Below are 46,045 nucleotides of genomic sequence, written 5' to 3'. Positions count from 1 at the left end.
GGGACCCTGTGGGAGAGTAGGACGCCGCCGAACTATTTTTGAAGAAAACCCCCGTGACGGATGAGAATCCTGTTACGGGGGTTTTCTGCGTTGTGTGCGAATACCAGGCCGGTCCCTTTTCAGGGACCGGCCTTTTTTCTTGCATTCAGAGCCGGCCCGCTGCCTTCAAAGCGAGGTAGGCGTCCGCCAGTGCCGGTGCGAGGTCGTTCGGGGCGGCGTCGACGACCGTGACTCCTCGGCGGATGAGCAATTCCGCCGTGCGGTTGCGTTCCGCTTGGGCCTGGGCCGCGGCGGCGGCGTCGTAGACCGCTTCGGTGTTTCCACGGGAGCCGGCCATTTTCGCGATCGTCGGGTCCGCCACCGAAGCCACCAATACGGTGTGGCGTTTCGTGAGGCGGGAGAGGACGGGGAGGAGGCCCTCCTCCACCGGAGCCGCGTCGAGGGTCGTGAGGAGGACGACGAGTGAGTGGCGGGAAGCTGTGTGCAGGACCGCTGCCGTCAGGCCGCGGGCGTCCGTTTCGACGAGTTCCGGCTCCAGTGGAGCCATGGCGTTGACCAGGGCGGGCAGGAGTTCGCCTGCCGCGCGGCCTTGGATCAGGGCGCGGATGCGGCGGTCGTAGGCGAGCAGGTCGACCCGGTCGCCGGCCCTGGACGCCAGGGCGCCGAGGAGGAGCGCGGCGTCCATCGAGGCGTCGAGGCGGGGTGCGTCGCCAACGCGGCCGGCGGAGGTGCGGCCTGTGTCGAGGACCAGAAGGATGTGGCGGTCGCGTTCCGGGCGCCAGGTGCGGACCGCGAGCGTGGACTGGCGTGCGGTGGCGCGCCAGTCGATGGAGCGGGTGTCGTCCCCGGGAACGTACTCGCGCAAGCTGTCGAATTCGGTGCCCTCGCCGCGCGTCAGGACGCTGGTGCGGCCGTCGAGTTCGCGCAGGCGGGCCAGTTTCGAGGGCAGGTGCTTGCGGCTGTGGAACGGGGGGAGGACGCGGACCGTCCAGGGGACGTCGTGGCTGCCCTGGCGGGTGAAGAGGCCCAGCGGGCCGTACGAGCGGATGGTGACCCGGTCGGCTTTTCGGTCGCCCCTGCGGGTGGGGAGCAGGCGTGTGGTGATGCGGCGGCGCTCGCCCGGGGGGATCGTCACGCGGTGGCGGGACGCCTCGACCTCGGTGCCGGGGAGCCAGCTGCTGGGTGGCCAGGCGTCACGGAGCTGGGCGCGCACGGGGCGGCGCGAGGGGTTGGTGACGGTGAGGGTGACGTCGGCCGGGTCGCCCAGACGCACTGCGGTGTCACCCGAACGGGTGAGGCGCAGGCGTCGTACCGGGGCGGCCAGGGCGAAGTCGCAGGCGCAGGCCAGGGCCAGGGGGGTGTTCACGGCCAGGATGCCGGTCCAGCTGGGCTCCCAGATGCCTACGGGGAGGGAGCCCAGGGCGGCGAGCAGGGCGGTGCGTCCGGTGAGGGCCATGGGTGCGGAGCCTTGCGTCAGCGGGGAACGGGGACGTGGGCCAGGATCGCGTTGATGACCGAGTCGGGCGTGACGCCCTCCATCTCGGCTTCGGGGCGGAGCTGGATCCGGTGGCGGAGCGTGGGCAGGGCGAGTGCCTTCACGTCGTCGGGGATGACGTAGTCGCGGCCCGTGAGCCAGGCCCAGGCGCGGGCCGTGGACAGGAGCGCCGTCGCGCCGCGCGGGGAGACGCCCAGGGTGAGGGACGGGGATTCGCGGGTGGCGCGGCAGATGTCGACGACGTAAGCCGTGATCTCGGGGGAGATCGAGGTCTTCGCCACGGCTGCCCGGGCGGTCTCCAGGTCGGCGGCGGTGGCTACGGGGCGTACGCCCGCGGAGCGCAGGTCGCGCGGGTTGAAGCCCTGGGCGTGCCGGGTCAGGACGTCGATCTCGTCCTGACGGGAGGGGAGGGGGACCGTGAGCTTGAGGAGGAAACGGTCCAGCTGGGCCTCGGGGAGGGGGTACGTGCCCTCGTACTCGACGGGGTTCTGCGTCGCCGCGACCAGGAAGGGGTCGGGGAGCGGGCGGGGGGTGCCGTCGACCGTGACCTGGCGTTCCTCCATGGCTTCGAGGAGGGAGGACTGGGTCTTGGGCGGGGTGCGGTTGATCTCGTCCGCGAGGAGGAGATTGGTGAAGACGGGGCCGGGCTGGAACGAGAACTCGGCGGTGCGGCTGTCGTAGACGAGGGAACCCGTGACATCGCTCGGCATCAGGTCCGGGGTGAACTGGACGCGCTTTGTGTCGAGTTCGAGGGAGGCGGCGAGGGCGCGTACGAGGAGGGTCTTGGCGACTCCGGGGACGCCTTCGAGGAGGACGTGGCCGCGGCAGAGGAGCGCCACGACGAGGCCCGTGACCGCGGGGTCCTGGCCGACGACGGCCTTGGCGATCTCCGCGCGCAGGGCCTCCAGAGACGCCCGTGAGCTGTGGGGATCTCCGGTGGGCCCGGCGTTGTCAGTGGTCGGGGCCATCATGAGTGGCGTACCTCTCTTTCGAGGGCGTCGAGTTGGTCGGCGAGGGCTGTCAGGGCCGCGTCGTTGGCGGGCGGCGGGCCGAAGAGGAGGGTGCGCGGGTCCTGGCCGGAGGCGTGGAGTGCGGCGGTCAGGGCGGGGAGCAGGGTCTCGGGCGTGTGGGCCTGGGACGGGGGGACGCCGATGAGGGGGGCGAGGCGGGTGCGGGTGGCGGTGCGCAGAGCGGAGGCGGCACGGTCCCGGGCGCTGGCCTTGCGGTAGAGGCGGGCGCGGCCTTCGACGGCTTCGGAGGCGCGGATCGCCACGGGGAGGCGTTCGGGGACCAGCCGGCCGAGGCGGCGGCCGCGCCAGAACGCGGCGAGGACGGCCGCGATGAAGAGTTGCAGGGTGCCCCAGAACCAGCCCGAGGGGAGCAGGTCGAAGAAGCTGCGGCGCTCGGAGTCGGTGGCCGCGGCGTCGTCGGAGAGAGAGGGGAGGTACCAGACCAAGTGGGGGCGGGAACCGAGGAGTTGCAGGGCGAGCGAGGCGTTGCCGTGCTTGTCGAGACGTTCGTTGAGGAAGATGTCGGGGGCGCCGATGAGGACGGTGTCGCCGCCCTTGGCCTCCGGCAGGCGCAGGAGGGTGGGGAGGCTTTCGCTGCGGTAGCAGGTGTCGGCGTCCGTGGGGTACGTGGCGTAGCGGCGGCCGCCGGTCTCGGCGTCGCCGGCGCGGCGGGCGTCGGGCAGGGAGCAGCCGGGGCGCGCGAGTGCGTCGAGGCTGGGGGCGCGGTCCGCGGTGACGTCGGGGGCGAGCGTGTCGAGCGAGGGGGCGCCGGGGGCGATCAGGACGGTGCGGCCGCCGGAGTCGGTGGTGGCGGCGTGCAGTCGGGCCTGCTGGCGGTCGGTGAGCAGGTCGGGGGACACGACGAGGAGGGTGGTGTCGGGGCCTGCCGCTTCGCGGGCCTCGGCGGTGGTGGTGACCACGCGCGTGGAGACGCCCCGGTCGGCCAGGAGCTGGGCGACGGCGCGGCTGCCGGACGGGTCGGCGGAGCGCGGGTCGAGGCGGCCGTGGGTGGCGCCGGAGCGGACGAGCGCGATGACGACGGCGGCGATCACCAGGATCACGGCAGCGATGAGCAGGCCGCGCGTGCGGGTCCAGAGCTGACGCGGGGTGCGGGCCGTGGAGGTGGCCGGGGGCTGCTCGCCGGGTTTCGCCGGTGGTGCGGAGTCCTGTGCGTTCGGCGGGGTGGCGGCGGGGGCCGTCGGGTGCTGGGTGGTCACTCGGCGGCTCCTCGGGGGGAACTGCCGGTGAGTGTGGGGGTGGTGCGGTCCAGCTCGGTGTCGAGCGTGGTGAGGCGCTCGTACGTCTGCGGGGTGGCGGTGCGGCCGCCGTATGTGACGTCGTCGAAGTCGCGGGCGGCGGTGCGCAGCCGGCCCGTGTGGGCGGGCAGGGTGCGGCCTGCTTCAGAGGCGGCCTCGTCGGCGGTTCGGCCGGGGCGCGGGTCGAGGAGTGCGCGCTCTTCCAGGGAGCGGACGATGGCGCGCATCCGTTCCTGCACGGCTTGGGTCCAGTGGCCCTGGGCGGCGTGTGCCTCGGCGGCCGCGCGGTGTTCGGCGGCGCTGCGGGGGCGGTCGTCGAAGAGGGCTGCGGTGGAGTGGGGGGAGCGGTGCGGGGTGCCAAGGCGCCACCACAGGGCGGCGGCGAGGGCCACGACCGCGAGCACGATGACGAGCAGGCCGAACCCGCCGCCGGGGGTCGCCCCGGCGGCGGCGGAGAACAGTTTGTCGAGCCATTCCCAGAAGCGGTTGAGGCCCCGCTGGAGGAGGCTCGGGTCGTCCTGGTGGTATGCGGGCTCGGACAGTTCGCGCCGGGCCGCTTCCCGCGCGGGGCCGCGCGGGATGGTCACCGGTGGTTCGTCGCCGCCGGTGCGCGAGCGCAGCGCGGCAGCCCAGAGCACTCCCCCCGCCGGGCTCACCGCATCAGCTCCCCGGGGTGGGGCCGGTGGTGCCGCCGTAGCTCTGGAGGCCTGCCGCGCGGCCGAGTTCGAGGTCGAGGGCCTCGCGGCGGATGCGCTGGTCGATGTAGAGGAGCACAGTGACGCCCGCCGTGATCGGGAACGTGAGCATGGAGCCGATCACGGAGCCGACGCCGGTGACGATGAGGAACGTCCAGCCGAGGTCGCCGGTGCCGCCGTCGAGGAATCCGCTGACGCTTTCGCCGCCGATGGCGTCGGCGAGGAACGCGAACGGGATGACGATGATCGACGAGACGAGTCCGGCGATGATCCCGGCGAGCAGCTGGATGCCGAAGACCCGCCACCAGGAGCCGCGGACCAGCTTGGCGGAGCGGTTCATGGACTTCAGGATGCTCTGCTTCTCCAGCATCAGGGCGGGCGAGGCGAGCGAGAAGCGGATCATCAGCCAGATCGCCAGGACGGCGCCGCCGAGGGCTCCGAGGGCGATGAGCGCGGCGCCGGCGTCCGAGGAGCCTATGACGGCGACGAGGATGCCGGGAAGCATGCAGAGGAGCAGGACGGCGGCGGCGATGAGCGGCAGGAGGAGCGTCAGGCCGGCCAGCTTGAGGAGCTGGGGCTTGGCGTCCTTCCAGGCCTCGCTGGTCGTCACGGACTTGCCGAGTACGGCCCGGCTGGTCACGGTCGTGAGCAGGGCCGTGGCGACGATGGTGCCGAGCAGGTAGACGATCTGGACGACGCCCGAGCTGACCAGGGTGTCGCTGACGGCGCGTGTCAGTTCGCTCGCCGTGGCGCTCGGGTCGTCGAGGGCGTCCATGTTCGTCGAGTTGTTCAGGACGAGACCCTGGAGGAGGACGACCACGATCTCGATGAGTACGGCGACGGAGAGCGAGATCCCGAGGACGGTGCGCCAGTGTGCGCGCATCGTCGACACGGCGCCGTCCAGGATCTCGCCGACGCCGAGCGGGCGCAGCGGGATGACGCCGGGCTTGGCGGCTGCGGGCCTGCCCTGCCAGGAGCCCCATCCGGCGCCGTAGCCACCGCCCGGGCCGCCGTAGCCACCCCCACCGCCGTGACCGCCGGGGCCCGTGGGGCCTCCGGGCGGTCCGCCCCAGCCCTGGACGGGAGGGGACGGAGGAGGCGGGGCCTGGCCCTGGCCGGACGGGGCGGACCACTGCGCGGGCGGCGGCTGCTCCTTGGACCACTTCGGGTCGGGAGCGGAGTCCTTGCCGTCCTGGGCAGGCTGGTCGTCCTGGCCGTCGGAGGGGGCGGATCCGGGCGAGGCCCAGCCCGGAGTGTCGTTCATCGTCGCTCCTTCACGGTGCCCGGCCGCGGGCGCGGCGGCAGCTTGGCGCCCATCGTGCCACGGTGTGGCTCCGAGTTGACCGGGTGCTGTATGGGCTGCACACCTTCAATTGTCCGTCGGGTACGGGGCAGACTGGGCGGATGGCTGATCAGTACGCGCAAACCGGCGACGACAAGCGGCCCACCGACATACCCGTACTCCGATGGGAGGAGCCGGCCGAGGGGCCCGCGCTCGTCCTGCTCGACCAGACCAGACTGCCCGTGGAGGAGGTCGAGCTGGTCTGCACCGACGCGCAGGGGCTCGTCCAGGCGATCAGGACGCTCGCCGTGCGGGGAGCGCCAGTCCTCGGCATCGCGGGGGCGTACGGCGTGGCCCTGGCCGCTGCACGGGGGTTCGACGTGGACGAGGCGGCGGTCGCGCTGGCCGCCGCGCGGCCCACGGCGGTCAATCTCGCGAAGGGGGTGCGCCGGGCTCATGCGGCGTACCGGGCCGGGCTCGGGGCCGAGGGGGACCGGGAGCGGGCCGCCCGGGACGCGCTCGCCGCCGCGCGGGCACTGCACCGGGAGGATGCCGAGGCCAGCGCCGCCATGGCCGGGCACGGCCTCGCGCTGCTCGACGAGCTGATGCCGGGCGGACAGCACCGGATCCTCACGCACTGCAACACGGGGGCGCTGGTCTCCGGGGGCGAGGGCACCGCGTTCGCGGTGGCGCTCGCCGCGCACCGGGTGGGGCGGCTGACGCGGCTGTGGGTGGACGAGACGCGGCCGCTGCTCCAGGGTTCGCGGCTGACCGCGTACGAGGCGGCGCGGGCGGGGATGGCGTACACGCTGCTCACGGATAATGCGGCGGGGTCGCTGTTCGCGGCCGGTGAGGTGGACGCGGTGCTGGTCGGGGCCGACCGGATCGCGGCGGACGGTTCCGTCGCGAACAAGGTGGGGACCTATCCGCTCGCGGTTCTTGCCAAGTACCACCATGTGCCGTTCATCGTGGTGGCGCCGGGTACGACCGTGGACCCGGACACCCCCGACGGATCGTCCGTCGAGGTGGAGCAGCGGGCCGGACATGAAGTGACGGAGGTCACGGCACCCCAGGTGCCGATGGCCGGGGTTGAGGCGGGAGGCGTGTTTCCGGTGGCTCCGCTGGGGACGCAGGCGTACAACCCCGCATTCGATGTGACGCCGCCCGAGTTGGTGACGGCGATCGTCACGGAGTGGGGAGTGGTTTCCCCTGTGACAGCTGAAGGACTGGGCGAGCTGTGTGCCAGGTCACGCCAGGTAACGATGAGCTAATGGGATGATGTGGCCTATGAAGGGACGAGTCCTTGTCGTCGACGACGACACCGCACTGGCCGAGATGCTCGGCATTGTGCTGCGTGGTGAAGGTTTTGAGCCGTCGTTCGTAGCTGACGGCGACAAGGCGCTGGCCGCTTTCCGGGAGTCCAAGCCGGATCTGGTGCTGCTGGACCTCATGCTTCCCGGCCGGGACGGCATCGAGGTGTGCCGCCTGATCAGGGCGGAGTCCGGGGTGCCGATCGTGATGCTGACCGCGAAGAGCGACACGGTGGACGTCGTGGTGGGCCTCGAGTCGGGCGCCGACGACTACATCGTGAAGCCGTTCAAGCCGAAGGAGCTCGTGGCCCGTATCCGGGCGCGGCTGCGGAGGTCCGAGGAGCCCGCGCCCGAGCAGCTCGCCATCGGTGACCTGGTCATCGACGTGGCCGGGCACTCCGTGAAGCGGGAGGGGCAGTCGATCGCGCTGACGCCTCTGGAGTTCGACCTCCTGGTGGCGCTCGCCCGCAAGCCGTGGCAGGTGTTCACGCGTGAGGTCCTCCTCGAGCAGGTGTGGGGTTACCGGCACGCGGCCGACACGCGCCTGGTGAACGTGCATGTGCAGCGGCTGCGCTCGAAGGTCGAGAAGGATCCCGAGCGTCCGGAGATCGTGGTGACCGTCCGTGGCGTCGGTTACAAGGCCGGACCGAGCTGACATGTCCCGCGACAGTGCCGCTCCGGCACCCGGGGGGCCGGGAATCCGCTCGGGGCGGCCTGTGGGACCGAAGGCCGGGCGTGGCTCCGTGCTGCGCCGGGTCCTCGACGGCGGTCTGCTGCTCCAGGGCGGAATGAACGGCAGCCCCGTGCTGCGCCTGTTCACGCGCTGGGTGCGGCGGCCGCTGCTGCCCGCCAGACGTCTGTGGCGGCGCAACATCCAGCTCAAGATCGTCGTCACGACGCTGCTGATGTCGCTCGGTGTCGTGCTGCTGCTCGGCATCGTCGTCATCGGCTCCGTGCGCAACGGCCTGCTCGACGCCAAGGTGAAGGCGTCGCAGAGCCAGGCCGAGGGCGGCTTCCGGGCCGCCAAGGACAAGGCCGACACGGCCGCGGCCGGCGCGCGCGACGGGGCGACGACGGACAGCCGCGCCCCCCTGACCCCGAACAACTGGATGAGCGAACTGGTCACCCAGCTCTCGTCCGGCGGCCAGAGCGCCTTCGATGTCGTCACGCTCAGCCCGCCCGGGGCCGACAGCGACGACAGCGTGCGCGGACCGCGCGCCTCCGGCGGCGTCCTCGACCCCAGCGTCCCCGACGACCTGCGCGAGCGGGTCGAGAAGATGACGGGCGCGTCCCAGGAGTACACGCGCATCGTCTACGAGGACGGCAAGGACTCGCAGCCCGGCCTCGTCATCGGCAAACAGATGACCGACCCGAAGGGCCACGCCTACCAGCTGTACTACCTCTTCCCGCTCACCCAGGAAGAGAAGTCGCTCGGCCTGGTCAAGGGCACGCTCGCCACGGCCGGACTGTTCGTCGTGGTACTGCTCGGCGCCATCGCCTGGCTCGTCGTACGGCAGGTCGTCACGCCCGTACGGATGGCAGCGGGCGTCGCCGAAAGGCTCTCCGCGGGACGCCTCCAGGAACGCATGAAGGTCACCGGCGAGGACGACATCGCCCGGCTCGGTGAAGCCTTCAACAAGATGGCGCAGAACCTGCACACGAAGATCCAGCAGCTCGAGGATCTCTCGCGGATGCAGCGACGCTTCGTGTCCGACGTGTCGCACGAGCTGCGGACACCGCTGACGACGGTGCGCATGGCCGCGGACGTGATCCATGACGCGCGCGTGGACTTCGACCCGGTCACCGCGCGGTCGGCGGAACTGCTCGCCGACCAGCTGGACCGGTTCGAATCGCTGCTCGCGGATCTTCTGGAGATCAGCCGGTTCGACGCGGGCGCGGCGGCCCTGGAGGCGGAGCCGATAGACCTGCGGGAAGTCGTACGACGTGTGGTGGGCGGCGCAGAGCCGCTCGCCGAGCACAAGGGCACGCACGTGCGGATCGTCGGGGACCAGCAGCCCGTGGTCGCCGAGGCGGACGCGCGGCGTGTGGAGCGCGTCCTGCGCAACCTCGTCGTCAACGCCGTCGAACACGGCGAGGGCAGGGACGTGGTCGTGCGGCTCGCCGCGGCCGGCGGCGCGGTCGCCGTCGCCGTACGCGACTACGGCGTGGGCCTGAAGCCAGGCGAGGCCACCCGCGTCTTCAGCCGCTTCTGGCGCGCAGACCCGGCACGCGCGCGTACCACCGGCGGCACGGGCCTCGGCCTGTCCATCGCCCTTGAGGACGCCCGGCTGCACGGCGGCTGGCTCCAGGCGTGGGGCGAGCCCGGCGGCGGATCGCAGTTCCGGCTGACACTGCCGCGGACGGCGGACGAACCCCTGCGCGGGTCTCCGATACCGCTGGAGCCGGAGGACTCGCGGCGCAACCGCGGCCTGAGCGAGGCAGGGCTTCCGCTCGGCGGGGGCGCCGGCAAGCTGGCGACGGTCCCGGCGCAGGCAGCGGGCGCGCCCCGCGTGCCGTCGCCCGTACCGGCGAAGGAACCGGCCGCGCCCCGGTACGCGGTCGACCCCGCGGCGCTGCCCGGGAACGGCTCGCGGCTCGTGGCCCGCGGTGACGCGGCCGCACCGGCGGCACGCAGGCAGGACACCGGGAGTCCGCAGGGACCCCGGGACGAGCAGGCCCGACCGGCCGAGGGGACCGGCGGCAGCGGCGAGGGAAGTGGGGGCGGGCGTGCGCGGTGAGCGGGGGCGGCCACAGTTGGCCGGACGGCGGCGCAGGCTGCGTACAGGTGTGCTGCTCGGCTGCGGCGCACTGGTGCTCAGCGGCTGCGCGTCCATGCCGGACAACGGCGGACTCCAGGCAGTGGAGGCGTCACAGCGGCCCGACTCGCAGGTGCGCGTCTTCGCGATGCCACCCCGCGAGAACGCCGGGCCCGTCAGTATCGTCGAGGGCTTCCTCGAAGCGCTGACCAGCGACGATCCGCAGTACACGATGGCGCGCAAGTACCTCACGGAGAAGGCCGCCAAGGGCTGGCACCCGGAGGAGCGCACCACCGTCCTCACGGACGGACCGAGCCCGGGACAGGCGAGCAGGCCGAGCGCGGGCGACGAGGGCCGTTCGTTCAGACTGAGTGGCCATCAGGTCGCGTTCGTGGACCAGCAGCAGGCGTACCGGCCCGAAAGCACCTCGTACAGCAAGACGCTGCACCTCGTGCAGGAGAACAGCCCCAAGGGCAAGCAGTGGCGCATCGACGGGCTGCCGCAGGGCGTCGTCCTCGGGCAGTCAGACTTCCAGCGCATCTACCAGTCCGTCAACAAGTACTACTACGCGCTGGACGAGTCCCCCGGCGGCGCGGCGAGCGGTGAGGGCTCGGGCTCGGGTTCGACGAGCCGTCAGAAGAGGCTGGTCGCCGACCCCGTGTACGTACGTCAGTGGATAGACCCCCTCACGCAGACGGTGCGCGCCCTGCTTTCGGGGCCCACGCACTGGCTGAACCCGGTCGTGACCACGACGTTCCCCTCCGACACGCGGCTGCGCAAGGGCGTGAAATCGCTCGCGCCCGATGACGAGAACAATCTGAAGGTCCCGCTGAACGCAAAGGCCGACCACGTCGGGCAGGCCCGCTGCAAGGAGATGGCCGCACAACTCCTGTTCTCCCTACGGGATGTGACGTCGGCGAACGTGTCGCAGATCGAGCTCGAACGGTCGAACGGGTCGCAGTTGTGCGTCCTGAGCGAGAGCGGTGCCGAGGCCCTCGTGGAACCGCGCATCTCCGGGTCCGCCGACGACCAGTACTTCCTGGACGACAAGGGCAGGCTCGTGCAGATGTCGGGCGCGTCCCGCACCACGAAGGACCCGGAGCGGGTGCCGGGGCCGCTCGGCGACGGTGAGCAGCGGATGCGCTCGGTCGCCGTCTCGCGCGACGAGACGCAGGCCGCGGCCGTGTCGAACAACGGGAGCGCTCTGTTCGTCGGGTCGTTCGTGTCGGGCGCTTCGCTCGGCGACGCGGTCGTACGCAGCGACGCCAAATCCGAGAAGGACCGGCTCACGACGCCCAGTTGGGACGGGCTCGGCGACCTGTGGGTGGCCGACCGCGACCCGAAGAGGCCGCGGCTACTCATGTTCGGCCGGGGCATGGCGGACGAGATCCACGAAGTCGACGTCTCCGGGCTCGACGGCGGGCGGATCGAAGCCGTGAAGGTGTCGGCCGACGGCGTGCGGATCGCGCTGCTCGTGTCCGACGAGGGCAAGACCACGCTGCGGATCGGACGAATCGAACGCGACTCCGGATCGGACGGCAAGCTTTCGGTCTCCGTCGATGAACTGCGCGCCGCGGCACCCCAGATGGAGGAGGTCACGGCCATGTCGTGGGCCGGCGGAAGCCGCCTCGTCGTGGTCGGACGCGAGTCCGGGGGCGTGCAGCAGCTGAGTTACGTCCAGTGCGACGGCTCGGCGCCGACGGGGCAGGCGCTGCCCGGCCTGACGGGCGTGAAGGAGATCGCGGCGTCCGAGGACGACCGCCTGCCGCTCGTCGCCCACTCGGACGACGGGATCGTCCGGCTGCCGCCGGGTCTGCCGTGGCAGACGGTGCTCAAGGACGGGACAGCGCCGGTCTATCCGGGGTAGGGGCTTGGGGGTGCGGCGGCCGTGAGACGCGCCGTACTCCCCCTCTCGCCGGACGGAGTTGAGTCCTCCGATTGCAACGGAGTGTGCAGGTCCGGGAGTTGTCCACAGGCAGTTATCCACAGGGGTGGTCGCAGGGCGCCCCCGTTGGCACAGTGGTGGACATGCGGGGGTGGTTGCAGGACCTCGGAGATCTTGTGCTGCCGGCCGAGTGTGCAGGCTGTGGTCGGCCGCGTACGACGTTCTGCGCGCGCTGCGCCGACGCCCTGTGCGGCGGCGCGCCGGGCCGGGTACGGCCGAACCCTGAGCCGCCCGGGCTACCGGTGGTGCACGCGGCCGCTCCGTACCAGGACGCGGTGCGGGCCGTACTGCTCGCGCACAAGGAGCGGGGGGCGCTGGGGCTCGCGGTGCCCCTGGGCGCGGCCCTCGCGGGGGCGGTGCGGGCGGGACTTGGCGCAACGGGGGATGGGGGAGGGGGCGGGGGTGGGGGCCCCGTAGACAGGCGTACACGGGCAGCCGGGCGCACGCAGGCAGATGCTGCGCATACGCCGCGAGACATGCGCACGCAGGCGGGTGGCGTCCGCACTCCGGTAAGCGCGCGTAGCCAAGCAGGCGCACGCCACCGTTCGACCGCCCGCACCCAACCAGGCGCCCTCCCTCGATCAACCGCCCGCACCCAACCAGCCGACCTCCCTCAATCCGGCACCCGCCCCCAATCAACCGTCCGCCCTGAACCCGGCGCCCGCCCGCAATCAATCGCCCGCCCCCGACCAGCCCCCCGCCCCCAACCAACCCCGCCACCTCTTCCCCCCACCTCCCTCCTCCTGGTCCCCGTCCCCTCTGCTCGGAAGGCTGTTCGGGCGCGGGGGCATGATCCTTCGCGGCGGATTGCGTATGCCGCGGCGGCTGAGCTGCGTCGGGTGGGGGTTCCCGCGAGGGTGTGTGCCGCGTTGCGTCAGCGGCGGGTTGTTGCCGATCAGGCCGGGCTCAGCTCGCGGCGGCGTCTGGCCAATCTCGCCGGTGCTCTGGAGGTGCCCGTGGGAGCGCGTGCGCTCCTCGCCTCGGGTGGCCGGATCGTGCTGGTCGACGACGTCATGACCACGGGCGCCTCATTGGCGGAGGCGGCCCGCGCAATACGTGCCGCAGTGGCCGGGACGGCAGAGGATGAGAGCGACGGGATCACGCCGGGATGGGTGGAAACTGCACGGGAATTGCCTGCGCGCAACTCGATCAGTGCGGCAGTGGTTGCAGCCTCTCCGGGTTCTTTCGAAATAAACCGGAACTGAGCGTAAACCTGCGTCGTTGCAGGTGGTGAGGGGGGCATTTCACCTGAATGGAGGTACGCGTCAGTAGAGGGTGACGACATCCGTCCGGGCGAGATATGTTCGGTTGTACGGAATGGCGGAGGCCATCCGCAGCAATCAGGAATGCCAGTGTCGTGGGCGCCGCAGGTTTTTTCGACAATCACCCGCGATGATGGGGTGTAGATCTTGTCCATGGGGGAGGAGGAGGTGGAAGTCGCCGAGTCAGGGACTCCGGAAGTGGCCGGAGTCTGGTGCAAGAGGGAGATGCTCCGCCGATGGAGCGGGGCGATCCGGGAACGGAGTTCTGCGTGGACATCGTCGTCAAGGGCCGCAAGACCGAGGTGCCCGAGCGGTTCCGCAAGCACGTGGCCGAGAAGCTGAAGCTGGACAAGATCCAGAAGTTCGACGGCAAGGTGATCAGCCTCGACGTGGAGGTGTCCAAGGAGCCCAACCCCCGACAGGCCGACCGCAGCGACCGCGTAGAGATCACACTCCGCACGCGCGGCCCGGTCATCAGGGCGGAGGCGGCGGCCAGCGACGCGTATGCGGCGCTCGACCTGGCAACGGACAAGCTCGAGGCGCGCCTGCGCAAGGAACACAGCAAGCGGTCCACCCGCCGCGGGAACGGCAGGCTCACGGCCGCGGAAGTCCCCGATGTCGTCCGCACGGCGACTCTGAACGGGGACGGCTCGGTGGTCAACAACGAGGAGCGCGGCGGAGTGCCGACCACGAGGATCGGCTCCCTCGAGGTCCAGGGCGAAGGCCCGCTCATCGTTCGCGAGAAGACGCACGTCGCTGCGCCCATGTCGCTCGACCAGGCGCTCTACGAGATGGAGCTGGTCGGGCACGACTTCTACCTCTTCGTCGACTCCGAGACCAAGGAGCCCAGCGTCGTCTACCGGCGCCACGCCTACGACTACGGCGTGATCCACCTCAACACCGACCCGATGGTCACCCAGGCGCAGTCGGCCGAAGCGGGCGGGGCGCTCGGCGGCTGAGCCGGGCAGCTACGCCGCTGAGCCCACGGAGACGGCAGTGAAGGGTGCCCTGGGGGGCGCGTGCGCCCCCGGGGGCACCCTCGTGCGACCCCTCTGCGCACCGCTCGGTCACCGCACCGGCGCCCAGGCATGAAATCATGGCCGGGCCGGGTCAACCGGTGTGCCGCTGCCTCGGGTTGGCGCGGCACAGGGAGACGGGCCATGGCCTTCAGGGGGAGGAACGATGGCGGACAGCTTCGGACCGATGCGGGACGACGGCGCCGGTACGGCCGGTGACGGTGTCCAGGGCATGGGCCCGGACGAGAGCGCGCCGCGCAAGGAGCCGATCAGGGTCCTCGTGGTGGACGATCACGCACTGTTCCGGCGCGGGCTCGAGATCGTTCTCGCGGCCGAGGAGGACATCCAGGTCGTCGGCGAGGCGGGTGACGGCGCTGAGGCCGTGGACAAGGCGGCCGACCTGCTGCCCGACATCGTCCTGATGGATGTGCGGATGCCCAAGCGCGGCGGGATCGAGGCATGCACCTCCATCAAGGAGGTCGCCCCCAGCGCCAAGATCATCATGTTGACCATCAGTGACGAGGAAGCGGATCTCTACGACGCGATCAAGGCGGGCGCGACGGGCTATCTGCTCAAGGAGATCTCCACGGACGAGGTGGCCACGGCCATTCGCGCTGTCGCCGACGGGCAGTCGCAGATCAGCCCCTCGATGGCGTCGAAGCTCCTCACTGAATTCAAGTCGATGATCCAGCGCACGGACGAGCGGCGCCTCGTTCCGGCGCCGCGGCTGACCGACCGCGAACTGGAAGTCCTGAAGCTGGTCGCCACGGGCATGAACAACCGCGATATCGCCAAGGAACTGTTCATCTCTGAGAACACCGTGAAGAACCATGTGCGCAACATCCTGGAGAAGCTCCAGCTGCACTCCAGGATGGAGGCCGTGGTGTACGCGATGCGGGAGAAGATCCTCGAGATCCGGTGACGGTCACCGGGTGACAGCGGTCAGGTGACAGCTGTCGGTGGCAGGGGTCAGGTGACAGCTGTCGGGTGACAGCGGTCAGCCGAGGGCGGTGACCAGGGCCGGCTTGAGGTCCGGGGTGTCGACGCGCTCGATCCGGACCGCGTCGCAGCCCACCCACTCCGCCGCCTTCCGCAGCGCCTGCGCCACGGCCGGGACCGCCTTCGGGCCGTCCAGGGAGACCTGCCTGGCGACCAGCGTGCTCCCGTCGCGCGCGGGGTCGACGCGGCCCACCAGGCGCCCGCCCGCGAGGACCGGCATCGCGAAGTAGCCGTGCACCCGCTTCGGCTTGGGGACGTACGCCTCCAGGCGGTGCGTGAAGCCGAAGATCCGCTCCGTGCGGGCCCGCTCCCAGATCAGGGAGTCGAAGGGTGAGAGCAGCGTCGTACGGTGGCGGCCGCGGGGGACGGTGTCGAGCGCCTCCGGGTCCGCCCACGCCGGCTTCCCCCAGCCCTGCACGGTCACGGGAACCAGGCCCGCGTCCTCGACCACCGCGTCGAACTGCTCGTGCTTCAGGCGGTGGTAGTCCGCGATGTCGGAGCGTGTGCCGATGCCGAGGGACTGTCCGGCGAGGCGGACCAGGCGGCGCAGGCACTCCCGGTCGTCCAGGTCGTCGTGGAGCAGCTCGGCCGGGACGGCGCGCTCTGCGAGGTCGTACACCCGCTTCCAGCTGTGGCGCTGTGTGCACACCACCTCGCCGTACATGAGGGCGCGCTCCACGGCGACCTTCGCCGCGGACCAGTCCCACCACTCGCCCTTGTTCTTCGCGCCGCCCAACTCCGTGGCCGTGAGCGGGCCTTCGGCGCGCAGTTGCTTGATGACCTGCTCGTACGCGCCGTCGGGCAGGTCGTGGTGCCAGTGCGGGCGGGTGCGGTAGGCGCGCCGGCGGAAGGCGAAGTGCGGCCACTCCTCGACGGGCAGGATGCACGCGGCGTGCGACCAGTACTCGAAGGCGTGCGGCGCGCCGGCCGTGCCCGGGGTCCAGTACGCGTCCTCGACCGTTCTGCGGCCGACGGCGCCGAGGCGCGCGTACGGGATGAGTTCGTGCGAGCGGGCCAGCACGGAGATGGTGTCGAGCTGGATCGCTCCGAGGTGACGGAGCACGCCGCGGACCCCGCCCTTGCGGTCCGGCGCGCCGAGGAACCCTTGGGCCCGCAGCGCGATGCGGCGGGCCTCGTCGGCGGAGAGTTCGGCGGCGGGGCGCGGCGTGGTCGTCATGCTCCGAACGATAGGGCGCGGCACTGACAGCCGGGCCTGGCCGGCGGGCGGGGGCCGGCGCCGGGAGGCGTCACTCCGGCGCCGGGAGGTAGGGCAGCACTGCCGGGATGCCGAGGTCCGAGGGGAGGAGCGAGGCGACCCAGCAGTCGCGCAGTACGCCCTTGTTGGGCAGGCCCGCCCGCATCACGCCCTCCATGGTGAAGCCGGCCTTCTCGGCGACGGTGCGCGAGCCGACGTTGCCGACCTCGGCGCGCCACTCCAGTCGCGTACAGGCCAGGTCGGTGAAGGCCCAGCGGGCCAGGGCGAGGACCGTCTCGGTCATGTAGCCGCGGCCGCGGTACTCCTTGCCGGTCCAGAAGCCGACCTCCCAGGCGCCCGCGCGCGGGTGGTGCAGGCTCGCGGCGGCGATCACGGGGCCGTCGTCCTGGAGCCGCACGGCGAAGGTGTACTCCGTGTCGGCCCGCCAGCCGTCCGGGACCATGCGGCTGACGAAGTGTTCGGCGTCCACGCGCGCGTAGGGCGACGGGACCGTGGTCCAGCGCTGGATGCCGGGGTCCTGGGCCGCGAGATACACCTCGTCGGTGTCCTCGGCGGTGAACGTGCGCAGCCGCAGGCGGTCGGTGGTGAGTGCGACGGGTTCCATCGGCCGATTCTGCTCGGAGGCCGACAATGACGCCAGCAGATATCGCGGGGTGAGCGCGCTGTTACCTTTCGCATTCGGGGTGCACAGCTTCGTGCGGCACCTTGAGCGGTCCTCGTGCGTTGTCCCTGTGGCTGTGGTTACTGCAGACCTCCCGGCGCGCCGGGGTCCTCGCATACGATGGCCGTTGCTCTATACCGTCACACCCGACCGTGCCAGGCCCGACCGGCAAGGAGACCAACCCCCGTGTCCGTCCTCTCGAAGATCATGCGTGCAGGCGAAGGCAAGATCCTGCGCAAGCTGCACCGCATCGCGGACCAGGTCAACTCCCTCGAAGAGGATTTCGTCAGCCTCTCCGACGCCGAGCTGCGGGCCCTCACCGACGAGTACAAGGAGAGGCTCGCCGGTGGCGAGAGCCTCGACGACCTGCTCCCCGAGGCCTTCGCCACCGTCCGCGAGGCGGCCAGGCGCGTGCTCGGCCAGCGTCCCTACGATGTGCAGCTGATGGGCGGCGCCGCCCTCCACCTCGGCTACGTGGCCGAGATGAAGACCGGTGAGGGCAAGACCCTCGTCGGCACGCTCCCGACGTACCTGAACGCGCTGTCCGGCAAGGGCGTCCACCTGATCACGGTGAACGACTACCTGGCCGAGCGCGACTCCGAAATGATGGGCCGCGTCCACAAGTTCCTCGGCCTCAGCGTGGGCTGCATCCTGGCGAACATGACGCCGGCGCAGCGCCGCGAGCAGTACAACTGCGACATCACGTACGGCACGAACAACGAGTTCGGTTTCGACTACCTCCGCGACAACATGGCGTGGTCCCAGGACGAGCTCGTCCAGCGCGGCCACAACTTCGCGGTGGTCGACGAGGTCGACTCGATCCTCGTCGACGAGGCCCGTACGCCGCTGATCATCTCCGGCCCCGCCGACCAGGCCACGAAGTGGTACGGCGACTTCGCGAAGCTGGTCACCCGCCTGAAGAAGGGCGAGGCCGGTAATCCGCTGAAGGGTATCGAGGAGACCGGCGACTACGAGGTCGACGAGAAGAAGCGCACCGTCGCCATCCACGAGCCCGGCGTCGCCAAGGTCGAGGACTGGCTGGGCATCGACAACCTCTACGAGTCGGTGAACACCCCGCTCGTCGGCTATCTGAACAACGCCATCAAGGCGAAGGAGCTGTTCAAGAAGGACAAGGACTACGTCGTCATCGACGGCGAAGTCATGATCGTCGACGAGCACACCGGCCGTATCCTCGCCGGCCGCCGCTACAACGAGGGCATGCACCAGGCGATCGAGGCGAAGGAAGGGGTGGACATCAAGGACGAGAACCAGACGCTCGCCACGATCACCCTGCAGAACTTCTTCCGTCTCTACGACAAGCTCTCCGGCATGACCGGTACGGCCATGACCGAGGCCGCCGAGTTCCACCAGATCTACAAGCTGGGCGTCGTCCCGATCCCGACGAACAAGCCGATGGTCCGCAAGGACCAGGCCGACCTGATCTACCGCACCGAGGTCGCCAAGTTCGACGCGGTCGTCGACGACATCGCCGAGAAGCACGAGCAGGGCCAGCCGATCCTCGTCGGTACGACGTCGGTCGAGAAGTCCGAGTACCTCTCGCAGCAGCTGTCCAAGCGCGGTGTGCAGCACGAGGTGCTGAACGCGAAGCAGCACGACCGTGAGGCGACGATCGTCGCCCAGGCGGGCCGCAAGGGCGCCGTCACCGTCGCCACGAACATGGCAGGCCGAGGCACCGACATCAAGCTCGGCGGCAACCCGGACGACCTCGCCGAGGCGGAGCTGCGCCAGCGCGGCATGGACCCGGTCGAGCACGTCGAGGAGTGGGCCGCGGCGCTGCCGGCCGCCCTGGAGCGGGCCGAGCAGGCGGTGAAGGCCGAGTTCGAGGAGGTCAAGGACCTCGGCGGGCTCTACGTCCTCGGCACGGAGCGGCACGAGTCGCGCCGTATCGACAACCAGCTGCGCGGCCGCTCCGGCCGTCAGGGGGACCCGGGCGAGTCCCGCTTCTACCTGTCGCTCGGTGACGACCTGATGCGCCTGTTCAAGGCCCAGATGGTCGAGCGCGTCATGTCGATGGCGAACGTCCCGGACGACGTGCCGATCGAGAACAAGATGGTCACGCGCGCCATCGCGTCGGCCCAGTCGCAGGTCGAGCAGCAGAACTTCGAGACCCGGAAGAACGTCCTCAAGTACGACGAGGTCCTCAACCGGCAGCGTGAGGTCATCTACGGCGAGCGGCGCCGCGTCCTGGAGGGCGAGGACCTGCACGAGCAGATCCAGCACTTCATGGACGACACGATCGACGAGTACATCGGCGCCGAGACCGCCGAGGGCTTCGCCGAGGAGTGGGATCTGGACCGGCTGTGGGGCGCCTTCAAGCAGCTCTACCCGGTGAAGGTCACCGTCGACGAGCTGGAGGAGGCCGCGGGTGACCGCGCGGGTCTGACGGCCGAGTTCATCGCCGAGTCCGTCAAGGACGACATCCACGCGCAGTACGCGGCGCGTGAGGAGCAGCTCGGCTCCGAGATCATGCGTGAGCTGGAGCGCCGCGTCGTCCTGTCCGTCCTGGACCGCAAGTGGCGTGAGCACCTCTACGAGATGGACTACCTCCAGGAGGGCATCGGCCTGCGCGCCATGGCGCAGAAGGACCCGCTGGTCGAGTACCAGCGCGAGGGCTTCGACATGTTCACCGCCATGATGGAGGGCATCAAGGAGGAGTCCGTCGGCTACCTGTTCAACCTGGAGGTCCAGGTCGAGCAGCAGGTCGAGGAGGTTCCCGTGCAGGACGCGGTGCCGTCCCTGGACAAGCAGGACGCGGTGCCCGCCGGTGTCGGCCGTCCCGAGATCCGCGCCAAGGGCCTCGACGCCCCGCAGCGTCCGGACCGCCTGCACTTCCAGGCGCCGAACGCCGAGGGCGGCGTGGACGAGATGGACTACGTCACCGAGGACGGCCCGGCGCGCTCCGAGGCCGACGGCCTCACGCGCGCGGAGCGTCGTAAGCAGCAGAAGGGCGGGCGCCGCCGCAAGAAGTAGTGCGCGGCGCGCTGTGACCGAGCGTGTGTGAAGGGGCCGGGCACGGGATGCCCGGCCCCTTCTGTCGGTGTCGGGGCGGGACGGCAGGGCGGCCGGAGCGCAGGCGTCCGGAACACCGGCAGTCGGACAGTGTCGGTCGGCGCGGCAGGTCGGCTGCCGCGCAGGCGGTCGGATGTCGGCGGTCGGACAGCGGCAGTCGGAGCAGCAGGGGGTAACGGGGATGCGGAGGGCCGGGTGTGACGGCGCCGGACTGGGCCGAGGGGCGCGGGCGCGGTGTCGGGATGGCGCAGCAGGGCGGCCGGAACGCAGGTGGCCGGAGCGCCGGCCGCCGGAACACCGGCAGTCGGATGTCGGCAGTCGGGCAGTGGCGGTCGGAGCAGCAGGGCGGCCGCAGCGCGGGCGTCCGGAACACCGGCAGCCGGATGCCGGCGGTCGGAGCAGCAGGCGGCCGCAGCGCAGGCGGTCGGATGTCGGCAGTCGGAGTGGCAGGGCGGCCGGAACACCGGCAGTCGGACAGCGGCAGTCGGAGCAGCAGAGGTCAATGGGTATGCGGGGATGACGGGCATGACGGCGCCGGACCGGGCCGAGGGGCGTGGGTGCGGTGGCAGTGATGGTGGCGGTGCGGAGCACGCGGCGGCCAGGCGTCTCGCCGGGCGGGTTCTGCCTCGGGTGCCGGAGCTGGTCCGGGAGCTGGTCGACGGGGAGTTCCGGGCGACGACACCTTTCGGTGATCTCCCTGACGACGTGCGGGAAGTGGAGATCGCGCGTACCACCCGCCTCGCGTTGCAGGGCTTCCTCGCCCGGGCCGCCGACGGCGTTCCCGCCTTTCCCGTCGACTGCGCGCCGTTCACGGAGCAGGCCGCGCAGCGGGCCGAGGAGGGCGTGCCGCTGGATGCCGTCGTGCGGACGTATTTCGGGGGCGCCCGGCATCTGACACGGGCGCTGCGCCAGTACGCCGAGCCCGCCGACCTGCCCGGCCTCGGGCTGCTCGCGGAGCGGCTCCTCGCCGTCCTCGAGCAGCTGACCGAGAGTGCGGTCCGCGGCTATCTCGCCGAGTACGAGGAGCTGCGGGCGGACGGCCGGGCGGCCCAGCAAGCGCTGGCCAGAGCACTGGTCGAGGGGCGTTCCGTCGGCTCGCTCGCCGACGAGCTGGGCATCGCGCTCGCCGACCGGTACGTGGTGCTCTGCCTGGACATCGAGCCGTCCCGCGGGCGTGAGGGCGCGCCGGAGAAGCCCGCCGACGCGATGGTGCGCCGCCGCCGGATCCGGCGGATCCGCGCCGAACTGGGCCGCTTCGCGCAGGGCCCGCTCCTGGCCCTGCTGTCGGCGCGCACCACGGGCGGTCTGGTGCTGCTGCCCGGCGCGTACGAGCCGGACGCGCTGCGCGCGCTGGGCCCGGTGCTGAGCCGGGTCGCACAGGTGCCGGTCGTCGGCGGGTACGCCCCGGCGGCCGGCCGTGACGCCGTCCCCGCGGCCGCGCGGCGGGCGGAAGAGGTCGTGCGCACGGTCCGCCGGACGGGCCGGCCGCTCGGTGTGTACGGGCTGTCGGACGTCCTGGTCGACTACCACCTGGCGCAGCCGCGCGACGGCGACGCGGACGTGGCGGCGGCTCTCGCCCCGCTCGCCCCGCACCCCGAGCTGCGGGCCACGCTGGGCGCCTATCTCGCCGCCGACCGTGACCGGCGCCGCACCGCCGCCGCCCTCGACGTGCATCCCAACACGGTCGACAAGCGCATCGCGCGGATCGTCGCTCTGACCGGCGTCGACCCGCACTCCACGAGCGGCATCGTGCTGCTGTCGGCGGCGCTGGCTGTGACCGGTTCACCGGGGTCTGCCGGTTCGGCGTGACGCCGTCACCGCGTCGGAGTCACAGCCGTCGGCGGGGTCCGTCCGTGTCTTGACCGGTGTGGCCGGCCAGCGGTGATCTTGGCCTGCACACGTCCGGTGAGCAGCAGCGCATGCCCGTACCGGACGCGATCAGCCGAGATCCGGGTGGCCGTCGCGTGAGCGGTGGCACCCAGGAGGGACGTAACGCATGAAGCAGCTGACCGCCGCCCTGGTGGCGGGCGCCGTGGCCGGGGCCGCGCTGGTCGCGGCCCCGCAGCAGGCCGGAGCCGACGCGCCGCGGGCGGTCCGGCACGCCGGTGCCCGGCCGGGCACGCTCCTCGGACAGGAGGCGCTGCCCGCGTCGTTCCGCACCCCGGCCACCGGCGGGGCCGTCCGCGTTCGCTACGGCTCGACCGGGGAGGACGGCTCGCCCGTCACCGTCTCCGGGATGGTCTATCTGCCCAGAGGCAGGGCGCCGCACGGCGGTTGGCCGGTCGTCGCGTGGGACCACGGCACCGTGGGCGTCGCCGACGCCTGCGCCCCGTCGGTCACCGGGCCCGACGCCCGCGCCCACACCCTTTTCGAGAGCTGGCTGAAGCGCGGGTACGCGGTCGTGGCCACCGACTACGAGGGCCTGGGCACGGACGGCGAGCACACCTACGTGTCGGGGCGGTCCGAGGCGCACGCCGCCGCCGACATCGTGCGGGCGGCCCGCCGGCTCGATCCCCGGGTGGGCCGCAAGTGGGCGGTGTACGGGCACTCGCAGGGCGGTGGCGCGGCGCTGTTCACGGCCGCGTACGCGCACCGCTACGCGCCCGAGCTGGACTTCCGGGGCGCCGCGGCCGCCGCCCCGCCCAGCCACTGGGCGCAGATCCTCGACCTGGGCGGCGTCGGCGACCCGCAGGCCACCGCCAACCCGTACATCGCCCTGCTCGTCTCGGGCATGGCGGCGGCCGAACCGGACGTGAAGCCGTCCGACTACCTCACGCCCCAGGGCATGAAGGTCCTCGAGGTGGCGCGCGACGGCGGTTGCCTCGCCGAGGTGTTCAAGGCCGGCGAGGGGCTGAAGAACGCCGACTTCGTGTACGGGACGCCCCGCAACGGAGCGCCCGAGCTCGCCGCGCTGCTGGCCCGCCACTCCGAGCCGCCCGTCACCCGCTACCGCGAGCCGGTGCTGATCGTGCAGGGCACCGCGGACACGACGGTGCCGGCCGTCACGTCGAAGGAGACCGCGGCGGCACTGGCGCGGGCCGGGACCCGGGTGACGTACACGGCGTACGAGGGCGTCGACCACCCCTCGCTGCCGGTGACCGCGCTGGGCGAGGTCGACGCCTGGCTCGACGCGCGTCTGGCGCGCTGACGGCGGCGGGGCTCACGTCTCGCGGTCGCGGGGCGGGCGTCCGCTCATTTCGACGGCCGTGCAGAGCCAGCGGTGGTCGTCGCCCCGGTGCAGGCGGAAGGCGAGGGCGTGCAGCCGGGGGCCCGCGCTGATCCGGGCGAAGACTTCGTAGACGCCGGGTTCGGGCTCGTAGTGGCCGATGCCGCGGACGACGGGCCGCCGTCCCCGGTCGCTGAGGGGCTGGTTCTCGGCGAGTCGGATCAGGGCGTCGTAGAGGGACCCGGCGAAGTGGCGGGAGGCCCAGTGGACGGGGCGCTGGCCGCTGAGCATCAGCAGGAGGCGCTCGGTGAACAGCTCGGCGGGGTGCGGCGGCAGCTGGGGCGGGACGCGCACGGGCCGCGCGCCCGGGTGCCTCGCGTCCTGCCTGCCGGGCGGTCGGCCGCCCGGGGGCCGGGTGGTCCCGGGGCGGCGGCGCGGCTGGTCCATCACCTTGCGCAGCGGCGGCTCGTGGGCGGTGGGCTCGTGCATGTCTGGGTCCCCGTTCGGCGTCCGACCGGTGGATACCGATCGGTAACTTCGCTTGGGGATCTTGTACGGTCCTGCGGCGCCGCCCACAAGGCCACAGGGGCCCGGCGGGGGCGGTCGCAAGGTTCACCTATCCGGGTGATCGGACGGCGGACGAGGCAAGTGCGGACAGGGCTCGGGAGGGTCACGCAGGGGTCCGGAGTGGACGTGCGAACAGGGGGTGACCGGCACCCCGAAGGGGGACTCCCGCACGTATCCTGAAGCCCCTCTCGCCGATGAAAGTGGCCAGCCATGCGCGTGTACGTCCCCCTGTCCCTGCCCCGTCTCGCCGAGGCGCAGAAGGCGGGCGAACTGGGGCCCGGACCGCTCACCGCGTACGCCGTGACGCCCGCGCTGCGTGAGTGGTACGTCTCCGACGACATCGAGGAACTGGAGTACGCGGCCCTCAACCGCGCGGCGGCGGCGTCGCTGCGGCTGGTCGCCGGGGAGCCGGACGCGCCCCGCAAGCGGGTCGTGGTCGCCCTCGACGTGCCGGACGGCGCCGCCGTGGCCGACCCGGACCGCGGGCTCGACCCGGGGGCGCTCGGCGAGGTGCGGATCGCGAACGCGGTCCCCCTGGCCAAGGCGGCGGCGGTGCACGTGGACTCGGCCGACGCCGAGAAGGACGTGACCGCGGCGGCCGCGGCGCTCGGGGCGGCGGACCAGGGCGACGACGACGCGCAGTTCGTCGTCGACGGCGCCGAGGACCACGAGCTCCTCTGGTTCGCCACTCAGGAGATCCCGAACCTGCTCGGCCTGAGCGGCTGACCTGCGCGAACGTACGATTGTCGGTCCCGGCGGGTACGTTCTTGGCATGGGGAAGCACGCAGCCGGAGCACACATCGTCTGGGACTGGAACGGGACGCTGTTCCACGACAACGACGCCGTCATCAGCGCGACCAACGCCGCCTTCGGGGAGATCGGACTCGAGCCGATCACCCTGGAGCGGTACAGAGAGCTGTACTGCGTGCCGATCCCCCGCTTCTACCAGCGGCTGATGGGGCGGCTGCCCACCGAGGCCGAGTGGGAGCGCATGGACACCGCCTTCCAGCGGCACTACACGCTCCGGCGCACGGCGTGCGGGCTCGCCGAGGGGGCGGAACTGCTCCTCGCCGACTGGAGCTCGGCGGGCCGCAGCCAGTCGATCCTCAGCATGTACGGGCATGACGAACTCGTCCCGCTGGTGCGGGAGTTCGGGATCGAGTCGCACTTCCTGCGGGTTGACGGGCGCACCGGCCCCTCGGGGGGCAGCAAGGCCGAGCACATGGTCCGCCACCTCGGAGCGCTGGCTGGTGCGGGAGTCGCGCCGGGGCGCACGGTGGTGATCGGGGACGCTGCCGACGACGCGGTGGCGGCGCTGCACGCGGGCGCGCGGGCCGTGCTCTACACCGGCGGATCGCACAGCAGGGCCAGTCTCGAAGGCGTGGGGGCGCCGGTCGTGGACACTCTCGCCGAGGCCGTGGGGATGGCCGGACGCCTGGCGGAGTGAGCGGATGCGCTCACGCCCCGCCGCCGGCTGGGTGCGCTGTGGTGGGATCGCCGACGAACCGGAATCCACAGATCCGGCAGAGCGGGACGGGTGCCGACGGGTGCGTGCGCGGCACCACGGGACTCGGCTTCGGGCAGAGGCGTAGAGGTTCAGAGGCGTAACGGCGTAACGGCGTAACGGCGTAAAGGCGCAGAGGCGGGGGCGACTTCCGGCCGACGTCTCCGCATGCGTCGGCCGGGCGGGCGAACTCGCTTGGGTGCGGGAGGCGTTCGGGCAGGTGCGCCGGGTCACGCTCGTGGGCCGGCGGGGTCGGCGAGAGCCGCATGGCGCCGCGCGCGGCCGGGCTCGGGAAGCAATTTCCCGACGGGATCAGGCTGATGGGGTGTGCTTCTCAGGGTGGTCCGGCGCGGCGGAGCGCCGGGCTGCAATCCGGTCAACTCTCTCGGTCGTCGGGGCGGCGGGGCTCCGGCGTGCCGTCCAGGAGCGCCATGCGGGGTGGCTGCCCTCGCCGCCGAAGCAGCCACCCGCCGTCCCGTGAGGCCCCTCGGATCCTCGGACCCTCAGGTCACCGGCGCCTTGGCCCGAAGCACCGTGAGGAACTCCCGCATCCACCCCGAGTGGTCCGGCCAGGCGCGCGAGGACACCAGCGTCCCGTCGACCACCACTTCCGCGTCCCGGAAAGCCGCGCCCGCCGCCTGCATGTCGGGCTCGAGCGCCGGATACGCCGTGACGCGGCGGCCGCGCAGGCCGTCGACCGCCGCCGTCAGCAGCGGACCGTGGCAGATCTGGGCCACGGGCTTGTCCGCGTCGAAGAAAGACTTCAGGATCTTGCGCAGCTCCGGGTCGTTGCGCAGATACTCGGGGGCGCGCCCGCCCGGGATCACGACAGCCACGTACTGTTCCGGCTCGACCTCGGCGAACGCTAGATCGGCGGGCCAGGTGTAGCCGGGCTTCTCCGTGTACGTGTCGAACCCCGGTTCGAAGTCATGGACGACGAACCGCAGCTTCTTGCGCTCCGGGGCGGCGATGTGGACGTCGTAGCCCTCCTCGCGCAGGCGCTGGTAGGGGTACAGGACTTCCAGTGACTCGGCGGCGTCGCCGGTCACCAGGAGGATCTTGGGTGCCATGGCTGTGCGCTCCCCTCGGAGCCTTCGGGCCGGGGTGTCTCCTCCTCAACGTGGACCCGGCCGGACCGTTAGGCAACCCCCCGACGCATCCATCCGCGTCGCTGTCCCTGTGCAGAGTGTCAAAGTTCGACCGCTGTATTTGTACACATACGGCTCATGACGACTCCCGGGGGAGGGGCGATAGCCTTGACCCGTGATCAGCGCGATATCTCGCGGGGGCATCGTCGCCCCCTGCCCGCGCCGGGAGCACACGGAGATCTACATCCGTGCCCGGTGCTCCGCTGACCATTCCCTTCGGGACGGAACATGGATGCCGTCCCGGCTCCGGGCAGGAAATACGCCAAAAATGGCGGATAACCGCCCGCTCTTCTCTCATCCCGGCATACCGTCGACATCGACCGGAGACCCCGCGTCGTGGCGTTGTGCCGCATCACTTTCAACGTCACGCAACGGCGCGCGACAGGAGCCAGAGGACAATGCAGACCAAGCTGGACGAAGCCAAGGCCGAGCTGCTCGCACGGGCCGCCCGGGTAGCTGAGAACAGCCCGGCTGGGGGCCATCTCCCGGCCGGGACGAATGGCGAGGGGGCTCCGGACGAGGAGTCCGTGCTCGCGTTCCTCCAGCGCTACTACCTGCACACCGCCCCCGAGGACCTGGCCGACCGCGACCCGGTCGACGCCTTCGGTGCAGCCGTCTCCCACTACCGGCTCGCGGAGGTCCGCCCGCAGGGCACCGCGAACGTCAAGGTCCACACACCGACGGTGGAGGAGAACGGCTGGACCTGCAGCCACTCCGTCGTCGAGGTCGTCACCGACGACATGCCGTTCCTGGTCGACTCGGTCACCAACGAGCTGTCCCGCCAGGGCCGCGGCATCCACGTCGTGATCCACCCGCAGGTCACCGTGCGCCGCGACCTGACCGGCAACCTCCTGGAGGTCCTGCCCGCGGGCAGCCCCGCCGACGGCCACGACACGCTCACCGAGTCGTGGATCCACGTCGAGATCGACCGGGAGACCGACCGCGCCGACCTGAAGCAGATCACCTCCGACCTGCTGCGTGTCCTGTCCGACGTCCGTGAGGCCGTCGAGGACTGGGAGAAGATGCGGGACTCGGCGCTGCGTATCGCCGACGACCTGCCGAGCGAGCCCACCGCCGACGATCTGCGCGCCCAGGACGTCGAGGAGGCCCGCGAGCTGCTGCGCTGGCTGTCCGCCGACCACTTCACCTTCCTCGGCTACCGCGAGTACGAGCTGCGCGACGACGACTCGCTGTCCGCCGTGCCCGGCACCGGCCTCGGCATCCTGCGCTCCGACCCGCAGCACGGCGGAGACGACCACCACCCGGTGAGCCCGTCCTTCAGCCGGCTGCCCGCCGACGCGCGCGCCAAGGCCCGCGAGCACAAGATCCTCGTGCTGACCAAGGCCAACAGCCGCGCCACCGTGCACCGCCCGTCGTACCTGGACTACGTCGGTGTGAAGAAGTTCGACGCCGAGGGCAACGTCATCGGCGAGCGCCGCTTCCTCGGCCTCTTCTCGAGCGCCGCGTACACGGAGTCCGTCCGGCGCGTCCCGGTCGTGCGCCGCAAGGTGCAGGAAGTGCTGCGGGGCGCCGGATTCTCGCCCAACAGCCACGACGGCCGCGACCTGCTCCAGATCCTGGAGACGTACCCGCGCGACGAGCTGTTCCAGACTCCGGCCGACGAGCTGCGCGCCATCGTCACCAGCGTCCTCTACCTCCAGGAGCGCCGCCGGCTGCGGCTCTACCTGCGCCAGGACGAGTACGGCCGCTACTACTCGGCCCTCGTCTACCTGCCGCGCGACCGCTACACCACCGGTGTCCGCCTGCGGGTCATCGACATCCTCAAGGAAGAGCTCAACGGCACCAGCGTCGACTTCACGGCCTGGAACACCGAGTCGATCCTGTCCCGGCTGCACTTCGTCATCCGCGTCGAGCCGGGCACCGAGCTGCCCGTGCTGACCGAGGCCGACACCGAGCGCATCGAGGCGCGGCTCGTCGACGCCGCCCGCTCGTGGGCCGACGGCTTCGGCGAGGCCCTGAACGCGGAGTGCGGCGAGGAGCGCGCGGCCGAGCTGGGCCGCCGCTACTCCGGCGCCTTCCCCGAGGGCTACAAGGCCGACCACTCGCCCCGCGCGGCGGTCGCCGACCTGGTCCACCTCGAGGCGCTCAAGCGCGGCGAGAAGGACTTCGCGCTCTCGCTGTACGAGCCCGTGGGCGCGGCCCCCGGCGAGCGCCGCTTCAAGATCTACCGCACCGGCGCGCCGGTCTCCCTGTCGTCCGTCCTGCCGGTCCTCAACCAGCTCGGCGTCGAGGTCATCGACGAGCGCCCCTACGAGCTGCGCTGCTCGGACCGGACCACGGCGTGGATCTACGACTTCGGCCTTCGCCTGCCGAAGTCGCTCAACGGCAACGGCGACAACCTCGGTGACGACGGCCGCGAGCGCTTCCAGGAGGCCTTCACGGCGACCTGGACCGGCGCCGCCGAGAACGACGGCTTCAACTCCCTCGTCCTGAGCGCCGGCCTGAACTGGCGGCAGGCGATGGTGCTGCGCGCGTACGCCAAGTACCTGCGCCAGGCCGGTGCGACATTCAGCCAGGACTACATGGAGGACACCCTCCGTAACAACGTCCACACCACCCGCCTCCTGGTGAGCCTCTTCGAGGCGCGCATGTCGCCGGAGCGCCAGCGGGCCGGGACCGAGCTGATCGACGGGCTCCTGGAGGAGCTCGACGGCGCGCTCGACCAGGTCGCGAGCCTGGACGAGGACCGGATCCTGCGGTCCTTCCTGACCGTCATCAAGGCGACGCTGCGGACGAACTTCTTCCAGAAGGCCGACGACGGCAAGCCGCACGCGTACGTCTCCATGAAGTTCGACCCGCAGGCCATCCCCGACCTGCCCGCGCCGCGCCCCGCCTTCGAGATCTGGGTGTACTCGCCGCGTGTCGAGGGCGTGCACCTGCGCTTCGGCAAGGTCGCGCGCGGTGGTCTGCGCTGGTCCGACCGGCGTGAGGACTTCCGTACCGAGGTCCTCGGCCTGGTCAAGGCGCAGATGGTGAAGAACACCGTCATCGTGCCGGTCGGCGCCAAGGGCGGCTTCGTCGCGAAGAACCTGCCGGACCCGAGCGTCGACCGTGACGCCTGGCTGGCCGAGGGCGTCGCGTCGTACAAGACCTTCATCTCGGCGCTGCTCGACATCACCGACAACCTGGTGGCCGGCGAGGTCGTGCCCCCGGCGGACGTCGTGCGCCACGACGAGGACGACACGTACCTCGTGGTCGCGGCCGACAAGGGCACGGCGACGTTCTCCGACATCGCCAACGCGGTCGCCGAGTCGTACAACTTCTGGCTCGGTGACGCCTTCGCCTCCGGCGGCTCGGCGGGCTACGACCACAAGGGCATGGGCATCACCGCCCGCGGCGCCTGGGAGTCCGTGAAGCGGCACTTCCGGGAGCTGGGCACCGACACGCAGACCGAGGACTTCACGGTCGTCGGCGTCGGCGACATGTCCGGTGACGTGTTCGGCAACGGCATGCTGCTCTCCGAGCACATCCGCCTGGTCGCCGCGTTCGACCATCGGCACATCTTCATCGACCCGCGGCCCGACGCGGCCACCTCGTACGCCGAGCGCCGCCGTCTGTTCGACCTGCCGCGCTCCTCGTGGGCCGACTACAACAAGGAGCTGATCTCCGCGGGCGGCGGCATCTTCCCGCGCTCCGCCAAGGCGATCCAGCTCAACGCGCACATCCGCGAGGCGCTGGGCATCCAGTCGGGCGCCGCGAAGATGACGCCGGCCGACCTGATGAAGGCGATCCTGCACGCGCCGGTCGACCTGCTGTGGAACGGCGGCATCGGCACGTACGTGAAGTCGTCGTCCGAGTCGAACGCGGACGTCGGCGACAAGGCCAACGACGCGATCCGCGTGGACGGCCAGGACGTGCGGGCCAAGGTGATCGGCGAGGGCGGCAACCTCGGCGCGACCCAGCTGGGCCGTATCGAGTTCGCGCGCAGCGGCGGCAAGGTCAACACCGACGCCATCGACAACAGCGCGGGCGTGGACACCTCCGACCACGAGGTGAACATCAAGATCCTGCTCAACACGCTCGTCGCCGACGGCGACATGACCGTCAAGCAGCGCAACAAGCTGCTCGCCGAGATGACCGATGAGGTCGGCTCCCTGGTCCTGCGCAACAACTACGCGCAGAACACGGCCCTGGCCAACGCGGTCGCCCAGGCGCCCGACCTGCTCCACGCCCACCAGCGCTTCATGCGCCGTCTGGTGCGTGACGGGAACCTCGACCGGGCCCTGGAGTTCCTGCCGGCCGACCGGCAGGTCAAGGAACTGCTGAACTCCCGGCGCGGTCTGAGTCAGCCCGAGCTGGCCGTCCTCCTCGCGTACACGAAGATCACGGCCGCGCACGAGCTGATCCAGACGTCCCTGCCGGACGACCCGTACCTGCGCAGGCTCCTGCACGCCTACTTCCCGCAGGCGCTGCGCGAGCGGTTCACCGACGCGGTCGACGGGCACGCGCTGCGCCGCGAGATCATCACCACGGTGCTGGTCAACGACACGGTGAACACCGGCGGTTCGACGTTCCTGCACCGGCTGCGCGAGGAGACAGGGGCGTCCCTGGAGGAGATCGTGCGGGCGCAGCTCGCCGCGCGCGAGATCTTCGGCCTCGGCGATGTCTGGGACACGGTCGAGTCGCTCGACAATGTCGTCGCCGCGGACGTCCAGACCCGGATCAGGCTGCACTCGCGCCGCCTGGTCGAGCGCGGCACGCGCTGGCTGCTCAACAACCGGCCGCAGCCGCTCCAGCTCGCCGAGACCATCGACTTCTTCCGCGAGGGCGTCGCCCAGGTGTGGTCGGCCATGCCGAAGATGCTGCGCGGCGCGGACGCCGAGTGGTACCAGTCGATCCTGGACGAGCTGACCGCAGCGGGTGTGCCGGAGGAGCTGGCCCAGCGGGTCGCCGGGTTCTCCTCGGCCTTCCCGACGCTCGACATCGTGGCGATCGCCGACCGCACCGGCAAGGACCCCCTGGCCGTCGCCGAGGTGTACTACGACCTCGCGGACCGGCTGGCGATCGCGCAGCTGATGGACCGGATCATCGAGCTGCCGCGGTCCGACCGCTGGCAGTCGATGGCCCGTGCCTCGATCCGCGAGGACCTGTACGCGGCGCACGCGGCCCTCACGGCCGATGTGCTGGCCGCCGGGAACGGCGTGTCGACTCCGGAGCAGCGCTTCGACGCCTGGCAGGAGAAGAACGCGCCGATCCTGGGCCGGGCGCGGACGACCCTGGAGGAGATCCAGAGCTCGGACGCCTTCGACCTGGCGAACCTGTCGGTCGCGATGCGCACGATGAGGACGCTGCTGCGCACGCACTCGTAGGGTCCGCTCGAAGCGGCGGGGGCGCCCCGCACCGGAACTCCGGTGCGGGGCGCCCCCGTTTCGGCTTCCGGACTCTTTCCGTTCTCTTTCCCTTCTCCGGCCGGACTCTTGACCGGTTCTGGCCTGATGGACGGCGCGCCCAATCGGTTGCTCCTGGAGGCGCGTCGGACTCATGAGATTCGGCATAAGCCATCAACTAGGGCATTACGTCTAAAGTGGACCCGATTGTCAGAACGGCGGCGCGCGGCGGAGAGGTCGGGAAGGGTCCATGACGGAAGCGATTCTGCTGGTCGGCGGGCTGGGCACCCGGCTGCGGCCGCTCACGGTCAACACACCCAAGCCCATGGTGCGCGCGGCCGGAGTCCCCTTCCTGGCGCATCAGATCGCCCGGCTCGCCGGCGCGGGCGTGCGCCACATCGTCCTCGCCACCTGCTATCTCGCCGAGGTGTTCGAGCCGTACTTCGGCGACGGATCGGCGTTCGGGGTCCACCTCGAGTACGCCGTCGAGCACGAGGCGCTGGGGACCGGCGGCGCGATCCGCCATGCGGCCGGCCGCCTGGTCTCCGCTCCCGAGGAACCCGTCCTCGTCTGCAACGGCGACATCCTCACCGGCCTCGACGCGCGCGCCCTCCTCAACCGGCACCGCGAGCGCGAGGCCGACGTCACCCTCCACCTCGCCCGCGTCGACGACCCCCGCGCCTTCGGGCTCGTACCGACCGACGCCGACGGCTGCGTACTCGCCTTCACCGAGAAGCCGCAGACGCCCGAGGAGATCGTCACGGACCAGATCAACGCGGGCTCCTACGTGTTCCGCAGGTCCGTCATCGACCACATCCCCGGCGGGCGGGCCGTCTCCGTCGAACGCGAGACGTTCCCCGGCCTGCTCGCCGCGGGTGCCTATCTGCACGGCATGGTCGAGGACTCCTACTGGCTCGACCTCGGCCGGCCCGAAGCCTTCGTGCAGGCCTCCGCCGACCTCGTGCGCGGGGTCATCCACTCACCCGCCGTGCCCGGTGTGCGCGGCGAGTCCCTCGTACTGCCCGGCGCGAAGGTCGCCGCCGACGCCTGGCTCGCCGAGGGCACCGTCGTCGGGGCGGGCGTCCGGGTAGGTGCAGGGGCCGTCGTCCACGGTTCCGTGCTGCATGACGGCGCGACCGTGGGCGCCGGTGCCTATGTCAGGAAGAGCCTGATCGGCGCGGGAGCGCGGATCGGGCGGCGCTCCGTCCTGCACGGCAGCGTCATCGGTGACGGCGCCTACGTCGGCGCCCACAACGAACTGCGGAACGGAACCCGGGTGTGGTGCGAGGCCGTACTGCCCGACCGGGCCGTCCGCTTCTCCTCGCTCGCCGGAGAAGGGCTGACCGAACAGTGAACACGAACTCTCCCGACCTCGGGGCCACACCGGCCGCCGCCCGACCACTGCCCGACGACTGGGCCCGCACCCCCCTCACTGTCGTCATGCCGACGTACAACGAGGCGGGCAACCTGCCCGGCATGGCCGACGCCCTCATGGCGCTCCCCCTCCCGGGCCTGCGCCTCCTCGTCGTCGACGACTCCAGCCCCGACGGCACCGGCGACATCGCCGAGCGGTACGCAGACCGGCACGGCCGCGACCGGATGAGCGTCCTGCACCGCGCCGGAAAGGAGGGGCTCGGCCGGGCCTACGCGGCCGGGATGGCGCAGGCCGTCGCCGACGGCGCGCGCTACGTCCTCCAGATGGACGCCGACGGCAGCCACCCCGCCGACAAGGTGCCCGCCCTCCTCGGCACAGCCCTCTCGACCGGCGCCGGAGTGACCATCGGCAGCCGCTACGTCCAGGGCGGCACGCTCTCCGACGCGTGGGGCGTGCACCGCAGACTCCTGTCCCGCTGGGCCAACACCTACGCGGGCACCATCCTCGGCACCCGCGTCCGCGACATCACCGGCGGCTTCAACCTGTGGCGCGAGGACGTCCTGCGCGCCATCGACCTGGCGTCCGTCGACAGCGCGGGCTACAGCTTCCAGGTCGAGATGAAGTACCGGGCGGTGCGCCGCGGCTTCGGCGTCATGGAGGTCCCCATCCACTTCGAGGACCGCACGGTCGGCGAGTCCAAGATGAACCTGATGGTGCAGCTCGAATCCGTCACCATGCCGTGGAAGCTGCGGGCGAGGGCGCGCCGATGACGGTCCAGACCGCGGCGCGTGAGGCGCCGCCCGTCGTCGTTCCCGTCCTGGTCCGGGTGCGCCGCCTGTCCATGGAGGTCGCCAAGTTCGGCGTCGTCGGCGGCAGCGGCGTCGCCGTCAACTTCCTCGTCTTCAACCTCCTGCTGCACGGCATCGGCCGGGCCCCGATGACCGCGACGGTCCTCGCCAGCTGTGTCGCCATGGGCACCAACTACCTGGGCTTCCGCTTCTTCGCCTACCGGGACCGCGCCTCGCGCACCCGCCGCCAGATCGCGCTGTTCTTCGGCTTCAGCGCGCTCGGCGTCCTGATGGAGAGCGTCCTGTTCTACGCCGGATACCACGGCGCCTCGATGACCGGACCGCTCGCGACGAACATCGCCAAGGCACTGTCCATCGTTCTCGCGTCCGCGTTCCGCTTCCTCGTCTACCGGACGTGGGTCTTCCAGCACGATGCGCGCCGCGAGTAGCGCCGCCCTCAGGGCCGCGGCCCCGCTGGTCCTCCTGCTGGCCGTCGCCCTGCTCGTGGCCGTCGCGATCCGGCTGCCGTGGGCGGGCGATCTCGGCATCCACGCGGCCACCGTCGAGCGCCTGCGCCACGATCTCCTCGATCCGGGCAACCCGCTGGTCGACGAGAAGACGCCGAGCCCGTACTACTCGCCGTGGACGGTGTTCCTCGGCGTCCTCGCCGACGCCACCGGCCTCGGCACCTTCACCGTCCTGCGCATCGCCGCGCTGATCTCGCTGACGCTGCTCGTGACCGGTGTGTGGCGGTTCACCGGCACGTTCACCGAAGCGTCCGCGAGCCGCTCCCGGCGCACGGCGGTCACCGCGCTCGTCCTCCTGTGCCTGCTCCTCCTGTGGGGCACGAGCGTGTTCAACTGGAGCGGCTTCCTCGGCCTCAACTCCCTTGCCCTGACCGTCTCCTACCCCAGCACCTTCGCGCTCGGGCTGTCCTTCCACTTCTGGGCGCTGCTGCGCGGGGCGCTCGCGCGCGGCTGGGGCATGCCCGGGTTCCTCGGCCTCGGCGTGCTGTGGTCCGTGATCCTGCTGAGCCATCAGTTCTCGGGCGTCGTCGCGTCGTTCGGCGCCCTCGCGATGACGGCCGGGGCGAGGCCCTGGCCGGCGCGTGCGGTGTGGGCGCGGCTCGTGGCCGGGCTCGCCCTCGGCGCGGTCGTGCTCGCCGCGTGGCCGTACTACTCGTTCTTCGACCTCTTCCACGCGCAGGGCCTGGAGGAGATCCACCAGGCCCTGTACCGGAACCTGCCCGGCCGGTACTGGCTCCTGCTGCCCGGCGTGTTCGCGCTCGCCCTGCGGTGGCGCAGGGACCGGCGCGATCCGCTCGTGGTCTTCTTCGCGCTCGGGGTGCTGATGTTCGCGGCGGGCTGGGTGAGCGGGCACTACTCGTGGGGCCGGGTCCTGCCGGCCGCCGTGATCCCGGCGCAGGTCGCGGCGGGCCTGGAGGTGATCGGGGCGGGCCGCAGGGCGGTACGCACGGCGTTCGCGGCGGCGCTCGGTGCGGCGCTCCTCGCGGGCGCGTGGACCCAGTCGGGCGTACTCGGCTACGTCGTCCCGCCAGACGTCCTGCCCAAGCCGCTCGCCGACCGCTACAAGCCACCGTGGCGCGGCTACCACTGGGTGACGCCCTGGGTGAAGTACGGGGACGTGGTCCTCGCCACGGACTTCCCCGCGCGCCAGATCCCCGCGTACGGGCCCTACACCGTCGCCCCCGGCTACCCGGACTTCTTCCTGCCCGACGAGGCGGCCCGCACCAGCGCCGTCGGGACCTACTTCGCCCCCGGCACCGAGCGGGCCGCGCGCCTCGACGTCCTGCGCCGCTACGAGGTGCGGTGGATCGTGAGTCACCGCGACGACGCGGGCCTCGCCGCCACCGACCCCGCACTGCACAAGGTCACGTCGGGCCCGGGCGGCCAGACCCTGTACGAGGTCGTCGGCGACCCGGGCTAGCGCAGCGCGCTCCTCACCAGGCGCATCGCGTTCCGTACGCGCCCGTCCGAAGCCGTGGCCAGCCTGCGCGCCACCGGGTGCGTCACCCGGGCCGTGAGCCCGGCCGGCTCCCAGCGGATCTGGAGGCGCCCGCTGCCCCGGCCCTCCGGCTCCAGCGTCACCCGGTGCGGGGCCGCCCCCGAGCGGTACCCGACACGCGCGGTGAGCGCGGGGAAGTCCAGCGGCGCGAGCAGGACCGCGGTGTTGCGCATGCCGTGCTCCTGGAGCTGGAACAACGGATGCCGTACGCCGTCGAAGCCGTGCACCGGGAGCGGGGCCGCCGCCAGGTCGAGCCGCACCCGGCCCTCGAAGACGCCGGGCCGCACCGGGTCGAGCCGCAGCCGCGTCGTCATACGGTGCCGGCCCGGCGCCACGACCAGCGAGGCGACGTGCGGGCCGACGGCGAGGCGCAGACCGGGATCGTACGTGCGCACCGACAGGTCGACGGTGGCGCCCGGGCCGCGCTCGATCCGTGTGATCTCATGCCGGAACTGGGCGCCGGGGAAGGGGCGCGAGTACAACTCCTGGTCGGACAGGTCGAGTTCGGCACGCGCCGTGTCCGACGACGGGATCAGCGCCCCCCAGTAGACGGCACCGGACGCGTCCGTGGCGGTCTCGCGCGGGGCCACCGCGTGGCCGAGCCCGCGCGCCGCGAGCCGGGCGTCGCGGAGGCGGCCGTCGCGCACCAGCTGCAGGACGACCCGCTCGGGGCGCGGCAGCCGGGCGTACGCGCTCGGGGACAGCGTCGCCAGATACGGGTTCACGATCTCGGCGAACCCGGCCAGCCACGCGTCGTCCCGGTGGGGCAGATCGCCCGCGTACATCCGGAAGTCGTGCTTGAGGAACTTGTAGTCCTTGTCCTCGCGCACCCCCGTGTGGCCGCCCGCCGTGAGGAAATCGTCGATGAGTTCCTGCACGTGGACGCGGTCGCGGACGTTGCTCAGCTTGTGCCGCTGGTTGGAGATCGACGCGGCGTCCGCCTCGACGAACGGCGCGATGTACCAGCGGTAGACCGGCTCGGTGATGACCGTGAAGGATTTCGCGAGGCAGTACGCCTGCGCCGAGAACAACTGGTCCTCGTAGTGGATGCCCTCGGGGAAGCGCAGCTGATTGCGGTCGAGGAACTCCCGCTTGTACATCTTGCTCGTCGACAAGTGCTCGAAGAACAGGCCGGGTTCGGCGTCGATCCCGTCGACCGTGCGGTGCTCCGAGACCAGGTGCGGCATCCACGTCGACGTGCGGCCCGTGTCGACGCGGATCCGTTCGACCGAGCCCATCGCGAAGTCGATCTCCCGCTCCCGGTGCGCCGCGAGCAGCAGCTCCACCGATTCCGGCGGGAGTTCGTCGTCGCTGTCGAGGAACATCAGATAAGGGGCGCGGGCGATGTCGAGCGCGCGGTTGCGGGGCGCGCTGCACCCGCCGCTGTTGGCGGGCAGCCGCAGACAGCGCACCCGTGGGTCCGCGGCGGCGAGGCGGCGCGCCACCTCGGGGGTGGCGTCCGTCGAGTGGTCGTCGCTGATGACGACCTCGATGTTGCGGTGCGTCTGGGCCAGGACCGAGGCGACGGCGCGCGGCAGCCGCTCGGCGTCGTTGTAGACGATGACGGTGACCGTGACGTCGGGCGTGATCGTCCTCGTGGGCGTGGTCATCGACGGGTCGCCTCCTCGGGGGTGGGCGCGGGGATGCGCTCGTCGACGGGGATCACCGGGGGCAGCGCCGCCTCGCTCTCGCCGAGGAAGACCCGGCGCACGACCCGCTCGGCGGCGTGACCGTCGTCGAACTCGCAGAACCGGCGCCGGAACGCGGCCCGCGCCTTCCCCGACGCCTCGTCGCGCCACGCGCCCGAGGCGAGGATGTCCGTGAGCTCGTCCTGCGTACGGGCGACGGGTCCGGGCGCCTCGGTGAGCAGGTCGAAGTAGACCCCGCGGGTCTTCGCGTACATCTCCCAGTCGTCCGCGTAGATCACGATCGGGCGGTCCAGATTGGCGTAGTCGAACATGATCGACGAGTAGTCCGTGACAAGGGCGTCCGCGGCGAGGCAGAGCTCCTCGACCGGGTCGTACGTGGACACGTCGATGACCCGCCCGCTGCGGCGCAGGTCCGCGAGCGGCGAGGCCGCCCCGCCGTAGAAGTAGTGGCCGCGCACGAGGAGGACGGTGTCGTCGCCGAGCCGGTCGGCGAGCGTGGCGAGGTCCAGGCGCGGGGTCCAGGAGCCCTCGTAGTCGCGGTGCGTCGGTGCGTACAGGACGGCCCGCCGGTCCGGCGGGATGCCGAGGCGGTCGCGGACGGCGCGGATGTTGGCGGCCGTCGCGCTGTAGAAGACGTCGTTGCGCGGATAGCCGTACTCCAGCGGGACGTAGTGCGTGGGGTAGGCGCGCTCCCAGATCCGCGTGGAGTGGCTGTTCGACGTGAGGCTGTAGTCCCACTTGTCGACGCGGGCCAGGAGCTGGCGGAAGTTGAGGCCCTTGGACGCGGTCGGGTACTCGATCTGGTCGAGGCCCATGCGCTTGAGGGGCGTGCCGTGGTGGGTCATGACATGGACGGCTTCGGGGCGCTTGACCACGGCGTTCGCGAAGTTGACGTTGTTGACGAGGTACTTGGCGCGGGCCAGGACCTCCCAGTAGCGGCGGGAGCCGGGCACGACGTGGTCGGTGCCGGGGGGCAGGAGCGGCACGTCGGCGGCGCGGACCACCCACACCTGGTGGATGCGCGGCGCGAGTTCGGCGAGCTTCGCGGCGATCGCGCCCGGGTTGCAGGTGATCCCGCGGTCCCAGTACGCGGAGAACACGGCCAGGTCCGGGTCCACGGGCCGGCGCAGCTCCCGCCGGTAGCGGTGGGCGCGGACCTTCGCGCCGATCCGCCGCTTGCGCTCCCGGGTCGCGGACTTCAGGGCGCGCCGCTTGTGGTTGACGCTCTGGAAGGCGCGGTACCGGGAGTACGCGTCCTCTTCGAGCAGGCGGCGCCGGATGCCTTCGAGCCCCGCGGGCCTGCGGTAGCCCTCCGGCCGCCACGCGACGGCCGCGCACGAGGCCCGGCGGAAGAACTCGCGGCCCACGGGCTCCGGCATCCCGGCGCGGGCCACGATCCGCATGCACTCGGTCGCCATCACGTCGTAGAGGACCGCTCGGGGACCGGTCGGCGTGCCGAGGCCGGCCATCAGGCGCTGGAGGTCCTCGTACAGGCCGACGGCCGCGTAGTACTCCTCGGGGGTGAGCGGCGGCAGGCTCGTGGGGCGCAGCCTGCGCTCGTCGAGGACCACGTGCTGGAGCGCGGTGACGCGACCGGCGAGGACGAGGGCGGCGCGGGCCGCGAACCGCTCGTCGGTGGCGGCCAGTTGGCCGCGGTGGTCCCGCCAGAACGCGGCGCGCAGGGCGCGGTTCCCGAGCAGCGGGGTGACCCGCAGCAGGTCGGGGCAGTCCGCGAGAGACAGATCGCGGCCGCCCGCCCTGGCGAGCAGACGGGCGTCGGGGCCCGGGACGCCGGAGGTGCGCCAGTTCGAGTGCACATGGTCGGTGAGCACGACGTCCACGCGGTCGGCACCGTCCGGGAGACCCGCGACCCGCTCCCGTAGCGCCCGCAGCGCGCCCGGGGGCACACGGTCCTTCGCGTGCACGAACAGCAGCCACTCGCCCGAGGCCCGCTCGCCGCCGGCCGCGCGCGCCTCCTCGTCGGAAGTGGCGCCGGGCAGGGCCAGAACGGTGACGCTGCCCGGCACGTCGGCGGTCGGCGCCGGCTCGTCCACCGCGGCGACGACGAGCTCCGCCCCCTCGGGCAACTGGCCGGTCACGCTGTCCAGACAGTCGGCGAGATGCCCCTGCATGTCCCGGCCGTACACGATGACGCTGAGTTCCTGCACGGTCCCCGTCCCTTCTCCTCTTGGCGCCCCATAGTGTCACTAATCAGACAAAAGGGATAAGGGGAGTGGGCCGCCCGCATCGGTCTCAGGCGGAAACGGCGACCTTGGCCTTCTTCGGGTCCGCCTTGCCGTCGTTCGGATTGGTGAACGCCTCGTACGCCTTGAGGACCTCGTCCGTCGGACCGTCCATCCGCAGCTCGCCGCGCTCCAGCCACAGGACCCGGTCGCAGGTGTCGCGGATCGACTTGTTGTTGTGACTGACGAGGAAGACCGTGCCGGCCTCCTTGCGCAGCTCGCGGATGCGGGACTCCGAGCGCTTCTGGAAGGACCGGTCGCCGGTGGCCAGGGCCTCGTCGATCAGCAGCACGTCGTGGTCCTTGGCGGCGGCGATGGAGAACCGGAGCCGGGCGGCCATGCCGGAGGAGTACGTCCGCATGGGCAGCGTGATGAAGTCGCCCTTCTCGTTGATGCCGGAGAAGCCGACGATGTCGTCGTAGCGCTCGCGCACCTCCTCGCGGCTCATGCCCATGGCGAGGCCGCCGAGATGGACGTTGCGCTCGCCCGTGAGGTCGTTCATCAGCGCCGCGTTCACGCCGAGCAGGGACGGCTGGCCATGTGTGAAGATCCGGCCGTTCTCCGTCGGCAGCAGCCCCGCCACCGCCTTGAGCAGCGTCGACTTGCCCGACCCGTTCGTGCCGATCAGGCCGATCGCCTCACCCTTGTACGCGGTGAACGACACCTTCTTCACGGCGTGCACCTTGCGCACGCCGGCCCGCGCCTCGGCCTTCTTCCGCCCGCCGATGATCCGGCCGAGCGCGGCGGTGGCGGTGCCGCGGCCCGCCCCCGTGCCGTTCACGCGGTACACGATGTCGACGTTGTCGACGATGACGGTGGGGATCCGCTCCCCGGAGGTGTCAGCCACGGCCGTACGTCTCCTCTGCCTTCCAGAAGTAGATGAACCCGCCGACGCCCGCGACCAGCGCCCACCCGGCCGCGATCGCCCACACATGGGGCGGCAGCTGACCGTGGTGGAAGCTGTCGATCAGGGCGAAGCGCATCAGGTCGATGTAGACGGCGGCCGGGTTGGCGGACAGCAGTACGTGCACGACGTGCGGCAGGTGCTGGTTCTTGAGCACCTTGTCGATGCTCCACATCACGCCGGACGTGTACATCCACGTACGCAGGAGGAACGGCATCAGCTGCGCTATGTCCGGCGTCCGCGCGCCCATCCTCGCCATCACGAGGGCCACACCGGTGTTGAACACGAACTGCAGCAGCAGGACCGGCAGTACCAGGAACCATGAGAGGGCCGGCGGAACGCCGAAGCAGAGCAGGATCACCACCAGCGCGCACATCGAGAACAGCAGCTGCTGGAGCTGCTGGAGCGCGAACGACACCGGCAGCGCGGCGCGCGGGAAGTGCAGCGCCCGTACGAGACCGAGGTTGCCGGAGATCGCGCGCGTGCCCGCCATGATCGAGCTCTGCGTGAACGTCCACACGAACACGCCCGTGACCAGGAACGGCACATAGTCCGGCACGTTGTGCTTCGTGCCCATCAGTACGCCGAAGATGAAGTAGTAGACCGCCGCGTTCAGGAGCGGGGTCGCCACCTGCCACACCTGGCCGAGCTTCGCCTGGCTGTACTGCGCCGTGAGCTTGGCCGTCGCGAACGCGGTGATGAAGTGGCGCCGCTGCCAGAGCTGGCCCACGTACTCCGCGAGGGTCGGGCGCGCGCCGCTGACCGAGAGGCCGTACCGCGCGGCCAGCTGCGCGGGATCTTCCACCGGGGCGGTGGCCGCCGGCGGGGGAGGTGTGTCGACTGCCTGACTCACATCCGCTGCTTTCGCTCAAAGGGTCGGAGACGTCGGAACGGGTCCGTATCGTCGTGACGCGAGCGTAGGGCGTCGCTACGTCGGAACGCAACCGTTTCGTCGTAACGCCGTAAGCTGTTCACCATGACGACCAACGCCGACTCCGCCAAGCCAGCGCGTCGCCGGGCCCCCGCAGGGGCAGCCGTCCTCCGTGAGGATGTGACCGACGCCATCCGGGCAGCCGTTTTCGAAGAGCTCGCCGCCGTGGGCTACGCCCGTATGTCCATCGAGGGGATCGCGCGCCGCGCGGGCGTCGGCAAGACAGCCGTCTACCGCCGCTGGCGCTCCAAACTGCACCTGGTCCTGGACCTGGTCTCCGCCATAGCGGTACAGGGACTGCCGGCCCCCGACACGGGTTCACTGGAGGGCGACCTGCGCCTCCTGTACGAGGTCACGTCCCGCGCCCTGAGGCATCCGGTCGCCGGCCAGATCATCCCCGACCTCCAGGCCGAGGCCGCCCGCAACCCGGAAATCGCCGAGGCCATGCAGAAGGCACTCCGCGAAGGACAGCACGGGGTGGCCAGCGGCATCGTGCGCAGCGCCGCCGCACGCGGGGAGGTCAGAGAGGACCTCGACGAGGACCTCGCCCTCGACCTGATCTCGGGCCCGCTGTACTGGCGCGCGGTGGTGGTACGGACACCGTTGCCCAAGGGGTACCTGGGGAAACTGGCTTCGGCTACGGCGGCGGGGCTGCGGGTGTTGTGACGGGCGGGCCGCTAGTGCCGGGCTGCGTGGGTGATGAAGGCGGCCCAGGTGGCGGGGGTGGCGGTGAGACAGGGGCCGCCGGGGTTCTTGGAGTCGCGGATGTGGACGGTGGCGGGGGTGGTGGCTACTTCGATGCAGTCGGCCTCGCTGCTGTTGCTGCTGTAGCTGCTTTTGCGCCACTTCAGCTCAGCCCCGGCGGGGAGCTTGCGGATCATGTTTCTCCCAGCAATTGCTCGATGAAGGCCAGGGACTCGCGAGGGGCGAGCGCCTGGGCCCGGATCATTCCATACCGCAGCTCAAGGATCCGGAGCAGTTTTGGCTCGGAGACCGCACGCCCGTTGTACGCCCCTTCCGAGCGTCCAACAGCCGTTCCGTCCCTGAACTTCAGCACCTGCGATTCCCCTTGCATTCCGGCGTGGTCCTCGCGAGCAGTCGGCATTACCTGGATCGAGACGTTGCGCAACCTGCCCAGTTCCATAAGGCGTTCGAGCTGACGGCGTAGAACCATTTTGCCCCCGAGCGGGCGCCGCAGTGTCACCTCTTCCTGGACGAAGCTGAGTGCCGGTGCGGGGGAGCGCTCGAAGACGGACTGCCTCGCCGCGCGAGCTGCAACCGCCCGCTCGATCTCGTCCGGCTCGTATGCGGGCAGCCGCATCTCGAAGAGTGCCCGTGCGTACTCCGATGTCTGGAGAAGCCCGTGCAAGTTGTGGTCTCCGTAGGCCGGCAACTCGACTGCTTGGGCCTCCATCCGCGCCAGATCCCGAACCTTCTTCGGGTACCGGACCTCCGCCACGTCATGCCTCATCGCCGAGATCAGCCCGCCCGCGCGGAGCGCCTCGTCAGCCTTGTCCAGGTACTCCGGGTGCGGGATCCGCTTACCGGCCTCGACCTTGTAGATCAGATCCTCCCCGTACCCGATCGCCGCCGCGAACTCGCCGACCCGCAGCCCCGCCGCCTCCCGGCGCATGCGCAACTGCCGCCCCACCGTTGCCACCACCGCCGCACCCGACTCGTCGTCCGGGTCGACTTCCCATCCCGCATCGTCCGCACTCGCCGGCGCCACCTCCGACGTTCCGTTACCCCTGGGGCCGCTGTGGACAGCCCGGACACGAGTGGACAGGCTCTGGACAGTCCTTGTACGCACCGGAGTCATGGCTGCTCATGGCGCCACCGTTCCGACACGGTGAGTGACATGGAAACAGAAACTCAACTCCGCGCAACCGCACGCCAGTTCACCGTGCTGCTCTCGGCCACGCCGCGCGGGGCGCGCCTGGCCAGGCTGCTGGCCACGGAGCAACTCCGTTCCTGGGGACTCCCGTTCGAAGCAGCAGCGCACATCGTGGCGGAGTTGGCGGCGAACGCCGTGACGCATGGGCGGGTGCCGGGCCGGGACTTCCGGCTCACGCTCCTGATGACTCACGGAGTGATCCGGATCGAGGTCACGGATACGAGGGGTGAGCGGGTCCCGGAGGTGCGCCATTCCGGCGCCGAGGAGGAGTCGGGGCGGGGCATGCTCCTGGTCGAGACGCTGGCGGCGCGCTGGGGCGTGGCGCATGGGCCGACGCCGAGGAAGACGACGTGGGCGGAGTTGCTGGTGCCCCGCGTGAACTGATCAATGCGGATTGCGTGGCTGGTGGGGGTGGGTGGTTGCGGGAGCCTCCATCAGTTTTCGGTTCGTCTGCGGATTGGTGGGGGCGGGCTTTCCCTGGTTGAGGTGCGTACGGGGGCCGGGGTTGGCGGTGAAGTCGTTGTTTGGGGAACCGCGGGTGGGGAGGGCCGGGGGCCGTGAGCGATGCGCGCCGGGGCGGGCTGCGGGGGAAGGCGGCAGCAACAGGAAGGTGGTGGGGGGGAGGGGCGCGTCGACTGGTGACTGGTGTGTAGCGGGCCGGCGTGAAGAGGGTGAGAGGCGGCGGGGTCTCGGCCGCTCCGGTTGCCCGAGGCGCCGACCGGGGCCGCGAGTTGGCTGCCCCTGATGCCGTCTGGGTGGTGGGTTTCTGGCCCTAATCTGCCAATGGTCCCGTCGTCAGCGGTCTCCGGCCGGGTGGACGCAATCCCGCCTTGGGGCGGCATAGACCTCACGCGGGGGATTGGCAGATCTGGGCCGCCACTTGCCGACCCGAGCATTCCCCATGCCGCAGATGCCCGGTGTGGATCACCTATCCGGGTCACGTCCCAACGTCCCCCGAGCGACAGACGCTCGGTCGGGGTACGTCGTTTCGCGCAAGGCGACCTTGGGACCCATGAGGAGATCAGCTATGTACGCAGTAATTCGGCGTTACGAAGGAGTGACTGACTCTGCCGAGGCAGGACGCCGAGTGGACGAGGGATTCGTGTCTCTCCTCCGCCGAGCCCCCGGTTTCGTGGCCTACTACTGGGTGGACGCCGGAGACGGAGTGATGGTCTCCACCAGCGTCTTCGAAGACCAGTCCGGGGCCGAAGAGTCGATCAGCCTGGCGGCGGACTTCGTACGGGACAACCTCTCGTCGCTGCTCCCCAATCGTCCCCAGGTCACGGCCGGCCCGGTCGTGGCTGCTGGGTAGCGACCGGCGAAGTCACGGCACTCCGGCCAGAGCCTTCACATTCCCGGCTCGACCGGGTCCCGGCGGCCGTCGACTCGTCGGCGTCAGGGAGGCCGTGACGAGTGCGGCACCCGGCATGACGCCCGGGCCGGATCGGGAACCTCTCGCCACGATGGTGAGTATGACGGTGACGGCCTGCGTGGCGCTGGTGGCTTGCGTCGCGTGCGGTCCGGAGAATTCCGGGGAAGGCTCGGGCACCAAGCCTTCGCGGTCGTCCGCGCCCAGGGCGAAGGCGGGCGCGATCAAGCGGTACGAGCAGTACCTCCACGCCCTGGGTCATGAGGACATCGACACGGTCTGCGAAGTGGCCGGGCCCGCCGCGAAGGAGGCGCAGGGGCAAGGGAGGGTCTCGGCCCGTGCAAGTCGACGTACGCCACCGTGTTCCAGATGATCTCGCCCGCGCAGAAGAAGGCCCTGCGGACGGCGACGGTCGACCCGCAGCGCGTCGTGGTGCGTACGCCGGACAAGATGGAGATGCCGGTCGCAGCGGTCAGGCCGTCAGCCGCCTTCTCCGAGAGCGACCTCGGCAACGACACCCTGGAGTGCCTCAAGAATGACTGGTACATCACCGACTGAACCGATCGCCCGTCCATCCTTCAGGAGCACTGACCTAATCAGCCCCGCCTCACGAGCCCTCTCCCGCGCGCCCGACCGCGACTTGGGCAGCGAGCCGGCGAGTAGGTGAGCTGGCGAACTGGTAAGCCGGTGGCCCGAATCTGCCAGAGGCCGACGACACCAGCCCCCCTCGCCCGGCTGGACGCAGTCCTGCCTTGGGCTGCCCCTGCCCGCGCCTCGAAGATTGGCAGATCTGGGTCATTCGGCCGCGCTTTTTGGTACCGAGAGCCCTCTCAGCCACGCGCGCTGTCCGGGAGTCCCCGCACTCACGCGCGCTCTTCCAGAAGCCCCACTCACCCGCGCCGTCCCAGAGCCCGCACCCACCCGGGCCCTCCTTGGCGCACCCCACTCACCCGCGCCGTCCCAGAGCCCGCACCCACCCGGCGCCCCCACCCTCCCCCACCTCCCCCCACCTCCCCCCACCCACCCGCGCCCTCCCAGAGCCCCCACCCCCTCCCCTCCCGCTGCCTTGTCTTTCGCGGTTGCTTGTTGGCCGTTGCCTGTGAGGGGGTCACGTCCGCTGGAGTGGTGTATTGACGGCCACTCGGTGATCTCGTTTTGAGGCTATGCGGTGAGTTCCGTGGGCAGGTCGGTCTCGCTGGTT

Annotated in this window: 35 protein-coding genes and 2 pseudogenes; 22 read left to right on the top strand and 15 right to left on the bottom strand. The window is 71.2% G+C overall.

Features of this window, described 5'->3' with window-relative positions:
- Window positions 1-145 precede the first annotated feature (145 nt).
- Genes ACZ67T_RS41635 through ACZ67T_RS41615 form a run of 5 tightly spaced genes read right to left on the bottom strand, consistent with a single transcriptional unit; the run spans window position 146 to window position 5,720 of the window.
- The gene (locus tag ACZ67T_RS41635; protein ID WP_469991693.1) at window positions 146-1,456 is read right to left on the bottom strand and encodes a DUF58 domain-containing protein; all 1,311 of its coding nucleotides are present in this window, start codon (window positions 1,454-1,456) and stop codon (window positions 146-148) included.
- Between the two features lie 17 nt (window positions 1,457-1,473).
- Window positions 1,474-2,466, bottom strand: coding sequence for an AAA family ATPase (locus tag ACZ67T_RS41630; RefSeq protein WP_469991691.1), 993 nt, complete (start codon window positions 2,464-2,466; stop codon window positions 1,474-1,476).
- Window positions 2,463-3,722: a DUF4350 domain-containing protein gene (locus ACZ67T_RS41625; RefSeq protein WP_469991689.1), complete on the bottom strand. Its 1,260-nt coding sequence runs from the start codon at window positions 3,720-3,722 to the stop codon at window positions 2,463-2,465. The genes ACZ67T_RS41630 and ACZ67T_RS41625 overlap by 4 nt, the downstream gene beginning before the upstream one ends.
- Window positions 3,719-4,417, bottom strand: coding sequence for a DUF4129 domain-containing protein (locus tag ACZ67T_RS41620; protein WP_469991687.1), 699 nt, complete (start codon window positions 4,415-4,417; stop codon window positions 3,719-3,721). The genes ACZ67T_RS41625 and ACZ67T_RS41620 overlap by 4 nt, the downstream gene beginning before the upstream one ends.
- 4 nt (window positions 4,418-4,421) lie before the next feature.
- Window positions 4,422-5,720 (bottom strand): DUF7847 domain-containing protein, encoded by a 1,299-nt coding sequence (locus ACZ67T_RS41615; RefSeq protein ID WP_469991685.1) that lies wholly within the window; start codon window positions 5,718-5,720, stop codon window positions 4,422-4,424.
- A gap of 140 nt (window positions 5,721-5,860) precedes the next feature.
- On the opposite strand from ACZ67T_RS41615, the gene mtnA reads away from it, so the two are divergent.
- From mtnA to ACZ67T_RS41575, 8 genes and pseudogenes are all read left to right on the top strand, one after another.
- The gene (mtnA, locus tag ACZ67T_RS41610; RefSeq protein WP_469991683.1) at window positions 5,861-7,009 is read left to right on the top strand and encodes an S-methyl-5-thioribose-1-phosphate isomerase; all 1,149 of its coding nucleotides are present in this window, start codon (window positions 5,861-5,863) and stop codon (window positions 7,007-7,009) included.
- 4 nt (window positions 7,010-7,013) lie between these two features.
- Window positions 7,014-7,703: a two-component system response regulator MtrA gene (gene mtrA / locus ACZ67T_RS41605; RefSeq protein ID WP_189491636.1), complete on the top strand. Its 690-nt coding sequence runs from the start codon at window positions 7,014-7,016 to the stop codon at window positions 7,701-7,703.
- 1 nt (window position 7,704) lies between these two features.
- Complete coding sequence (gene mtrB, locus ACZ67T_RS41600) at window positions 7,705-9,786, top strand: MtrAB system histidine kinase MtrB (protein ID WP_469991681.1); 2,082 nt, start codon at window positions 7,705-7,707, stop codon at window positions 9,784-9,786.
- A complete protein-coding gene (locus ACZ67T_RS41595) occupies window positions 9,776-11,671 on the top strand; it encodes an LpqB family beta-propeller domain-containing protein (RefSeq protein ID WP_469991680.1) in 1,896 nt (631 codons plus the stop codon). The genes mtrB and ACZ67T_RS41595 overlap by 11 nt, the downstream gene beginning before the upstream one ends.
- Window positions 11,672-11,832: 161 nt before the next feature.
- Window positions 11,833-12,147 (top strand): annotated as a pseudogene (locus tag ACZ67T_RS41590) (ComF family protein); the annotation flags it as partial.
- A gap of 339 nt (window positions 12,148-12,486) precedes the next feature.
- Window positions 12,487-12,954 (top strand): annotated as a pseudogene (locus tag ACZ67T_RS41585) (ComF family protein); the annotation flags it as partial.
- A gap of 326 nt (window positions 12,955-13,280) precedes the next feature.
- Window positions 13,281-13,970, top strand: a complete 690-nt coding sequence (gene hpf, locus ACZ67T_RS41580; RefSeq protein WP_469991678.1) for a ribosome hibernation-promoting factor, HPF/YfiA family — start codon at window positions 13,281-13,283, stop codon at window positions 13,968-13,970.
- A gap of 223 nt (window positions 13,971-14,193) precedes the next feature.
- Window positions 14,194-14,949, top strand: coding sequence for a response regulator (locus ACZ67T_RS41575; protein WP_453778384.1), 756 nt, complete (start codon window positions 14,194-14,196; stop codon window positions 14,947-14,949).
- Window positions 14,950-15,024: 75 nt separating this feature from the next.
- Here ACZ67T_RS41575 and ACZ67T_RS41570 read toward each other — a convergent pair whose 3' ends face one another.
- Window positions 15,025-16,203, bottom strand: a complete 1,179-nt coding sequence (locus tag ACZ67T_RS41570; protein WP_469991676.1) for a winged helix-turn-helix domain-containing protein — start codon at window positions 16,201-16,203, stop codon at window positions 15,025-15,027.
- A 70-nt stretch (window positions 16,204-16,273) separates the two neighbouring features.
- The gene (locus ACZ67T_RS41565) at window positions 16,274-16,846 is read right to left on the bottom strand and encodes a GNAT family N-acetyltransferase (protein WP_469991674.1); all 573 of its coding nucleotides are present in this window, start codon (window positions 16,844-16,846) and stop codon (window positions 16,274-16,276) included.
- Between the two features lie 243 nt (window positions 16,847-17,089).
- Between ACZ67T_RS41565 and secA the strand changes: the two genes are divergently transcribed.
- The 3 genes from secA (at window position 17,090) to ACZ67T_RS41550 (ending at window position 23,081) form a co-directional block, all read left to right on the top strand.
- Window positions 17,090-19,894 (top strand): preprotein translocase subunit SecA, encoded by a 2,805-nt coding sequence (secA, locus tag ACZ67T_RS41560; protein ID WP_469991672.1) that lies wholly within the window; start codon window positions 17,090-17,092, stop codon window positions 19,892-19,894.
- A 564-nt stretch (window positions 19,895-20,458) separates the two neighbouring features.
- Window positions 20,459-21,742, top strand: coding sequence for a PucR family transcriptional regulator (locus ACZ67T_RS41555; protein WP_469991670.1), 1,284 nt, complete (start codon window positions 20,459-20,461; stop codon window positions 21,740-21,742).
- Window positions 21,743-21,929: 187 nt separating this feature from the next.
- Window positions 21,930-23,081 carry an alpha/beta fold hydrolase gene (locus ACZ67T_RS41550; RefSeq protein WP_469991668.1) on the top strand — a complete coding sequence of 384 codons (1,152 nt, stop codon included), beginning with the start codon at window positions 21,930-21,932 and terminating at the stop codon, window positions 23,079-23,081.
- A 12-nt stretch (window positions 23,082-23,093) separates the two neighbouring features.
- Here the strand turns inward: ACZ67T_RS41550 and ACZ67T_RS41545 are convergent, their stop codons facing one another.
- Window positions 23,094-23,588, bottom strand: a complete 495-nt coding sequence (locus ACZ67T_RS41545) for an Rv3235 family protein (protein WP_469991666.1) — start codon at window positions 23,586-23,588, stop codon at window positions 23,094-23,096.
- A 288-nt stretch (window positions 23,589-23,876) separates the two neighbouring features.
- On the opposite strand from ACZ67T_RS41545, the gene ACZ67T_RS41540 reads away from it, so the two are divergent.
- Together ACZ67T_RS41540 and ACZ67T_RS41535 are read left to right on the top strand one after the other, a co-directional pair.
- Window positions 23,877-24,392, top strand: a complete 516-nt coding sequence (locus tag ACZ67T_RS41540) for a DUF6912 family protein (protein WP_469991664.1) — start codon at window positions 23,877-23,879, stop codon at window positions 24,390-24,392.
- Window positions 24,393-24,438: 46 nt separating this feature from the next.
- The gene (locus ACZ67T_RS41535) at window positions 24,439-25,113 is read left to right on the top strand and encodes an HAD family hydrolase (protein WP_469991663.1); all 675 of its coding nucleotides are present in this window, start codon (window positions 24,439-24,441) and stop codon (window positions 25,111-25,113) included.
- A gap of 560 nt (window positions 25,114-25,673) precedes the next feature.
- Here ACZ67T_RS41535 and ACZ67T_RS41530 read toward each other — a convergent pair.
- Window positions 25,674-26,240, bottom strand: a complete 567-nt coding sequence (locus ACZ67T_RS41530; RefSeq protein ID WP_469991661.1) for a DJ-1/PfpI family protein — start codon at window positions 26,238-26,240, stop codon at window positions 25,674-25,676.
- 476 nt (window positions 26,241-26,716) lie between these two features.
- Here ACZ67T_RS41530 and ACZ67T_RS41525 point away from each other — a divergent pair, with 476 nt between their 5' ends.
- The 5 genes from ACZ67T_RS41525 (at window position 26,717) to ACZ67T_RS41505 (ending at window position 35,776) form a co-directional block, all read left to right on the top strand.
- Entirely contained in the window at window positions 26,717-31,648 is a 4,932-nt protein-coding gene (locus ACZ67T_RS41525) for an NAD-glutamate dehydrogenase (protein WP_469991659.1), read from the top strand.
- Window positions 31,649-31,916: 268 nt separating this feature from the next.
- Window positions 31,917-33,020: a mannose-1-phosphate guanylyltransferase gene (manB, locus tag ACZ67T_RS41520; protein ID WP_469991657.1), complete on the top strand. Its 1,104-nt coding sequence runs from the start codon at window positions 31,917-31,919 to the stop codon at window positions 33,018-33,020.
- Window positions 33,017-33,811 carry a polyprenol monophosphomannose synthase gene (locus ACZ67T_RS41515; RefSeq protein WP_469991655.1) on the top strand — a complete coding sequence of 265 codons (795 nt, stop codon included), beginning with the start codon at window positions 33,017-33,019 and terminating at the stop codon, window positions 33,809-33,811. The genes manB and ACZ67T_RS41515 overlap by 4 nt, the downstream gene beginning before the upstream one ends.
- Window positions 33,808-34,278 (top strand): GtrA family protein, encoded by a 471-nt coding sequence (locus ACZ67T_RS41510; RefSeq protein WP_469991654.1) that lies wholly within the window; start codon window positions 33,808-33,810, stop codon window positions 34,276-34,278. The genes ACZ67T_RS41515 and ACZ67T_RS41510 overlap by 4 nt, the downstream gene beginning before the upstream one ends.
- Window positions 34,262-35,776 carry a hypothetical protein gene (locus ACZ67T_RS41505; protein WP_469991652.1) on the top strand — a complete coding sequence of 505 codons (1,515 nt, stop codon included), beginning with the start codon at window positions 34,262-34,264 and terminating at the stop codon, window positions 35,774-35,776. The genes ACZ67T_RS41510 and ACZ67T_RS41505 overlap by 17 nt, the downstream gene beginning before the upstream one ends.
- Here the strand turns inward: ACZ67T_RS41505 and ACZ67T_RS41500 are convergent.
- From ACZ67T_RS41500 to ACZ67T_RS41485, 4 genes are all read right to left on the bottom strand, one after another.
- Window positions 35,773-37,464, bottom strand: coding sequence for a glycosyltransferase family 2 protein (locus tag ACZ67T_RS41500; protein WP_469991650.1), 1,692 nt, complete (start codon window positions 37,462-37,464; stop codon window positions 35,773-35,775). The two genes, ACZ67T_RS41505 and ACZ67T_RS41500, sit on opposite strands and share 4 nt — an antisense overlap.
- Window positions 37,461-39,671 carry a CDP-glycerol glycerophosphotransferase family protein gene (locus ACZ67T_RS41495; protein ID WP_469991648.1) on the bottom strand — a complete coding sequence of 737 codons (2,211 nt, stop codon included), beginning with the start codon at window positions 39,669-39,671 and terminating at the stop codon, window positions 37,461-37,463. The genes ACZ67T_RS41500 and ACZ67T_RS41495 overlap by 4 nt, the downstream gene beginning before the upstream one ends.
- A gap of 85 nt (window positions 39,672-39,756) precedes the next feature.
- Window positions 39,757-40,593, bottom strand: a complete 837-nt coding sequence (locus ACZ67T_RS41490) for an ABC transporter ATP-binding protein (RefSeq protein ID WP_469991646.1) — start codon at window positions 40,591-40,593, stop codon at window positions 39,757-39,759.
- On the bottom strand, window positions 40,586-41,503 hold the full coding sequence (locus ACZ67T_RS41485; RefSeq protein ID WP_469991645.1) for an ABC transporter permease: 918 nt from the start codon (window positions 41,501-41,503) through the stop codon (window positions 40,586-40,588). Before ACZ67T_RS41485 ends, ACZ67T_RS41490 begins: the two co-directional genes overlap by 8 nt.
- Before the next feature lie 123 nt (window positions 41,504-41,626).
- On the opposite strand from ACZ67T_RS41485, the gene ACZ67T_RS41480 reads away from it, so the two are divergent.
- Window positions 41,627-42,247, top strand: coding sequence for a TetR/AcrR family transcriptional regulator (locus tag ACZ67T_RS41480; protein WP_469991643.1), 621 nt, complete (start codon window positions 41,627-41,629; stop codon window positions 42,245-42,247).
- Window positions 42,248-42,258: 11 nt separating this feature from the next.
- On the opposite strand, the gene ACZ67T_RS41475 is transcribed toward ACZ67T_RS41480, so the two are convergent.
- Together ACZ67T_RS41475 and ACZ67T_RS41470 are read right to left on the bottom strand one after the other, a co-directional pair.
- Window positions 42,259-42,462 (bottom strand): DUF397 domain-containing protein, encoded by a 204-nt coding sequence (locus ACZ67T_RS41475; protein WP_469991641.1) that lies wholly within the window; start codon window positions 42,460-42,462, stop codon window positions 42,259-42,261.
- Entirely contained in the window at window positions 42,459-43,400 is a 942-nt protein-coding gene (locus ACZ67T_RS41470; RefSeq protein ID WP_469991639.1) for a helix-turn-helix domain-containing protein, read from the bottom strand. Before ACZ67T_RS41470 ends, ACZ67T_RS41475 begins: the two co-directional genes overlap by 4 nt.
- A 39-nt stretch (window positions 43,401-43,439) precedes the next feature.
- Here ACZ67T_RS41470 and ACZ67T_RS41465 point away from each other — a divergent pair, with 39 nt between their 5' ends.
- The 3 genes from ACZ67T_RS41465 to ACZ67T_RS41455 all read left to right on the top strand — a co-directional run bounded on the left by ACZ67T_RS41465 (window position 43,440) and on the right by ACZ67T_RS41455 (window position 45,402).
- On the top strand, window positions 43,440-43,859 hold the full coding sequence (locus tag ACZ67T_RS41465) for an ATP-binding protein (RefSeq protein WP_469991638.1): 420 nt from the start codon (window positions 43,440-43,442) through the stop codon (window positions 43,857-43,859).
- 718 nt (window positions 43,860-44,577) lie between these two features.
- Window positions 44,578-44,787 carry a hypothetical protein gene (locus ACZ67T_RS41460; protein WP_469991637.1) on the top strand — a complete coding sequence of 70 codons (210 nt, stop codon included), beginning with the start codon at window positions 44,578-44,580 and terminating at the stop codon, window positions 44,785-44,787.
- Between the two features lie 426 nt (window positions 44,788-45,213).
- The gene (locus tag ACZ67T_RS41455; RefSeq protein ID WP_469991636.1) at window positions 45,214-45,402 is read left to right on the top strand and encodes a hypothetical protein; all 189 of its coding nucleotides are present in this window, start codon (window positions 45,214-45,216) and stop codon (window positions 45,400-45,402) included.
- The last annotated feature ends 643 nt before the right edge of the window (window positions 45,403-46,045 follow it).

It is taken from the genome of Streptomyces sp. NPDC107517 (genome assembly GCF_055582645.1).
Note: the sequence above shows the minus strand (reverse complement) of the source record. Positions and strands in the feature narration are given on the sequence as shown.

Excerpts from the sequence above, each read along its gene's own strand:
- ACZ67T_RS41635 (WP_469991693.1), bottom strand. The coding sequence starts at position 1,456 with ATGGCCCTCACCGGACGCACCGCCCTGCTCGCCGCCCTGGGCTCCCTC.
- ACZ67T_RS41630 (WP_469991691.1), bottom strand. The coding sequence starts at position 2,466 with ATGATGGCCCCGACCACTGACAACGCCGGGCCCACCGGAGATCCCCAC.
- ACZ67T_RS41615 (WP_469991685.1), bottom strand. The coding sequence starts at position 5,720 with ATGAACGACACTCCGGGCTGGGCCTCGCCCGGATCCGCCCCCTCCGAC.
- mtnA (WP_469991683.1), top strand. The coding sequence starts at position 5,861 with ATGGCTGATCAGTACGCGCAAACCGGCGACGACAAGCGGCCCACCGAC.
- mtrA (WP_189491636.1), top strand. The coding sequence starts at position 7,014 with ATGATGTGGCCTATGAAGGGACGAGTCCTTGTCGTCGACGACGACACC.
- mtrB (WP_469991681.1), top strand. The coding sequence starts at position 7,705 with ATGTCCCGCGACAGTGCCGCTCCGGCACCCGGGGGGCCGGGAATCCGC.
- ACZ67T_RS41575 (WP_453778384.1), top strand. The coding sequence starts at position 14,194 with ATGGCGGACAGCTTCGGACCGATGCGGGACGACGGCGCCGGTACGGCC.
- ACZ67T_RS41570 (WP_469991676.1), bottom strand. The coding sequence starts at position 16,203 with ATGACGACCACGCCGCGCCCCGCCGCCGAACTCTCCGCCGACGAGGCC.
- ACZ67T_RS41565 (WP_469991674.1), bottom strand. The coding sequence starts at position 16,846 with ATGGAACCCGTCGCACTCACCACCGACCGCCTGCGGCTGCGCACGTTC.
- ACZ67T_RS41555 (WP_469991670.1), top strand. The coding sequence starts at position 20,459 with ATGACGGCGCCGGACCGGGCCGAGGGGCGTGGGTGCGGTGGCAGTGAT.
- ACZ67T_RS41550 (WP_469991668.1), top strand. The coding sequence starts at position 21,930 with ATGAAGCAGCTGACCGCCGCCCTGGTGGCGGGCGCCGTGGCCGGGGCC.
- ACZ67T_RS41545 (WP_469991666.1), bottom strand. The coding sequence starts at position 23,588 with ATGCACGAGCCCACCGCCCACGAGCCGCCGCTGCGCAAGGTGATGGAC.
- ACZ67T_RS41540 (WP_469991664.1), top strand. The coding sequence starts at position 23,877 with ATGCGCGTGTACGTCCCCCTGTCCCTGCCCCGTCTCGCCGAGGCGCAG.
- ACZ67T_RS41535 (WP_469991663.1), top strand. The coding sequence starts at position 24,439 with ATGGGGAAGCACGCAGCCGGAGCACACATCGTCTGGGACTGGAACGGG.
- ACZ67T_RS41530 (WP_469991661.1), bottom strand. The coding sequence starts at position 26,240 with ATGGCACCCAAGATCCTCCTGGTGACCGGCGACGCCGCCGAGTCACTG.
- ACZ67T_RS41525 (WP_469991659.1), top strand. The coding sequence starts at position 26,717 with ATGCAGACCAAGCTGGACGAAGCCAAGGCCGAGCTGCTCGCACGGGCC.
- manB (WP_469991657.1), top strand. The coding sequence starts at position 31,917 with ATGACGGAAGCGATTCTGCTGGTCGGCGGGCTGGGCACCCGGCTGCGG.
- ACZ67T_RS41510 (WP_469991654.1), top strand. The coding sequence starts at position 33,808 with ATGACGGTCCAGACCGCGGCGCGTGAGGCGCCGCCCGTCGTCGTTCCC.
- ACZ67T_RS41505 (WP_469991652.1), top strand. The coding sequence starts at position 34,262 with ATGCGCGCCGCGAGTAGCGCCGCCCTCAGGGCCGCGGCCCCGCTGGTC.
- ACZ67T_RS41500 (WP_469991650.1), bottom strand. The coding sequence starts at position 37,464 with ATGACCACGCCCACGAGGACGATCACGCCCGACGTCACGGTCACCGTC.
- ACZ67T_RS41480 (WP_469991643.1), top strand. The coding sequence starts at position 41,627 with ATGACGACCAACGCCGACTCCGCCAAGCCAGCGCGTCGCCGGGCCCCC.
- ACZ67T_RS41475 (WP_469991641.1), bottom strand. The coding sequence starts at position 42,462 with ATGATCCGCAAGCTCCCCGCCGGGGCTGAGCTGAAGTGGCGCAAAAGC.
- ACZ67T_RS41470 (WP_469991639.1), bottom strand. The coding sequence starts at position 43,400 with ATGACTCCGGTGCGTACAAGGACTGTCCAGAGCCTGTCCACTCGTGTC.
- ACZ67T_RS41465 (WP_469991638.1), top strand. The coding sequence starts at position 43,440 with ATGGAAACAGAAACTCAACTCCGCGCAACCGCACGCCAGTTCACCGTG.
- ACZ67T_RS41455 (WP_469991636.1), top strand. The coding sequence starts at position 45,214 with ATGATCTCGCCCGCGCAGAAGAAGGCCCTGCGGACGGCGACGGTCGAC.